The sequence below is a fragment of the Streptomyces sp. NPDC030995 genome, from assembly GCF_055571215.1.
On the sequence record NZ_JBVIFS010000002.1, the window covers coordinates 423,101 to 478,874 of the forward strand.

Genomic DNA, 55,774 nt, shown 5'->3' on the forward strand with positions numbered 1-55,774 from the left:
GCTTTCCGGATGCGCGTATCCATGCTTCGTGCGCGGCGTCGCGCACCTGGGTAAGTTCCATGACCCGGCCGTGGTGAAGCAGGCGTTCCGCGTTCTCCTTCTTGATGGCCGCGTACATGGCTTCGATGTGCCGCGCGTGGAGGTCGTTGCGCTTGATGTGCCCCAGGTAGGGCATGAGGTACAGCCGGATGTGCCCCTCGTACCCGTGCGAGGTGGTCCGGGCGAGGCTTCCCTTCCGCTCAACCCAGGCGGTGAGGTCCTCCCCCACGGTGGCCGAACTCAGGACATCCGTGACCCCCTCGGCCTTCCTGAGCGCCTTTTTGGCCTCTGTCTTGGCCTTGTCCTGGGTCTCGAAGCCGCCGCGGCGCACTCGCCGGCGCCTGCCGTTCTTGCCGGGCTCCAGCTCGAAGTAGAAGTACCAGGTCGAGTGCCCCTTCTGCTTGAGCTTGGGGCAGGTGGCTCCGACCTCCTTCATCTTGGGCGTGCCGTCGCTCAGGAGCACCGGCCCGCCGGCCTCGTTGAGGACCGGGACCTTGCATGCGCACCTCCTGAAGTAGCTGATGTCAGTCATGACTCTCCCCCTGCTGATGTGGCCTGCGTGCTGATCTTTGCCGCTCTGTGAGACATGTTGCCCCAACACTGGAGTGTTGGAGTATTCTTATGTCTACGTTGGCGCGGGGGAGAACGCGACGACGAGATGACAGTGAAAGAGAGTTCGGGAACCGGCTCCGCTGGGATGACCTTGGAGGAGCTGCTGGCCCTTCCGCCGACGGTCAACGTGTCGACGGCGGCGCGGGCGCTCGGCATCGGTGTGCACAAGGCGTACGCCTTGATCAGGTCAGGTGACTTCCCCGTGAAGACGCTGCCGCTCGGCGGTACAACGCGCGTGCCAGCTGCCGCCTTGTGGCGTGTGCTGGGCGTTGAACCGCCGGGCCGCTAGCAGCGGCGACGGTCGTCGATCTTGAGACGGAACGTGCCATTGGTACGGACCGTGACCTAGGATCGGCCCGCCACGGGGGAGAACAAGAAGAGATCGGACGGAACCGCATGCCACGGCTCTACGGATTCGAGGACAACTCGCGGCGCCGCCTCCACGAAGACGAGGTCGGGCCGCTGCGAGAGATGGCCAGCCGCGCCCTTCTGGACCCTCCGCAGTCCGACGCGGATATCGCCGTGTGGGCCAACGCCCAGGGCTACCGCGGGACCCTCGGGGGCGAGTGGAAGGACGCGAGCATCGGCCGCCTCCTCAAGAACCCCGCCATCGCCGGGCTGCGGCGAGACGAAAACGGCGAGCTGGTCGACGCCGGCCACCCCGGGGCCATCACCCCTGCGGAGTTCACGGCCCTGGAAGAGCGCCACGCCAAGCGGAAGAGGGCAACGCCCGAAGCCCCCTACTCCTATCTCCTCACGGGAGACGTAGGGGGCATCGCCTCGTGCGGCAAGTGCAAGCAGCATCTGACCGGAGCTCGCAACAACGCGGGGAGTCCCGGGTACCGCTGCCGTCCGAAGGACAAGCAGGGAGTGGGCGGATGCGGCGAGGTCCGTGTGGACGCAGAGCTCCTTGAGACCTACGTCGCCGAGTACCTCGTTGCCGAACTGCTCAAGCCCGACGTGCGGGCGAGCATCGAGGCCGCACAGGAGGCCGCTCGCGCTCAGGTCGAGGACCTCAAGAACGCGATTGCGGAGCAGGAGGAGCGAGGACGCGAGGTCGCAGAGCTGTACGGCCGTCGACAGATAGGCCGAGACGCCTTCCTCGCCGCTCAGAACGCCGCGACCGACGAGCTCAAGGTCAGCCGAACACGCCTCCGGTTCGCGGAGCAGATGGCCAACTTCAAGCTGGGCGACGCCCGGGACCTCGTCCGGTGGTGGAACACGGCCCCGCACGCCTCCAAGCAGGTCATCGCCTTGCTGCTCCTGGAGGGCGTGCGGGTGTTCCCGGCCAGCGCGAAGGGCGTGCGAACGATCGAGCCCGGACGCGTGGTGTTGGACTGGCGGAAGGGTCGAGCCGTTACGCCGTGACCTGGTCAGCCTTCCGCTGAGTGAGCCGTCGGCCGACCATGGCCATCGTGAGACCGGTGATCAGAGCCACCGTCGCCAGGCCGGCGAGGAGGGGAGAGACGATCTCTTCGTACCGCAACGGCCAGGGGTGCTGGAGGTAGTGGAGCACCAGGTACGAGCCCTTGCTGATCGCGTAGGCGACGCCGAGGACGGCTGCGGCCGCAGAGGTGGTGAGACCTCGGGAGGTCCAGCTATAGCCGCGACGAGACGTCGACAGGGCCATCCCGGAGCAGAGGAAGGCGATCTCGCCGCACGTGATGGCGACGTAGGTCAGGTAGACCAGGAGGTAGACGGTTACGCCAGGTTCCGCCGCGAAGGCGGTGGTGAACTCCATCTCGGGCCCGGTGGTCGCGATGAACAGCGGCAGCATCGCGGCCAGGACGGCGATGCCGAGAGCAACCCGCGCGTACAGGCTGGCCTTGAGCACCTCGTAGTTGTACGACCAGTCCACCAGCATCAGCTGGAGGCTTCCACACCACAGCACGGCGCAGATGTGCGCGCCGAGCTTGGCCGAGTTGTTCATGCCGGTCAGGTCTTCAAGAAGGCTCTCGACCGCCGGCACGGCCAGGAGGACGCCGATCGTGCAGACACCGAAGGCAACTGCTCGGGCGGCGCGGGCGATCCGGTACTCACTCCGGTCACGCAGCCGCCAGGCATCTCGGGCGGAGTACCACGTCCCTACGATCCCGACCAGAGTGCATATGCCAAAGACGATGCCGTCCATGATGGTCTTTCAGAGTCCTTCCAAATCAGAGACGGCCCGATCGGCAGCCTCGGTAAACGACAGACGGCGACGCCGGCCGGGTCGCGGCGGCTCCACCATGGGCGGCAGCTCCGGCACCTCCGGGATGTTGGTGTCGGCCTTACCGTGTCGCCTTCGGATTGCGCGCGCGGCCTCCACCAGCTCCGCGGCGCCCGTTTCCCCCAGGTCGTGAATGAGCCGCAGCGCCTCCCGGGCGTCCGCCTGCCCTTCATAGACCTCCAAGGAGGTCAGGCCGTTGTACCCGGGAAGGAAGAAAGCTACCGGAGCGTCGAATGCGCGTGCGAGTCCGAGGGTCTGTGATGTTTTCGGGTCGCTCTTCTCGCCGTTGAGGAGGTCGGCGATGACCTGATGGGTCATCGCCGGCTTGCCGCCGGGGGTGGCCGCAGTGGCAGCCTCCAGGGCTCGCAGGCTGGGGCTCTTACCGGCGCGGCCAGCCTTCCGGCGCAGCAGCAGTGCCAGCTTGCTCGCCAGGGGGATGTCGAGGCCGGGAGGCATAGGCGGGTCCTTCGTGGCGGCCACCCGAGCGGCCGCGATGGATGGTGGCGGGTCTGGCTGGGTTGCGGCAGCCAGGGCAGTTGGGAACCTATCGGTCCGATCCATTGTCTATCTTCATTGACATTAGGTCACTCTCCGAAGCAGGATCGTTGTAGATCCGTTGGATCATGATGCTAGAGGTGCGGGCGTGCCCGCCCTCTGGGCTGCGGCGGTGCTGAGCGCACCGATGTGCGCCAAGGTGTGCCGCGTACGTTGGTGTGTCGGGATCTAAGTCCTGCTGTGGAGGGTGGGGGAAGTGACTGTGCAACACGGAGGGGTGCGGCGTGGCGGTCGAACTGGAAAGGGTGCTTGCGCGACTGGGGGAGTCGCGCGGCGAGCGGTGCGTAGACCTCGGGGGCGATGCAGCGCATGACCTGCTCGCCGGCCTCGCGATCGTCGCCCCCTCGGCCGTTCCCCGGCGGCGACCAGGTCCACCCCGCTTGAACTCCGGGGTGTGCAGCGGGGCAGAGTGAGCCGGGCCCGGCGTGACCTTCTGGTCGCGCCGGGCCTTTGACGTGCAGAAACTTTCAGGCAAATGTGGACCCACCTCAGGAGTGCATATAGAATAGAAACAGAAGGAGTGGGGAGGAAACCTCACTCCGAACGACCTCTTGGAGAATCAGATGGGTACCAAGCACGCCAGCCTGAAGCTCGCTCAGATCCACCGCAACGAGGGCCAGCCCCGCGAGCACTTCGACGAGGCCGAGCTCCAGGAGCTCGCCGACTCGATCAACGAGCACGGCCTGCTCCAGCCGATCGTCGTCCGCAAGCGCGAGGCCGGCGGGTACGAGATCGTCGCCGGCGAGCGCCGCTTCCGGGCCCACGAGATCGCGGGCAAGATCACCATCGACGCCCGCATTATCACCGGTGCCGACGGCGAGGCCATCGACGACGCGGCCGCCTTCGAGAAGGCCATGGTCGAGAACATCAACCGGGCCGACATGCTGCCGCTCGAAGAGGCCAAGGGCTTCAAGAAGCTCGTGGACATGCAGGGCCCGGACATCGAGCACAAGGACGCGGTCCTCATCGTCGCCAAGAAGGTCTCGAAGACGGTGCCCTACGTGAACGCCCGCCTCGCCCTCCTCGGCCTGCGGCCCGAGATCGCCTCCGCCGTCAACCTGGCCCACATCGGCACCCAGGCCGCCGTGCAGATCGCCGCCCTGTCCAAGGACAACCAGAAGGGCGTCTTCGAGAAGTGGAAGAAGGGAGACCTGACCGACAACCAGCTCGTCCACATCGCCTACGCCATGCGCAAGCAGGAGAAGGCGGCGACCCAGCAGTCCATGGTCGACGTTGAGGAGATGACCCCCGAGCAGAAGGCCGAGCGCACGAAGGAGACCGCCAAGGCCAAGACCACACTCGACGAGATCGAGCGCCTGTGCGCCCTGCTGGAGGGCATCGCGAAGACCGACGCCCAGCACCTCTCCAAGCTGCTCACCGGGGAGGTCAGCCAGCGCCTGGAGCAGCTGGACCGTGCCGCCAAGCACCTGGAGAAGGCCCGCTTCCAGGTCCGCCAGGCCGTCGCCCACGCGGAAGCCAGCTCCATCATCGTCAGCGCCGAGGCGAAGGCGCCGGACCTCGCCGCAGAAGCCGAGGCGCTGGTAGCAGCCGCCACCAGCGGCGCAGACGCCGAGGGAACGGAGGCCGCCGCTGAGGCGGACCCGGCGAGCGCCGCCGAGCCGCAGGCAGCCGAGGCTGAGCCGGAGCCGACCGACATCGCCGCCGAGACGGCCGAGTCCGCAGCCTGACCAACCCTCCAGGGCGGGCTGCCCCCAACGGGCCGCCCGCCCCCTTCCAAGGAGCCCGCAGTGATCAACGAAATCCACTCCATGCGCAACGTCCGCGAGGGCCTCTTCTCGGCACCGACGCCGGGCAACGCCCTCAAGGAGTACGACCCGGAAGTCCAGAGCCTCGTCGAACGCGCGGCGGCCTGCCTCATCCTCGCCCGCGCCGGCCAGGGGGACGAGGCCGCCCGCGAGGCAGACAACCTCACCCGCTGCGCTACGGCCGAACTCCTCCGCGCCGCCGGCGGGTCCGTCGACACACGGTTCGCGCTCATGGTTACCGCCCGGCTCGTCGAACTCGAAGCCGAGCTGGTGCAGGTGCGCGCCGCCTCCCGTGTCCAGGACGGAAACGAGGACCGATCGTGAAGATCGACGCCGACGTGCTCGAAGCCATCCGGGCCGCCCGCTGCGAAGGGTCGGCCCTGTACCTCACCGGACAGCTCGAAGACCGCCTCTACCAGCGCGTGAACCTTGCCCTCTCGGCGGTCGGGGGAAGGTGGGACCGCAAGAAGCGCGGCCACCTCTTCCCCGCCAACGCGGCCGACGCCATCGCCGGTCTGCTCGCAGAGGGGGAGGTCACCACCGACGCCGAGCGCGGCTACTTCCCCACGCCGCCTGCGCTCGTCGACGAGATCCTCGACCTTGCCGACCTGCAAGCAGGACAGGAAGTCCTCGAACCGTCTGCCGGTATAGGCGCCATGGCCGAGCGGATCGCTGATCGTGGCGGCGTGGTTGACTGTGTCGAGCTTGACCCGCGCCGCGCCAAGATCATCCGGAGCCAGGGATACGCCCGGCAGGTGACCGTCGCGGACTTCCTCGTCCTGCCGGTGTCCGCGCGCTACGACCGGGTGGTCATGAACCCGCCGTTCGCCAAGCAGCTCGACATCCGCCACGTGCAGCGAGCACTTCGGTACGTCCGCCCCAACGGGCTGCTCGTAGCAGTCATGTTCGCTGGCCTCACCTTCCGGACCAACGCGCTGGCGGCGGACTTCCGAACCCAGGTGCGCGAAGCCCGCGGCACCATCACGCCGCTACCGGATCACTGGTTCAAGGGCATCCGCACCGTCTTGACTGTGATCCCCGTGCGCCCGCAGCTGTCCGAGCTGGCAGGGCGTCGTACCGCCGAGGCGCCGGTGTCGGAGCAGAGGGCATCTCAGGAAGGCCTCTTCTGACCCCAAAAGATAGATACCAACACTGCGAAGTGTTAGTGTCTACTTGCTGGTCGGCGGTACGAGGACGCCGACCAGCGACGCCGTGGCATGCGGCAACTCCTCGGTGCCTGGCGGGTGGCCAACCCCCCGCGCCCTGCCCGCCAGGCACCGGCCTCGTTCCACAGCGAGACCACGGAGAAGCCCGCCACCTTCCTCATGACCGTGATGAATCCGCCCCCACCGGGGGCGGATTCCGCGCAGAAGGAGCGTCACGTGGGCGACGACCACGTTGATCCGAACTACCGCGGCGACCCTGCGGACTACCCGCTATACCTGCGGCTCCTCGCCGAAAGGGACAGGCTCCCGGCCAAGTTGCGGCCCCGTGAACCTGATCCGGAGGGGCCGCGCAACCTGGCCGCACTCGAAGCGGCGATCAGCACCCGATCCAGGAAACGAGCGTCATGACCAAGGGCAAGCCGACCAGCACCTCCGGGGCAGGGCAGATCAGCGCCCCCGACCGGACGCCGCCGGTACCGGGCGCCATGTGGTGCAACTCGTGCTCTTCGTGGTGCTGGCCGCCCGGCATCTGCCGCTGCAACAACCGCTGACACGAAGCCGCGAAGCGGGCGCCCTGATCGGCGCCCGCTTCCGTATCTCCGTGTCCAAGCAAGCGGGGCTAGGCTTGATCTTGTGTAGGGCGCGGGGAACGGCCTACAAGAGGGACGCCACGCCCGTGAACGCCACGCCCGCCAACATCCCCGACGAGCTGCTGCCCTTGGCGGTGCCCGTCGCCGACCTCACGCCGTTCCACCGCAATCCCCGGAACGGCGACGTCGCCTCCATCCGCGAATCGCTGACCGTGAATGGCCAGTACAAGGCCATCGTCGTTAACCGGGGCACCCACACCGGGCGCCCCGGCGAGATCCTCGCCGGCAACCACACCTTCCAGGCCGCCGTCGACCTCGGGTGGGAGATCATCGCGGCCACGTGGGTCGACGTCGACGACGAGGCTGCCACCCGGATCGTGGTCGTCGACAATCGAACCTCGGACCTCGCCGGCTACGACTCGGCCCTGCTGGCCGAGATCCTCGAGGAACTCCCGGACCTCCACGGCACCGGCTACGACCAGACAGCTCTCGATGAGCTCCTCGACACCTCCCTGCCCGCGGTCCTCCCCGCCGAGACCATCGCTGGCGAGGGAGAGAAGATCAAGGACGAGCACCTCCAGTGGGGCTTCATCCAGTGGGGCACGACCCGAGTCCAGATCACCGTGGACGAGGTCGAACGCCTCAACACGACCCACACCGCGTACTACGAGCGCCGCGGCACCGACTCCGGCTTCGGCCACTATCTCCTCGACACCGGGGTGGCCGCCGGCGACGACCAGGAGGCCGCCGATGCCTGAGTTCGTCGCGGACTTCCCCCTGGCCGGCCTGAAGCCCGCTCCCTATAACCCGCGGCGCCTGTCCGAGGACGCCTTTGAACGCCTCAAGCAGAGCCTGGCACTGTTCGGCTGCGTCAAGCCGGTCATCGTCAACGGCAACGGCATCCTCATCGCCGGTCACCAGCGCACCAAGAGCCTGAAGGCCAACGGCGAGCAGACCGTGCCCGCCCTCCTGCTGGGCAAGCACGTGACCACGCACGACGAGGTCCAGTTCAACCTCCTCCACAACTCCGTGGAAACCGACGGCTCTCGGGTCCGTGCCCCTATCGCAGCTGATGACGTCCATGGGTGGGAGTGGATCGAGCCCCAGGACATCGCCATCACGGCGCGCGGCAATGCCGCCATCCAGGAAGAGATCCGCCGCCTTGTCACCCGGTACGGGCCCTGGGGATCGATCGTGGCCGACTCTGCGGGCCGCGTCATCCTCAACAACGACTACGCAGTCGTGGGCCACGATCTGAAATACCCGGTGCTGTGCTACCGCGTGTCCGTGCAGGAGGCTGACGAGCTCATCGAATGGTTGGAAGGCGACTACGGCGTCTACGACTACACCCAGCTCGGCATCAAGGCGTACAACCAACACTGGTGCCAAATGCACCGCCTCGGCGGCGACGAAGGGGACTCCCACAAGTCCACCACCTACGAACGCTACGTGCTGCCCGAAATCAAGCGGGGGCAGCGCATCGTCGACTTCGGCGCCGGCGAAGCGGCGTACATCAAGCGCCTCAAGGAACAGGGACACGACGCCCACTGGTACGAGCCCCACGTGAAAGCCTCCGGCAAGAAAAACGCGCTCGACATCGCGGCGACCGTGTCCCACATCCGGGACCTCCAGCGAGACGTCCAGGCCCACGGGCTCTACAACGTCGTCGTCCTCGACAGTGTCCTGAACTCCGTCACCTCGCTGGAGTTCGAAGAGCACGTCATCGCCTCCTGCAACTCGCTGCTCGACGCCTCGGGCGTCTTCTACACCGGCACGCGCTCCCTCGGCTCCGTCGAACGGAAGCTCGCGGGCCGCAAGCACCGGAACAACGGCAACTACCGGCGAGCCCTGGAGTTCCTGGACGAGAACGGCTTCGCCGCGACCTTCCGCAGTGGGGTGTGGACCATGCAGAAGTTCCACACCCCAGAGACCCTGCGTGCGCTGCTGTCGAGATACTTCGCCGACGTGGAGATCCTGGGCAATCCGAACGGCGGGAACATCTACGCACGCTGTCGCCGGCCGCTCCCCATCGACCCCGCTGTTCGTCGCGAGTCGCTCGAAATCGAATTCAACATGGAGTACCCGCAGGGATACCGGCACAACCGGCACAAGCCGCTCGTGCAGACCCTTTTGGACATGTGTGAGCGACGAAATGCATAAATCGGAATTCCCTCCAATTCTTATATAATTAGAGGGTGAATGTTTCATTTCCGAGGGGGGAATTCAGTGAAGTCGCCAACAATCCGAATTGAACGCGGGGAGAGGCTTTACCACTACCTGTGGCTCAAGTACGTCACGGGTATCGACCTCACCCAGCACTGCGCCCGCTCCCTGCACGGTCCCTACAGCCGGGACGTGCAACAGGACGGCCCGCAGGACCTCACCACCACGCTCGACGCGAACCGGTACGCCATCGCGTACTACCTGTGCGGTGTTACCACCGGCCCCTACCGATGGGAGGACAACCCGCACCTCGCCTTCGAGCGTGCGCCCGGTTATCACGTGGAGATCCAGGTCAAGGACCTCAAGGTCACCCTCACCGACGCCCGGCCGATCCCGTTCACCGACAAGCACATCCCGCCCGACGACCCCAACGCCGGCGACAAGCGGTTCGCCACCTGCCGGAACTGGCAGTTCGCCCACCACCTGCGCGCCGCGGGCGTTGTGACGATCCCAGGCGAGCGCCCGCGCGGCCTCGGAACGGGCAGCGTCCCCGGACAGATGACGCTGTTGTAGCAGTGCACCGTCCGGCCCCGCCTCCGGGGCCGGACGGTCGCAGCCGTTCTGCCCGAACCGTGAACCTCACCGACGTTCCATCCGGGCAATCCTGTTGGAGTGCGATCATGGTTCCGGGCGCGGGGGCGCACCGAGCTGTGGAGGAGCCCCGCGGTGGGACGCCCTGACAAAGCCGCGCGTGCGGCCATCGCGCGCCGCCGCTCGGACGCCATCGACCTACGCCTTGCCGGCGTCGACTGGCTGACCATCGCCAGGAAGCTGGCCGCAGACCCAGCCGTGAATGCCGACGGGGTGGCCTACCCCCAGGGCTACGGGATCGAGCGGTATCGCAAGGGCCAAGAGCACCCCGACGACCAGGCCCTCATCCACGCCGCTTGCCGGGACGTCCGCAAGGCCCTCGACGACCGCCGCACCGAACTGAACCACGACGTCGACGAGATGCGGGCCCTTGAGGCAGACCGGCTCGACCGCCTCTTCCTGGTCGCGTACAGGAAGGTCGTGCGCGACCAGGACCTCACCGCGATCGACCGCGCCCTTCGCGTCATGGAGCGCCGCGCACGTCTCCTCGGCCTCGACATGCCCACGAGGACCGAGCTCGCCGGCCCCGAGGGCGGACCGGTCCAGATCGCGAACACCACCGTGGACGAACTTGCCGCGCTCATCGACCTCACGGACCAGGCCGACAGCTGATGACCGGCCGAGACCGCGAGGCACTCCTCGCGCACTACCGCACACTGCCCCCAGAGCAGCGCCGCGCCATCGCCGCACAAGCCTCCCCGGAACTCCGCGCCCAGCTCGTCGTCGTGGAGAAACGTCTCGCCATGGACCGCTCTCCGGGCGCCCTGGCCGCCGTCCTCACCGACGGCCGCGAGATGCAGGCCCCGCACCTCGACCTCATCGACAAGGCGTACATCGACATGGCCGAAGGGCGCCTGGACCGCGTCATGCTCACCATGCCCCCACGGCACGGCAAGAGCCGCCGAGCCAGCCGGTGGGCCCCGCTCTGGTACCTGCGACGCAACCCAGGCCACCGCATGATGATCGCCAGCTACTCCTCCGACCTGGCCGACGACCACGGCCGCTGGATCCGCGACGCCATCCTCACGTGGGGCGAAGACCTCGGCATCCACCTCAAGGCGGGCAGCTCCGCCGCGAACCGGTTCGACATCGCCGGCGGCGAAGGCGGCCTCCTCGCCGCAGGCATCGGCGGCGGCCTCACCGGCCGCGGCGCCCACATCGCCATCGTGGACGACCCCGTCAAAGACATGGCTGACGCGGACAGCCCGACCATGCGCAAGCGGGCGTGGGACTGGTGGACCTCCGTCCTCCAGACCCGCATCGAGCCCAACGGGGCGATCTGCGTCATCCAGACCCGCTGGCACGAAGACGACCTCGCCGGCCGCATCCTCGCAACAGAACGGGACGCCTGGCACGTCATCGACCTGCCCGCCCTCGCCGACAGCCCCGACGACCCCCTTGGCCGCCCCCTTGGCCAGCCCCTCTGGCCCGAGCGATTCGACACGACCCATCACGCCAAGACCCGCAAGCGCGTCGGCGAACGCGTCTGGGGAGCCCTCTACATGCAGAAGCCGCGCCCGCCCGAGGGAGGCGTCTGGAAGCGGAAGTGGATCGAGGCCGCCCGTATCAACGCCGTCCAGTTCTCCGGCCTCGACATGGCCCGGATCGTCGTCGCCGTCGACCCCGCCGGAGGCGACTCAACCGTGAACGACGAGACCGGCATCATCGGCCTTGGCCGCGACTTCGACCGGCACCTCTACCTGCTGGCCGACAGGTCCGGCCCCATGGGCGCCAACGACTGGGGCATAGCCGCCTGCCGCCTCGCCCTCGAACTCAAAGCAGATGCCCTCGTGGTCGAAAGCAACTACGGCGGTGACATGGCCAAGCAGATTCTTCGGCAGGCGTGGGAGCAGCTCCGCGCCGACGGCGTCACCAAGGGCTTGCTCATGCCGATGATCCTGGAAGTCACTGCCAAGGTCGGCAAGCGGCTTCGAGCCGCGCCCGTGGCGCAGCTGTACGACCAGGGACTCGTCCACCACGTCGGCGAGTACACCGAACTCGAAGACCAGATGGTCACCTGGGTCGAAGGCATGGACAGCCCCGACAGGATGGACGCTGCGGTACACGGCCTGACGGAGCTCGCGGACCCCGACCAACTCGACGTCATCGTCAACGACACCGAGGACGGTCGCTTCGATGGGCGGAGGTAGCCCCAGGGGAGTCGTGGATATCCCCAGCCCTGTGGAAACCGGTGCCGAAACGGCCCGATGAGGAAACGGCCCCGTATAGCGTCGCGATCATGCTGATGAATGGAAGAGCGGCACGGGCGGCCGCTGTTGGGATGGCCCTCTGGGCAGGGCTGATGGCGTGCGCGGGCGCACCTAGGGAGCCCTCCTTCGAGGAGAAGCGGGACCGGCACGTTGCCGAGCTGAAGGCTGCGGGTGACCAGGGCCGCCGGGAGGCACTGCTCGCCCAGCGCCGCAAGCTGGCCGACGGCATACCCGCCTCCGCCTCAAGCCCCACCCGCGCTGAATGCGAGCAGCGGTGGACGGACACGGGAGGGAAGGAGAGGACCGCAGGCGCGCGTGATGCGTTCGTCGGCGCCTGCGCGAGCTTCCCGGTACCTGGCCTGCCCGGTCATCCCGCAGCGGTCGCCGAGGCTGAGGCGGCCCCCTGAGCATCACTGCACGGCCTTGCCGCCTAGGAGGCCAACCATCGCGCCAAAGCCGAGCTGAGCGAGTGTCGAGCACGTGTCCATAGCCGACTTGGCGGCCTCGGTTGGCTCCTTGACGAAGACGCCAATGCAGATGCTCGCCAACAGGGTGAGCAGCGTGATGACCAAGACCCCGATGAAGACCATCTTGAAGTGCGGGGTGACTGTGGTCACCTGCGTCTCAGGCGTGGCTGGCTCGGTTGCCACCGTAGTGGAGGCGGGGATGGCCTCTTCAGACATCGCTACCCTCCTCCGAGTCTGTTGTCCGGGTGGCAGGAGGGGGATTAGGAGCCGCCTCGGCTAGAAGGGCGGCGAGGAGTGCCTGAACTTCCTCCTCGCTGGCTCCAGTGACCGTCACCCGCTCGCTACCTCGGCGGATGATCACGCTGGTATCGCGCGGGCGATGGAAGACAGTCCGCAAGACGCTCCGGGTGCCCGACGAGGCCAAGTAGAGCAATGCTGTCGCCACTACAGGCGTGATCACTTCAATCCATCTCATCGCCCCACCCCCAAGTGAAGGCTCGATGCGGTGTATGCGTGCCAGCCGCAAGTCTGACTCCGCGATTCGAGGTGGAGGAGGGGAATCGGCAAACTGCCAGGCTTGAGGACGCGCGTAATCTGAACAGGCGGCGCGGGGGCCGACCGCCTGGAGAACGCTGTGGGCCTGCGCAAGCTGATCACCGACGTATGGAGCTGGCTCGACTACAAGCCGGTCATGGCCGACCCCCGCCGCCCCGGCCGCAACGCCTGGTCCGACCTCACGTCCTCATGGGTCCCGGATGAGGACCTGCGGCGCCTGTCCGCGTACCGGCTGCTGGCCGCCTACGACTCCAACCAGGCTGGCCAGGTCGCCGCTATCACCGGGGACGACAGCGCGGGCGGGGAGCGGCGGGAGCTCGGCGATGCGAGCAAGCTGATTGACACCGCGCTGGGCTACCTGCTCGGCTCGGAGCAGACGATCACCGTTCCCGGTGCGGAGCAGGCCGCCGGCGAGCAGCCCGAAGGGCATGCCGAGGCCGCCGCCGTTCAAGAGCGTCTCCGGGCCTGGGCGGAGAAGGAGCTCCTGCCGCTTCGCCTCCAGCAGGCCGAGCGGACCGCGATCCTCCTTGGCGACTCCGTCTACTCCCTGGCCTGGGACCCCGCCAAGGGCCGCGTTCTGCTCCGAACCTGGGACCCGGGCCTCTACTTCGCCGAGTGGCCGGACGATGAGCAGGACTCCGGGGAGTTCCCGACGCGCGTGCACCTCGCCTGGGAGATCCCCGAGGACGTACGCCGCGGCACGAAGGCGAGGCTGCGCCGCATCACCTACGAGCTCGCGCCGATCGCGCCGGCCAGCCGCCCCGCCACGAACAAGGACGGAGCTCGCTTCCGTGAGCCTGTTGCCGGAGACGACGGTGTCGCGCTGCTTGTGCCTGGCGATGTCCAGGATCCCAAGACTGGGGTAATCACCCGCGCCTACCCGTGGGCGGCAGGGCGGCCCTCGGCGTACACGTGCTACCTCACCGACGCCGAATGGGACCTGGACGACCTCAAGCACTCTGACCTGCTGTACGACCTGCCCCTCCACAAGGCGACTTTCCGAGCCCGCTCCGACGGCGAGGTCCTCGACCGGCTCGACCTCCAGGTCGACTTCATCCCCCTGATCCACATCACCAACAACATCCCCCACTCCGGTGACCACTGGGGCAAGCCCACCCTGGCCACCGTCCTCCAGGCCCTCGATGAGCTGTCCGCCACAGACACGGACGCCTCCGGGGCGAGCGCCACGACCGGCTCCCCGATCATCGGGCTCGCCGGCGCCCGACTCCCGATCGACCGGAACACGGGGCAGCCCCTGCCGGTGAAGGTCCGGGCGGGCACGGTGTGGCAACTCAATGACGGCGGCCGCATGGACGTCCTCGACACCTCCGCCCAGCTCGCCGAACTCCGCTCCCGCGTCGACCACGTCCTCGACAGGATCGCCGCCAACAGCCGCATCACCGCCGCCGGCCTCGGCACCCTGGATCCCACCGCCTTGCCGTCCGGCTACGCACTTCAACTCGCCCTGGGGCCGCTCGACTCGCTCGTCGCCGCCATGCGGCTTGCCCGCGCCCACAAGTACGCGATCATGCTGCGCATGGTGCAGCGCCTCCACCAGGCCGGTCAGGCACAGGGCTGGCCGGTGGGAGAGTCGGCGCCCGCACACCTGGCTTGGGGTCCCCACACCCCGACCGACCGAGCCGCCATCCTTGAGGAAGTCGTCAAGGGCGTCGGTGCCGGAGTCCTCTCGGTAGAGACCGGCGTGCGCATGCTCCAGGACGCCGGGTATCCGATCGACGATGCGCAGGACGAGATCGAACGCATCCAGTCCCGGTCCTTCGACGCCGCAGCCCGTCTCGCTGACGCCACCGGCGACAACGGAGCCGTGCGGGAATACCTGGGGCTTCCCGAGGCCGCTACTGTTCCGCCCGTTCCTCTAATCCCTGTAACGAACTAGGGGCTGCCTGCCCCCTGGAAAGGCGAACTACACCGATCCGCCGGACGCTGAGATCATGAGCGGAGGGTCACCTGTTGTGCCTGCAATGCGCATGTAGGCCGTCACTATCTGTGCGAATGGCGGTGAGAGGTAACGGATTGGCGATGGCCTACGCGACCGCGGAGTGCTCCGGCTGCTTGGCTGCCTGAGTCATCGTGGGTAGTGGCGGTAGAGTGATCACTTTTGCCGTTGGATTCGCGCGTGCGTGCCTGGTCCGCACGGGCCCTTAGGGCGCGACGGTCGCTAATCAAGATCAGGATGCCACAGGAAACGACCCCAGCCGTCAGTAGGCCAGGAACCAACAGGTCATTCCACATCCTGGTCTCCATATCTCTCTGCCTCGCGCTGGAGCGTACTGGCAGGGGTCCTAGGTGTAGCGGTCTTCGTCGGGGCTCGGGGGTGTTTCGCCTGGCGAGTTCCGGAGTTGTACTCGGCTATGGCCCGGTCGCCGACGTCCTGTTCGACTGCGGCCAGCCACTTTTTCGAAGGCACTGCGCACAATACGCCGAATATCCCACAAGTAACAGCATAGGCGAACACCCCGAATGCCTGCCAGGACAAGCTGGTGGGAACCGATTGGTGATCAACCTCTGCTGACGCGAAGTGGCCGTAAAGATCGGCCGAGTCAACGATCAAGCCTATGGACAGTGCCATCATCACCGGCTTTGCCCAAAGCATCACTTTTGATCGTGCGGGGGAAAGTTGGAGATCCAGCATTCCGCCGAGGAGAATGATCAAGGCGGCCGTCAGGAAGGTGGTGCTACCTATGATCTGTTCCCAACTGCCCCCCGCGCTGGTCATCTTGCGAATGAACGCACCAGCGGGGGCCACGACCAGGAGGATGAACCATAGGGTTAGGTGGAGGCAGCGACCCGGGGTGTGTTTGGTATCCAAAGACCCACCTCCCAAGCTTCCGCCGCGGGTGGTGTCGTCGAACTGGCCGGTCAACTCGCGAGCCACTCGGATACTTTCAGGGTAAATTCAGTAGGTTGGCCTCGCAAACGCGGCTAGGCCCTCAAGGGGGGCTGCGTGTCTCCCGTCCGCTGAATGCGACGACAGTTCCGGGAGGATCAGTCGCCGCCGATGTTGTCGAAGCCCTTCAGGAGAGGCTCGAGTTCGAGGGCGGCACCGCACAACGAGCACAGGCGGATACCCGGCCGCTCGGCAAGATCGAGAGCCTGCTCCCAGGTCAAGGCGGGAACGCCAGTCGGGGCGTCGGCACAGTCGACGGCGTGGAGGACCGCGCGGTCGGGACCGCGGCGACCGAGGGACTTCGAGACCCAGCCCGGCGGGCGACGATGGCCGAGTTCGCGCTCCACGGAGTCCGGCGTCGGGAGGGGGCTCGTGGGGACGGCCGCGTACACCGACGGATCTACGCCGTCGGTTGGTCGGGCATGGCCGGGCGCATCGACCCACATCCGCGCCGGCGCCGTCGTCATGACCCCGTCCTCATCGGAGACCCACAGGTCGACCGAGACGAGGTAGACCCATCCGCCCGGAAGCTGCTTTCGCTCCCAGAGCAGACCGGTCACCTCGCCGCCGGGAAGCAGGATCCGGACCGGCGGCGGCGTGAAGGCGCGGTGCGGCACGCTGTTGGGCACCGGTGCCGTGGATCTTGCCTTCGGGATGGCCACAGGAGGCGCCTTCCTACGCGGCGGTCACCCACCGGTGCGCACGGGCTTGCCGCCGGAGCTCAAGCATGGCGGCTGTCGACACCCCGCGCGTGGCCCAGAACGGGTGGGCGTGCAGCTGACACATCAGGATGATCATCTGGTGCCGGAGCGCCGTCGGGCTGGTCGCGGCGGGACGGTCCGAGAGCGCCGTGTAAGTACGGATCAGGCCGATCTGGATCTGAAGGAGATCGTCGGGGAAGCGGATTCGAGCCATGGCCCGATTAGAGCACGTGTTCGAATTTTTCCGCATCCCCGACCGAGCCGGTACCGATCTACCGGCGGACGACCAGATGCAGGAGACCGGCCAATCCGATCGCCACCGAGATTCCCGCGCCCAGGCCCTCGCTCCGGCCGACCACGACGCCGGCGATCCCGCTGACCAGCAGGATTACCACCCAACGCAGTGACAGGTCCTCGTCCACGCGCCCGCCCTCGCCTACGCTCATGCTGTTGCCCTCTCTCAAGGCGACCTCGACGCCTCCCGGAGCTGACCCGGGAGGCGTCCTTGTTGGTTCCAGCCTTCCGCCTCGGGTCGTCCAGTACTAGGCTTTGAGGCCGACAACATGGAAAGGGGGTTATCACTATGGTCGAGGAGACACCCACCGCAGCCCTGTCGTTCGTCGGAGAGGGGACCTCGGGATGGGTACGCGCCTTCGCCAACGGTGAGGAACTTGTCGACGTTACCTACTCCGACGTTCCGGGCCCATGGGTCTACCACGTCCAAGGGCGAATGGTGCACGGGAAGCCCGCCATCACCAGGCTGACGATCGCGCCACGGGATGCTGACAGCCCCGAGGCGATTACCCGGGACACCGTTCGACGCGCACCGACGGGGACCATCCTCGGGCGGGTCAAGAGCGCGCTGCGAGAGAAATGGGGCAACAAGGTCGACGATCTCCACACCCAGGCCAGAATCCAGTCGGTCAAGAACGGCCGCTCCTGGCCGGCCGAGCACTTCCTTCAGGTCGCCTGGTTCTGCATCGACGCCGAGCTGACCGACCGAGCGCCACGGCAGGTCATCAAGGACCAGTGGGGGGTCAGCGAGATCACGGCCAGCCGATGGCTCGCACGTGCTCGCGAACTGGGCTACCTGCCCGACTACCCGGTCGCGCCCGCTACCAGCCGGTTCGGCGGCAACAGTCAGATCGAGGCGACCCGTGTCGTCGAAGAGCTGATCGTCGAGAAGGTCTTCCGAGAGGGATTGACCGGAACGCGCGTCCCATCCGAAGTTTCGGCCGCGATTGGCGAGATCCTTCACCGTTCGGTATTTGGCTCGTCGGAGGAAGCCCGCTCAGTCCAAGTAGGCATCTTCACCGACGTCTTGGAGCGGATGGCCGACGAGTTCTCCGACAGTCAGGTCGGGGCAGCCGCCAATCAGCTCCTCGCCCTTCTGGCAAAGGAGCAGCCTCCGAACACGGATTGACCCAGGGGAGCAGGCCAGGACCCTTGGAGGCTTCGGAGCGCCGAGAGGTATCCGACGAGAGCGAGGCGAGCTTACGACCCCGTTCGGCGCGCTCCTGCCAGAGGAGCGGGTTACTGATGGGCGGCCCCACCCCCGTCGATACCGCAGGTCAATGCGGCCCTGACCACGCTAACAGCTCGCTCAGACATCGGCCTCGTCCTGGACTACCCGCGCCCATCGCCGTTTCAAGTTCGGAAAGTCTGAGTCATAAGTGATGCGAGATACCGTCCACTCTGGATCGAGTGATATGTCGGCCCTGGTCGATGTGGCTACCGTCTGAAACCCACGGGCGGGCGAGCTAAGCAGTTCCGACGAGTGGCGGAAGTCGGGGTAGATGCCGCTTTGCAGGCCGTCAATGAGTAGGAGCGTTGGCTGCGTCCGGGCGTATGTTTCCGCAAGGGCGACAAGGACTTCAAGGCCGACGGTGCTGCGGAGCGATTGATGAGACCCCTGATCCTTCATGACCTGGCTGCCGCTGACGTACTCAGCCCGAAGTTGACCTTCCTGGATCCAGACCCGCTTGACAGCTCCTCTTACGATCTCCGGAACGCTCAAGGCCAGTTTCCTGACTGCCCATTCATCCAGGCCCACCGTGGCTGCAAGGTCATCTATCGCGCGCGGTACATGTGACCACTGATCATGGGGCAGGTGGATGATTCGGTATGGCTGAGAGACGAACGGCACCTCAACTCCGTCGGCGGAGAAACGTAACTGATCCCCCTCGGCCCTGAATTCGGCACAGCGGGGCTGAGGGTCGTACCAGTTAATCGATGCATGCACTCTTGAGTTCGGACGGCTTACTCGTTCCATGATCGTTGATGGTGATGCCAGCGCGGAAAGGAGCGAGAGGAAGTGTGTCTTACCGACGCCGTTGGCGCCAAGGATCATGTTGCATCGCGAGAACCGCACGGTTGTTGGTTCCCTCAGCCAGACATCGTCATGGATTTCGATGGAGTGGATCCATCCGAACGGGCGAGAGGTCCCTCCGTGCTCCATGCGGATCCTGGTCTCGTGTAGATCTCGCCAGCCGCGAAGGAGCGATGCGGGGTAGGCGTTTCCGGCGTTGGTGTCGACTAGTCGGGCGCACTGGGCGCACAGCCAGATGGCATTCAACGCGTCACTCCGCTGGGAATGAGACAGACCACCCGTGCCACGAGGGCCGTTGGGGGCTGCGGCGTAGATGTGCGAGGCGGTGCCAGTGAGTTCGACGTCCGTGGCACCCGTACCGGGCCCGATAGTGAGCGCGCCGCAACCAGGGTTCGAACAGCGGAATGCGGAGCGTAGCGCCAGTGTGCGCTTGGTTCGCTCGCTGAAGTCAGCCCGCCGGCCGGATTGATCGTGTCCCACAGCATCCCCCCTCGATTCTGCTCTGGCAGCACCGTAGCGGGAGGCTGCTCAGTCAAGCCTGGTGGTGGCTCCCGAAACTGCCCGATCAGGAAACGGCCCGGCCTGGAGGCGGGGCTAAACTGATCAACGGCGTGGGGGCGCTGGAGACCTTGACGAGGTTCACGCATGACGCGCCCGCTCCCTTCGCCGCTCGCGCCGGTCGGCTACCGCCGAGACGGTCGCCCGATCTACCCGATTCTCGGTGCCGCCCCGAGCGACCCGTCGGCCGATCCCGCAGACCCGGCGGATCCGCCCGCCCCGACCGTGACCCAGGACGACCTGAACCGCCTCCTTGCCCGGGAGAAGACCCAGGGCGGACGAGCAGCCGTGAAGAAGCTCCTGGGGGACCTCGGATTCGACACCCCCGAGGCGCTTGGCGCGTTCATCACCATGAAGCGCGAGGCAGACCAGGCAGCCCTGTCGGAAGTCGAGCGCCGCGAGCAGGCGGCGGCCGAACTGGAGCGGCAGGCCAGCCAGCGCCTCGCCGATGCGGAGGCCCGGGAGCGGGCAGCGGTCCGCCGTGCCGTGCTCGCCGGACTGGGGGCAAGCGGCGAGGACTTGGCGGACGCCGTCGTCCTCGTCGAGCGGGCCCTCGTCGATCAGCCGGAAGCCGACGAAGCCGCCGTCGCCGCCGTTGCTGAACAGCTCAAGGAACGACGGCCGAGCCTCTTCGGGCAGCAGACCCCGCCGCCGGCGCCCGGAGGCTCGCCCGCTGGGGGCCCGCCGAGCCGTGGGGGAGTGCCGCCGCGACCGGGCGCCGCCGGTCTGGAGATGGCCCGCCGCCGCGGGTTCGTCTCCGGGTGAGCCACGCGGTAGCCACTCCCACCGGCGGGCAAGCCGGACCAGGGGACCACGCCCCGTCCTTCCGTGGACGACGCCACCACTCCTGGTGTGCGCCTGCCCCGCTTCGCGTCCCACGGAAGGACAGGCTGTGACCATCCAGCCCATCACGACGTCCGTGTCGTACACCGCTGACCGGTCCTGGCTCGGCAGCCTGCACGGCACGGACTCCACCGAGACGATCACCCTCGACGTCTCCAAGCTCGCCGCCGCGCACATCCAGGCGTCCACCGACACCAGCCAGCCGTACGGCCGGGTCCTGTCCGGAGCGCCGGTCGGGAAGATCACCGCCTCCGGCCTCTACGGGTCCTTCGACCCGGCCGCAGCCGACGGCCGCCAGAACCTCGCCGGCTTCCTGTTCGCCGAAACCCTGTACGCCCCGTCGGCGGCGAAGGTGCCCGCGGCGCTGCTGTGGCACGGCGTGGTCGTCACGGCGAAGGTGCCCGGCGGCATCGACACCACCAAGGTCACCGCGTCGGTGACCGGCCCGCAGATCCGGTTCGTGTGAGGAGACGACGATGACCATTCAGGACCTGATCAAGAACGTCTCGGTCAATGACCTGACCACCTTCGCCCGCGCCATCCCCTCCCAGGCGGACCACCTGCTCTCGAAGGCCGGCGGGATCATCCCGACCCTGGAACAGGACGAGGTGAAGTGGCGGGTCAAGGACAACGGCCGGTACGTCAACGTCGCCAAGTACCGGGCCTTCGACGCGTCCGTGCCGTTCGCGACCCGCGAGGCGTGGCAGACCACGCGCGAGGGCATGCTGCCCCCGCTCGGCCAGAAGCTGCTCGTCGGCGAGCAGGAGCAGATCCTCCTGGAGGCGTCGCGCGGTGCGGACGAGGACCGGCTGATCGAGCTCCTCTACGACGACACCGAGCGTCATGTCGAGGCCATCCGCTCCCGCATCGAACTCGCCTGGGGCGACGTGCTGACCGACGGCAAGTTCACCCTCGCCGCCGAGAACGGGCTCACGATCGAAGTGGACTGGGGCGTCCCGGCCGGCAACATGCCCACGGTGCCGAAGCTGTGGTCCGACCCGACGTCGGATCCGATCAAGGACGAGCTGGCCTGGATCCAGTACCTGGACGACCGCGGTGCGCCAGCGCCGGAGATGGTGCTGACCAGCCGCAAGGCGTTCTCGTTCCTCGCGGCGAACAACGCCTACCGCGCGGCGTACTACGGCAGCGTCAACCCCTCGAACACGCCGACGGCGACGCTCACGCCGCAGCAGATCAACGTGGTCCGCGACAACTACGGTCTGCCGCCCGTCACGTTCTACAAGGGCCAGGTCCGCGTCGAGGGCGTCCAGACCAAGGTGCTGCCCGAGGACCGGTGGATCCTGCTGCCCCCGGACCGCTCCAAGTGGGGCCAGAGCATCTTCGGCGTGACGGCCGAGGCTCTCGCCCTCTCGCGGGGCACGAACCCGGAGATCACGAAGGAGGACCGGCCGGGCATCGTCATCACCCGCGGCGCGCAGGACGACCCGGTTCAGATTTGGACCAAGGGCGCTGCCGTGGGCATGCCGGTCCTGCACACCCCGGACGCTCACATCGTTGCGAAGGTGATCTGATGGCCCGCCTCTCTGCCGCTGTCCACGTCCAGCATCCGACGACCCGGGAGTGGGTGGTCCTGGAGCCCGGTGAGGAACCGGCACCCGAACTCGCTGCCGAGATCACCAACCCCGGCGCCTGGGAGAGCGGCGTGCTGCCCGAGCCCGAGGACCAGGCGGAGGACGAGGGACCGCCCCCCTTCGGCTTCGCCCCGGACGAATCGCCCCAGCCGGAGCCGGAGCCGGAGCCGGAGCCGGACCCCGATCCGGAATCAGCGCCGACTCCGCAGCGCCGCCGCAAGACCGCCACCACGTAGCCCTACCCGACCGGGACCGCCGACTCGCCACGAGCGGCGGTCCCCCTGCTTCGCAAGGAGAGCCCGTGAACCCTGCCGTCCTCGCTTGGCTCCTCGCCCAGCTCGGGCCCACCACCGACCAGACCGACCTCACCGCCCGCTACGCACGACTTGCCAGCGCCCGGGAAGTCGCGCGCGAGGTCCTCTCCGAACGCCGCGCCAACCTGCTGGCCGAACCATTGAGGATGACGGTCGACGGCGTCGTCACCATCGACCAGAGCAACAACCTCCAGGGCCTCGAACGCCAGCTTGCTGCGCTCACCGACACCTCGGCCCCTGATGATCCGGTCATCGGCGAGCCAGGCATCGAGCTGGTCACCGCGCCGCTCGTACCGGCCCACCGGACTCGGTAGCCGCCATGGCGTACGACTGGCCGCCGCTGGTGCCCGGCGACCCGGACGAAGTCGCTCGGCGCGTCGCGGCCGTACTCGACGAAGCCTGGAACCGACTCGCCGCGCAGCAGCAACGCGTACTCAAGACCTTCGAACAGCAGCCCCGCGGCCGCCTGGTGCTGCTCATACTGGAGGAGTTCAAGCGCGCCATCCAGGCGTTCCGCCGCGAGGTCGACACCGAGGCCCTCGCATTCGTCCGCAGGCAGCTCCCGCACCTCTACCAGCAAGGTGCCGAGCATGCTGCCGCACGGCTCGGAGCACGGTTCACATGGACGATGATCCACCGAGAGGCGCTCCTCAGTCTGGCCAGCGATTCGTACGCGGACTTCCTCCGCCGGTCCGAAGAGGCCGAGCGGATGGCCACGGCGTTCTACCGCGCCGCGCGGGCAGCAGCGCGACGCGAAGTCCCGCTCCTGGCCGCAGGAAACGTCACCGCCAAGCAGGCGGCCGCGAACCTTGCAGCGCGGCTCCGTGACGATCACCAGCTGGCTCACGTCGTCTACCGCAATGGAGCCCGCGTTCCGGTCCGAGCCTGGGCGGAGGCGGCGACCCTGGCGAAGAGCGCGGTGGCCTACAACGCGGGCACCCTCAACCGCTCCCGTGAGGCCGGCGTCGTATACGTGGAGGTCTTCGACGGCATGGACTGCGGATGGGTCAGCCACCAGGACCCCGACAAGGCGGCCCGGACCATCCGAAGCGTCGAGGAGGCCGCAGAGTTTCCCATCGCGCACCCGCGCTGCCGCCGATCTTTCGGCCCTCGTCCGGACATCGAAAGCGGAGCGGTCACGTTCGCCGACTAGATACTGCAACTGCATCTGCGTGACGGATGTGGTGTGGGGCTCGTTGGTGTATCTGTGTGCCGATGAGCTGACGGTTGAGCAGGTCGAGTCGTGGTACTCGTTCGGAGCCACCCGGGGCTCCGAGGCGGCCCCGGCCGCGGGCCCTGGGGACCTCCGGTTCGGCCCTCTCGGGCACCGCACCGGCTCGCTCCGGTCGGGCGGCGAGCAGTGCGCGGCGGGTCGCCTGCCGGCGCCGCCTACGGCCGCAGCTGGGCCGCGAGTGCCTCGGCGACCTTCCTGAGCGACTCGCCGGCCAGGGCCGGGTCCGCCTTGGTGACGGGCCATCCCTGGGAGACCACGAGCGCCAAGTCGCCCTTGCCCGCCACCGCCACCCGTGCGACGGCGGCCGTGCCTCGGCCCGGGGTGACCCTGGTCTGGCCGATCCCGGGCTTGTCCTTGGAGAACGCCATCACCTCGTCGGCGCCGAGGTTGCCGAGGGTGGCGATCCGCGGCAGCGCCAGGTTCACCGCCCCCTCGCCCTCGGACAGGGCCACGAGGTCGATCTCCATCGGGGCTTCCGAAGCCGTGAAGTTGCAGACGACGGACGCGTTCGGCGGGACGGCGGGAAAGGAGGAGAACCCGGACGGCCTGGGCTGCCCGCTGGGCAAGGGCTCGGCCGGCCGGCCCGGGTCGACGGTCCCCTGAACCGCGGGGTGGCCGCTGGACGCCGCCGGGGTGACGGTCCGTTCGGCACCGGCCGCTTTCAGCGCCGCCGCCGGGTCTAGGCCGAACGGGCAGGCCGACGTACTCGTCAGCTGCTTCGCCGTCGAGGCGACCCGGTCGTAGGACAGCCTCTCACCGCCCGAGGCGGCCCCGCCGGAACTCCCGGACGAGGAACAGGCGCTCCCGGCAAGGGCGATCCCGGCCGCGCCGGCCAGGGCGAGGATGCGGCGGTACTTGGCTGCTGTGCGATCAGCTGTCATCCGGTCAGCCTAATCCTGCAACCGCACTAAGCCTTGGTCTTCGTCGCTGCGACGAGCTCCGCGACTCCCGTTACACGAGGGTGACGCGTCTGCAGCTCGGTGACGATCGCCCGGATGGGGGGACGGTCGCGGACTTCACCGGGCGACACGCGGACCGCAGCAAGTAGGGCGGCAGCTGCCTGCTCCGGCTTGCCCCACTGCCACCAGGCACGGCCGAGGTCGGTGTGCATCCGCCCCTTCCGCTCCCTGGTGGGGAACTGCGAAGCATGGAGGTTCCGGCCCGCCTCCAGGGCCGCGCCGGCGTCGCCGAGCGCCCAGTGCACGCCGACGGCATACAGGTCGACAGCGGCAGGGGTGATCGGGAACAGGCGGCCAGCAGGCGCTCGGAGGGGGAGCTCTCGGGCTGCCCGGCCAGCTTCCCGAATCATGGTGTGCGCCTGGTCGCGATCACCAGCGACTGCCGCTGTGTACGCGGTGCTGGCGAGCATCTGGGCGTAGGCGGCTGCCTGGGCGTCCGTGGACAGCCCTGTCGCCTCGACCCGGGCAACGGCTCCCTGAATGAGTCGCTGCGCGGCGGCTTCCTGCCCCTGGTGGCGTAGCACGGCAGCCAGTTCGCGGGCTGCTGCGGCAGAGGCGAGGGGCGAGCCGGAGACGTCCGCGTACACCTGAGCGCGGTCGGCAGTGAGGCGAGACAGTGCGTAGTCGCCTCTCTTGTTCAGGACCGTCGCGGCGAGGGTGTACGCGGACGAGAGGCGCGCGTAGTCGAGATCCGTACGGCTTGCGGTCGCGTGATGGGCGTCGCCGAGCAGTCCTGGCAGGTCTTGGAGGAGCTGGTCGTAGTGGCCTGCATCGAACAGGGAGCGGGCTGCGGCCAGCCGGGAGTCCAGGGGGAGACGGGATCCGGTGGGGTCAGGTGTCGCAGCCAGAGCCTTCTCCAGCCCGGTGAGGAGCCCGAGCGGTGCTGTGAGGCCGACTGCGATGGCGGTGCGGCGTAGCAACGGATCCTCCAAGGCAGGCGGCGACGACTCTTCAGCAACTCTAGGGCTGCGCTGCGCCATTAACCCTAAGGAAGCGGCCAGCAGATCGACGGGTACGCCGACTTCTCGGGCCGCGCGTCGTAACAGTGTCAGGTCCGTGAGCTGCCCGTGCTCAATACGGGAGACGGTGGAGGCGGAGCAGCGTAGGCGCACGCCGAGATCCGTCTGTCGCCAGCCCAGAGCCTCTCGGCCAACCCGCACAAGGCTCCCTGCCCGCTGGTTGTCCACCAGTGCACGAACCTTGCGGGTACTCCACAGCGGGTCCACGCCCACGAAGCCCTCCGACGGATCGGCCCAGAGGTCTGCCGCCCCCACCTTAGGGGCTGTGATGGGACGCGTACCCAGCGTGTGCAGAATCTGCAAGTGGCTTGCTGCATGGGGGCATGGCGGTCATTTGGGCGCGTCGGCGTGGTTTCGTGATGGAGCCAGCGGGGGTCGTTCAAGGCCCGCGCCGCCGGCCGGTGATCCAGCAGGAAGGGGACACGCCATGCGGTCGAAGCAGAGTGGTGGCAACGTGCACGGCCGAAGCAGGCAGGCGCCGCGGCCGGGTTGAGCCACAGCCAGAGTCGCTCAACCCGGCGGCGGACTCGCCGCGCGGCTATGGGCGGGCGACGGGCCTGACCATGGCGGCGTACTTCGGGGAATCGGGGAACGGTTGCTGATGACCTACGACACGGTAGCCCCACGCCTCGTACACGGCCTGAACCGCGCCCTTGCCATTGGCCGGATTGACCAACAGCGTCACGCGCTCCTCAGTTCGGGGAGCGAGCCAGGTCTCATGAAGTTGCCAGGCAACGCCGCTTCCGCGCCACGGCCGGCGGACGACGATCTCGTTGAGCGCGACGGTTCGCGTGCCGTCCTCTTTTATGAACTCATCGGGAAGCGGTTCCGTCATCGTGGACCACCATTGCGTATCGGGCCCCAGGGGAACGCCGAAGGCGAAGCCGACAGCTTCACCGTCCTCGTGACCGATCACGGCGGTCCAGCCGGGGCGGGACGCGTAGTTGCTGAGGCGCTCGTCGAATCGCTCCACTGACTGGAACTCGGTCAGAATCTGGAAGTCGCGGTGCCGTACTTCCTGGTGGATGCGAAGGATCTCTTCGCGGATGGCGGGCAGTTGCTCGGCGGTGGCCTGGCTGAACACGACGGTCACGACTGCTGTCCCTTGTTCGTCACGTATCGAGCTGTCCATTCGGATGTGCATTGGGCGCCTGGGGCCATGCTGGTGAGGCCCTTGTCGAACCGGTTCAGCAGTAGGCCCGTGCGTCCGGTCAGTGAATCACTGGCCTGGTCAGGGAGAGCACTGAGAGCCGTTGCGCATGCTTGCTCGGGCTCTCTTTGGTGCAGCTGGGCCAGCGCGAGACTGGCCGTGTAGTACCTGCGGTTGCGTACGTACCCGGGGCGCAGTCCACCGAGGGTGCGGTGCAGGTGTGCCTCAGCCTCGGCGTGACGTCCAATGCGCGACATGACCACAGCGGATAGCCCGTCCAGTTCCGCAGCGTCGTAGAACCCGATCCAGGCCGGCCGCTGCGCTCCGGGGTCGGCCTTTTGGAAAGCCTTGCGAGCGATTTCCATCGAGCGAAGGGAGCCGTTGTGATCACCAGCTTGGGCCTGCACTCCCGCAAGACGGGCCGAGGCGAACGAGCTGAAGAGGGGATCGCGGCGACAGGCTGCGGAGCGGCGCGCAATCTGGGCAGCGTCCAACGCCTCTCGGAGGCCACCCGGGCGCTGGGACGCGAGCAGAGCGGCGTGCCCCCATAGTCGAAGCTCGATCTCCGGGTTCTTGGACAACCGCGCCATGTGCAGGGCCCGCTCGAGGTGGCCTCGTGCCCGGTCAGGCGCGTGATCGTCCACCGCTGCCCACAAGGCCGTCCCGGTGAACGCTGCCGCCAGGAGATAGAGCCGGTCCTTCACCCGCTCGCTCATGGTTCCGACGGCCAGCCGTTCCTGGGCGTGGTGGGCGAACGCCAGGGCACGAGTCTCCAGCTTGACCGTGCCCCCGGCCAGGTTGTCCGATGCGATGAGCTGATCGAACGCCGTCTCCAGCTCGTCGAGGTCTGCCATGCCGATGCGGCGTCGCGACGTCGCCGCCGGCACCGGCAGGAGCGCGGAGACTGTGAAACCGACAGCTGCCGAGGTGAAGCGACGTCGCTTCACTGGATCCTCCGATGGTGCGTGTGATGGAGCCGGGTGCTCGCCGCTGCCGTGCCGCACGGGCCGCCGGAAGCCGAGTGCATCGGCAGGAACACCGAATTCTGCTTCCAAGGCCAGGCGCTGTCGCGTCTGGGGCCATGAAGTTTTTCCGGTCAGCCAGTTCCGGATGTGCCGGTCTTGCAGCGTCCCGGGCCTGCCGGTGAGGCGCTCGATGTGCTTGTTCAACCGCTGTGCCAGTTCTGCCTGTTTGAGCGCAGCGGCTTCCATGTGCGACGCGAGGAGCACGTTCTCCGTCATGGGCCCACCGTAACGGCGTCACATCGTTGCGTGACGGTCGCAAGGTAAAAATTACCGGTTCTGCGCAAGCCGAGAGCGACGCAAATTGCCTGTCTCTGAGCGCCGGTTGGGCGTTTCCTCTTCGTGTGGCTCGGCCAGCCCGTGCATGTCGAAAGACGTGGCTGCCGAGCACCGCGTTCTCCTTCCTCACACACGTTCTCTACCGATCGGACAGGTGTCAGGTCATGACGCAGACAATCGCCCGGCCGCGTCCGGTGACGGAGAAGACGGATGTGAGCCGCCGACCGGCCGTGGACCTCATGGCAACATCCTTCGCCATCGAGGGCCAGGAGGTCGGCGTCGTGGCCGCCATTGACGCCAGGCGGGTCGGTCACATCCGCCGCATCGTGGCTGCCAGGCTCCGCTACCTCGGGCTGTCGAGCCTGCTGGACTCGGCGTTGACGATTGTCAGCGAGTTCGTGTCGAACGCCATCCAGCACTCCACCCGCGGTAGCGGGGAGGGCGCTTCAGTGACGGTGACGCAGCTCTACGCGAGGGGACAGTTGCACATCCTCGTGCAGGACGCGGGCGGCGGGCAGCCCCAGGTGCGCGATGCCAGCGCGGATGCGGAGTCCGGCAGAGGACTGGCGATCGTGGACAAGATCACCGCCGAGATGGGCGGGCGATGGGGCTTCACCTCAGACAGCAGGACCGTCTACTGCGTGATCCCGGTCGGCCCGGTAGCGCGGTAGGCCCGGCCGGCGCTGCGCCGGCGCACATCCCAAACCATCAGGTCCCTGGAGGATTCATGTACGAGGTCAGCCGAGGCGGCTTACCGCAACTCGTTCAGTCCGAGCCCAGCCCGCTGCCGCCGCGCGAGCCGGGCTCCGCTTGGCAGCAGGCCGAAGCGCACCTGCCCCTGCCCAAGGCGTTGACGCGAGACCTGGAGTACGTGCGTCCCGACCGGGCCGAAAAGAGCACGAGGCTGTCCGGCCTGCATCGGCGTGGCCGCGGAGCGGCCCGCTCCGACGAGGGCGTGTGACGTGGCTCGGCTGGGTGCTGATCGCGTGCATGGGGGTGCTGGTCACAGTCGGCTCCCGGTACAGCCGGTAGCTGCGCACCGTCGTCGTTACTTCCCTCGCCTGCGCTGGGCGGCGCGGCATCCTCGTGGCGCGCTGGAGCGCAGCGGCTTCGGGCTCTGGACGGCCGGAGGACCTCTGATGTTCACCGCTGGGGTGCTGGCTTGGCTGACCTGGCAGTACGTCTCGCACTTCTCCTGACCGCCGTTTCCCTGGAGCTGTGTCCTGCCGCTCCGGGGAGACGGCTCCATCGGGCCCTGCTCGCTCCCCGTACCACGCACCCCTCCGCGTGATGACCGGGCAGCTGGGCGAGCGGGGCGCGGCGCCTCGCTGATGCTGCTCCGCCTCCCAGCGGCGAGCGGGAGCGCCCCGGCCGCCCCCAGCGAACGGGGGGCGGCCGGCCATCCACCGGACATCGGAATGAGGAAAGGCACAGTGGCCAGACGAACCGATGCCGAGTCACCCGACTCGGCGAAGCGGACGAAACTCCTTGACGTGGTCCCCTGGATCGTCGTGTGGACGGGTGAGCCCGCCATCCCAGGGGAGATCATCGCCCGCCCCAACGGCATCGCGTACGTCGACGAGCTTCCCGCCGATCGGGGCAGGCACGGTGAACTGCTCCACCGCGGCGTCCGGCCCGTGCAGGACGACCAGCGCGGAAAACCGCTGTTCGCCGACATCAACCACGCCAAGGAGCGCCGAGCACTACGGCTGCTGCTGTGCCAGGTCTGCGCCAAGCCCGCCGGCCGCACCGAAGCGGGCACCCTATGGGTTCTCACGGTGGACGCGTACGAGAAGGCGCTTGAGATCGGGTTCGCCCAGGCGCCGGTGTGTCTTCCCTGCGCCCGGATCGCGGTCGAGCTGTGCCCCCGGCTCCGTGCCGGTCACGTGGCCCTACGGGCCAGGGCGGTCCGTCCCATCGGAGTTGTCGGCACGCTCTGTGCACCCAACCCCAACCCCTTGAATCCGCACGAGATCCGCGTAGTCGAGCGCGACTACGCGGCCTACTTCGACGACCCCTTGCTGCCGTGGGTCCTTGCGAGCGAGATCCGAGTCGAGCTGTCGGACGTAACAGTTGTCGATCTCGACGAGGACTGGACCGCGCAAGCCACGAACCGACCTCACCCGAAGGCAACCACCCCATGTACGTGATGACGCCTCTCACCAGCAAGCACTCCAGCGCCCTCGACGAGTTGCTCGACAGTCGCATGGAGCGGCAGATCGAGCGGCAGCACGTGTTCGACGGAGAAGCGGCCAGGCTCGTCGACCTCGTCCAGCGCGCGGACTCCCTCAGCGGCAAGACGGCCGTCGGCCTGTGGGACGGCGAGGTCCTTATCGGCGCCATCGCACTCCAGTGGGCTGCGCCCGAGGACGGATGGACGATCGAGGAGCGCCAGGAACCGACCCTGCTGGTTGCCCTCGCCCACGCCCACCCGAGCCACAGGAGGGTCGGGCGACTGCTGACACCGTGGGTCCGCGACTACGCCGCCCGTCAGCCCAACCCGCCGGCATGGGTCCGATGCACCGTCCGCGTACCGCGCCTGGCGGACTACTTCCAGCGCACCTGCGGGTGGCAGAGCGTCCGCGAGGTGGCACTGCCGGGGAAGCGGACGATGCACCTGCTCCAGCAGACCCCCAAGACCGATGACGGACTGGGATCCTTGATTCGCAGTGAAGGGCAGATCGCACCCACGCCGGCAGAGCAGGGCGGCTTGGGATGAAGCGGCAGACCGTTGACTTCACGCCTCGTGAGATCGAGGCCATGGCCCTCCTAGCCGAAGGCAAGTCGGCGAAGGAGATCGCGGCGGCCGTGGGCAGATCCGCGGAGACCATCCGATCCCGCACGGAGCGAGCCCGGCACAAGATCGGGGCCCCCACCGTCGCGTGCCTGCTGGACTACGCCTACCGCAAGGGAGTCCTGCCCCTCCCCGAGCCGGAACAGCAGGGTTTCAAGACCTCGCCGGCCGAGCTGGCTGCGCTCAGGCTCGCAGCTCAAGGGCGCAGGAATACGCAGATCGCCATGGAGCTGCTCACCAGTCGCCAGAACGTGGTCGCCGACCTCCGCAAGCTCCGCGACCGCCTGGGCGCGAAGAACCTTCCCCAGATGGTCAGCCGCGCATGGGCGCTGCAACTCCTGCAAGAACCCGACACCACGACCGCCAGCGCGCAGAAGGAGAAGGACCAATGACCATCCTGCTTCCGAAGGCCGAGTGGCTGGCCAGCCTGCCCCAGGTGGTAGCTGTCGGCTCCATGCTCGTCACCGATGAGGACGGCCTGGTCCTTCTCGTCAAGGCGAACTACGGTGCCCGCGCCTGGCAGTTCCCCGGAGGCATGCTCGACCCCGGGGAGTACCCGACGGTGTGTGCGGAGCGCGAGCTCGCAGAAGAGACAGGCCTGAACTGCCAGGCGGCCGGCCTGCTCGCAGTGATGTGGCACATGCCGAAGGAGTCGACCGGCGGCCGGGCGGTCGTGCAGTTCCTCTTCGACGGAGGCCAGGTCCCGGCCGACACCTCGGTTCGCCTCCAGGAGAGCGAGCTATCCGAAGCCCGCTGGGTCCGCGTGACCGAGGCCATGACGCTTCTCGACGCCAAGCGTGGCGCCTGGCTGGAGGCAGCCCTGCGCGCGCAGGAGGGCGAGCCCGTACAAGTCCTATCCCGCTGACGTCGCTGCACTCTGATGGCGGCCTTCATGCCCTTACTGCCCCCCGGCGCCGGATCGCGCCTGAGGCGACCCTGGCACCGGCTTTTGACCTGCACAGCACCGTGCCAGTGAGGAAGGACATGCCCGTCCGGGCAGCAGCACCCGAACGACACCCCGAAGCCCCAAGAGATAGGAAGTTCCCCGTGATCATCGACCTCCCAAGCGAACTCGAAGTCGCCCTGATCGACCTTCCTCTCCCGCCCTGGGAGCTGGACGTCCCGTTCCTGGCCAAGTCCACCAGGGAGCGGTACCGGGCCGAGCTGACGGCCGTCCCGCGGTTCGAGGAGACCGCCACGGCTCTGCGCCGCGCGCTGACCGGGGAGGGCGGCGGATACGCCGTGCTGCGCCTGGGGAGCCTCGCCAAGGCCCTGGGCGGGGCTGACGACCCGCGGTTCCTGCGGCTGGCGACGGCCTTCGCGGCCGAGGTGGCCGTCCCCTTCTCGCCCTTCCCGCGCTGGCCCCTGTGGAAGGACATCGGGGTCAAGATCGACAAGGATCCCGGGAAGTCGAGCGGCATCGGATACAACGCCTTCCACATGGACCTGGTGAACGGGACCCTGCCCCCGGACTACACCACGCTCCTGTGCGTCCGCCGCGACCCGCTCGGCGGCGGCCCCAGCATCCTCTCCGACGGCCACGCGGCCGTGTCGCGGCTGTCGGAGGACTGCCGCGTGCTCCTGGCCGAGGCGGCCTACCACTACGGGACCTTCTTCGACCTGCACGGCGTCGGCGAGGAGTACGCGCAGTTCCCCGTCCTGGACGGCTCCAACGGATTCGTCCGGTTCACCGCCAAGATGCTGGAGCGGTCGCAGCTCGGCCAGGCGCACGCCGACGCCGCCAGGCAGCTCGCCGAGGAGCTCGTCCGGGGGCAGGTCGCCTTCATGCTCGAATCCGGGGACTACCTCATCGTGAATCAGCGCCGCTTCCTGCACGGCCGGGAGGCGCTCCAGGACGGCCAGGAGACCATCGAGGCCACAGACAGGCGGCTGCTGCTCCAGCTGTTCCTGCGCGCGCCCGCCGACGCCGGCCCGGCCGCGTAATCGGCCGACGGCACTGCGAGCTTCCGATCTTCGCCCCGAGTCCGCCGTCGAGCCCGCGGCGGGTTCACGGGGCGGGGACCGGCCGGGGAATCGTCGCGCGCCGGGCTCCCCGGGCCCCCGCCGGATCTAGATACGCGAGTTGCGCAGCGACTGCCAGGCAGCGCCAACCAGTGCCTGCGTCGCCCGCGGGACGGACAGATGCTCGTGCTGGCGGTAGAGGGTCCAGTTGTACTGCACGAGCGAGAGCTTGTTGGAGGACAGCGATCCCGCCTGGTGGGCTCTGTACACCGCGAGGGGCTCGGCCAGGCCCCGGGCGTCGAAGCCGTCCCGCATGATCGACAGCCAGAGGGCGTAATCCTGCCTCTTGCGCATTTCCGGCATCAGCCTCGTGCCCAGGACGTTGCGGTCGTACATGGCGGTGAGGGCACCGATGTGGTCCTGGAACAGCATCGCGCGGTAGTCCACATGCTTCCGCGCGCGGACCACTCGGCCGTTCGGCACCCAGTCGGTGCTCTCGCCGTCGTAGTCGGCGTCCATCTTGAAGTACGAGGTGAAGGTCAAAGGCGCGGCCCCGTCCGCGGCGAAGCGGAGCTGCTTTTCGGTCTTCTCCGGTAGCCACATGTCGTCGCTGTCGAGGAAGGCGATGTAGTCCCCGCGGGCTCGCTGCATCGCGAGGTTGCGGGCTCGGCCCGCGCCGCCCTGTTCGGGTGCCGACTCCGGCAGGACGCGCTCGTCCTCTTTGGCGAATTCGCGGAGCAGGTCCATGGAGCCGTCGGAGGACTGATCGTCGGTGATCAGCAGCTCCAGGTCGCTGTGGGTCTGTGTGAGCACCGACCGGACCGCTGTGCTCAACGTCGCTGCCGAGTTGTACACGGGCATCACGACAGACACCAAGGGCACAGCGAATCTCCTTGCCAGACCAGGAACGACGGTCCATTCAAGCACCGCAATCGAGTAGGAGCTGCCATGCAGATAGTTGTCGCTGGTCAGGGCTACGTAGGGCTTCCGCTGGCCGTACGTGCCGCCGAGGTCGGTCACCGTGTCGTCGGCTACGACGTGGATCCGCACCGCGTCCAGCAGCTCGCCGCCGGCGATTCGTACGTGGAGGACGTCGCCTCGTCGCGGCTCCGCGCGGTGCTGGACACCGGCGCGTACTCCGCGACCGCCGACGCCGGCGCGCTGGCCGGCTACGACCTCGCGGTGATCACGGTGCCGACCCCGCTGCGGGACGGAGTACCCGACCTGACCTACGTCGAGGCCTGCGCCCGGACCCTGGGCGAGTATCTGCGCCCCGGCGCGGCCGTGGTCTTGGAGTCCACGACGTATCCGGGCACCACTGAGGAACTGCTGCTGCCGATCCTGGAGGAGACCTCGGGTCTCAAGGGCGGGGTGGACTTCCATGTCGGATTCAGTCCCGAACGCATCGCGCCGGGGAACAAGCGGTGGTCGTTCGAGGGGACACCGAAACTGGTGTCCGGAATCGACGCCACATCACTCGAAGTGATCAAGGAGTTCTACGACGGCATCTTTCACACCACGGTGCCGGTGTCCGGGCCCAAGGTCGCCGAGCTGGCCAAGCTGATCGAGAACACGTTCCGGCTCGTCAACATCTCCATGATCAATGAGCTGGCGACGCTGACCGACCGTCTCGGCGTGAACATCTGGGAGGCGATCGACGCCGCCGGCACCAAGCCCTTCGGCTTCACCCGGTTCACCCCGGGGCCGGGAGTCGGCGGGCACTGCCTGCCCGTCGACCCGCTGTTCCTCGCATGGAAGATCCAGCAGGAGCTCGGCGTCCCCTTCCGGTTCGTGGAACTCGCCGACGACGTGAACCGGCACATGCCTGACTACATTGTTCAGCGCGTCGTGGACGCCCTCGACAGGCGCGGCATCCCCGTCAGTAGGGCCCGGGTTCTGCTGCTCGGCCTGACCTACAAGATCAACGCCACCGACCTGCGCAACTCGCCGTCGGCACGTGTCGCCGAGCTTCTGACCGGCCTCGGCGCCGACGTCCGCGGCGCCGAACCCAACATCCCGGACGGCGCCGGCACCGAGGTGACCGTTCGGCGGGTGGACGCGACGCCGGAGGAGGTCGCGGCCGCCGACGCCGTGGTGCTCCTCATGGACCACGCACGATTCGACCTCTCGATGATCCAGCAGCACTCGGCCTGGGTTCTCGACTGCCGAAACCGCATGTCCGGAGCGAACGTCGAAGTCCTCTGACCCTCCCCCTGACCAGCCCTGTTCCTCCATCCCCAGGAGTTCTCTTGCGCGACGAATGGGAGCACGCGCACACGGACTACACCGTGCCCGCGCAGCGTCGCAGCCCTGCCTCGCTGGCCGACAGCGAGGGCGACTGGCGCGACCACCTGGAACACTCGACCCCCAACGGCTGGCTGATCCGGAACAGCGCCATGACCGAGGCCCTCGTCAGCGGCAGGCCGATGTACCTGCTGCACACCACCCGGGGCATCGACGCCATCCGCACCAGCGGGCAGGTGCACGTCTCCACCGGATGCCTGGTCGGCGCCCTGTACTGCTCGCCCCTCGCCAACCAACGCGAGGGACTGCGCCCCCACAACCTCGGCGCCTACCTGATGGCGACAAAACCCGACACCACGCCCGTGATCCTCGAAGTCACCCCGGATGCCCCGATCCCGCCCAAGGGCGTCGACTACCTGCATCTCGGCGCCATCCACCTGCGCACCTACCTCCGCTACCAGAGCTTCCTCACCCAGGCCGAGACCGACCAGCTCGACCGCGCCGTCCTGGCCGGCCTACGCGCCGCGGCCGCGTTCCTCGACCTCGCCCTGCGCAACGCCACCGGCCACGCCACGCCGGCACCCGACTTCATCAACCAGCTGGCCGACGCCGTACGTGCCGTGCCGTTCCTCGGATACCTGTACTTCGAGGTGCTGTCCGAATACCTGATGCTCCACTCCACCACCCCGGAGACCAAGACCTACGCCCAGGCGGGCGAGCTGAACAACTGGCTCTACAAGCGGCTCGCCTTCGCCGCCGTGGACGGCATGGAGCAACTGTTCGACCTGGCCCGTTTCAAGCCGCGCCATCACAGGCTCGTTCAGCTCATCGAGGGCATCGAACCCGCTCTCGGCCCGGGAGTCGCCGAGTACGTCCGCCGACGGCTGTCCCACCTGCTCGCCCGGACTGCGCTGCACCCGTCCCAGGACGCGGCATCGGTCAACTTCCAGGGCACTGACCTCAGCACGATCCAGGAGACCGCGCCGGGACTGCTCGGCCAGATCGTCTTCCGCGAGATCCGGTACATGGGCCGCTATCGGGAGCTGTACCACTGCTTTGAGAAATCCAAGGCTCTTGAGGCGTGGGACTACTGGAACAGTGAGGGAATGGCTACACCCTTCAACGGAATCCTCCCCAAGGGCGAGATTGGAATAAGTCCCGTCTACCCCCGAGCGTCAGTCAGGATGTGGACGGCAGAACAGGACGGTACGGGCTATTTACATCCGGTCGAGGAGGTCGTGGCCGTTGTAACGCCGCACCTGGCGTCGTGGTGGGCACCTCCCCGCCAGCGCGAGACGTAGAACGCACCCCTGATGCACGAGTCGTCGGGGCGCGATCTCCAATTTCAACCCACCGGTTCTTTCGATGATCGGGGTTCCGCATGGCCGCCAAGTTCCTGAACATCCTGACCGGCATCAATCGCACCTCGGCGCCTTCGTCCGGCAGCATGATCCTCGTCAACGATCTCTACGGCGCGATGCCCGAGACCCACACGACCTTCCTCGGCAGGGAACCGGTCGATCAGGCCTGGCAGGCCGCGTTCGGTCAGCTGATTACCCTCTCCACGACGAAGCGCCCACACGGCCCGGGCTTCGACCCCTACCTTGACGAACTGACGCGTGAGGTCGGTGCGCTCATCGAGACGATCCGGCCGCACGCCATCCACGCCCAGTACCTCGGGTTCGCTCTCAGCCAGGCCTTCGCCAGAACCGCCGGCAACATCCCGATCATCGCCATCGCCCACGGCCCCGACATCATGGCGGCCGAGCACAGCGCCCGTGAGCGCGAAGGCCTGAACGAAGTCGCTGCGGCGAGCGCCGCGATCGTGGCCCCGACGTTCGCCTTCGCGGACCGTATCGACCGTCTCACTGGACACCGATTCACCGACCGGCTGACCGTCATCCCGTGGGGGATCCATCTGAGGCACGCCCGGGTACGCGACCGGCCGCCAACCGGCAGCGGCCCTCTCTCGCTGGTGCACGCCGGCCGCCTGGACGACAACAAATCCACGATCACCGCCGTCGAAGCCCTCGCCTTGACCCATCAGCCGCATCACCTGACCGTCATCGGCCACGGAATTCGACGAGAACACCTGGAACAGCGGGCCAACGAACTCGGTCTACAGGACCGGGTTCACTTCGACCCGTTCCTCCCCCGCGCCGAACTGTGGCGCCGCCTTCCGAACTTCGACGCCTTCGTCTTCACGACCAGAGGCATGGAAGCCTTCGGACTCGTCGTGATCGAGGCCCAGGCCCACGGCCTTCCCGTGGCCTACTCCGACCTTCCCGGTGTGAGGGAAATCCTCGGCAGCACCGGCGTTCCCTATACCCCCGGCGATCCGCGCTCGCTGGCCGACGCCCTGGACGAGATGAGCCGGGACCACCACCACCGCAAGGCCCTCACCAAGGCGGCTCTCAACAACGCGCGCCGATACGACATCACCACCACCGGCCGCCGGCTTCGCGAACTGACGCTGCGCGTTACCTCCTAACCCCTGCCCCCACTCGTCCAGACCAGCAGGTGTATCAGACGGGGCGTGGCCGACGGTGTCAGTGGATCGGCATACGCTCGGATCATGAGCACTCCCACTGAGGGGCTGACTCTGGGGGGCGTCAGCGCGATCGTCGAGAAGAAGATCCTCACCAGCCGGGTCAGGATCGAGCGCAAGGGTGAGCCGGTGTTCAACCCGGACACCGGTCAATACGAACCAGGGCCCCCGGTCGTGGTCTATGAAGGGCCCGGTGCACTCTTTCCCGCTGACGGGCCTTCCGTGGTCCTCCACCTGGCAGGGCAGGCGTACGTGGACGACACACGCTCCCGGTACAGGCTCCTGACGCCCCTCCATGCGCCGGTCGCCTCCAGAGAAGACATCGTCCGCGTCATGCAGGCGGCCGACCCGTCAGCGATCGGCCGCACCTGGCGCGTGCTGGACATAGGCGAGACCGCCAACCTCAGCGTGGTCCGCACGACATGGGTCGACCAGGACACGCAGCGAACAGGTGGAACGCCGTGACGACAGGCATCGACCCGGAAGAGGTGCGCCGCCACCTTGAAGCTGCCCTTCTGGTCGACACGGTCCGCATCACCCGGCCAACGGGAACCGCTCCGCTTGACCCGGCCACCGGCCTCGTGGGCGAGGTGCCGGTAGAGCACGTCTACGAGGGCCCCGGTGCCGTCCTGTCCGGGCATGGGCAGGTGACGGCAGAGGGGATTGTCGGCCGGCAGTGGCTGGACGACACGGTCTCCTGGTACCGGCTGCTCACCCCGCTCGGAGCTTCGCTCCCAGCCCGATACGACCGGGTAGAGGTCATCGCGGCGCGATCCGGCAACCCCGCGACGATTGGGCGGGTCTGGCAGGTCCTCGATCCGTCCGAGGCATCGACTGTTGAGCTGGTCCGAGTGACTCGTCTTGATGAGGTCACCCCGCCGTAGTGACCTGAGTCAGAGATTTCAGGTAGTTCCGTGGTGAGGCCGTGGCAGCGTCGACTGTTATGCGCTGAACCGCCGGGGGGTCCTTGACCAGGACACTAGATCGGAGCGTCGTCACGCGACCGACTATTCGGAGCCCTAGTCTCCGGTCATGGCATCGGATGACCGGGAACGACAGCGGCGCCGGAGCAGCCTCGCGGAACGCTTCGATCTGCTGACTGGTCGCAACCTTCTCCTCAAGGTCGTGCTCCTAACGGCCGGGCTGGTAACCGCGATCAGCACCCTTACGACTGCTGTCGTGACGGTTGTCGAATGGAGGGCCAAGAAGGACTGGCGGTCGGTCGAGTACACCAAGCTGGGTCGACTGCGCGCTGGCCACAGCCTAGAAAGCTTCCGAGCGGTCCTCGGGGTGCCGTTGTACCGCCGTACGTCCACGGGCGGAGATCTCACCTACAGCACGTTCTCGCCCCGGCCGGACTATTGGGTCGATGTCGTAACTGACAAGGACGATGTGAGTTTGGCGTTCGCTGTCACGTCGTGCGAAGCAGACTTTCGCCCGACCTTCACATTCCGGGACGGGTCTGCCCATCCCCGCGTTACGCTTCACGCGACCCGGTTCCAGGACATGGAACAGAGATCCTCTGCGAATGTGAAGGCGGTTCGCGGAATGACATCATCCAGTTATGCCTTTCATGTCTTCACGGGCGGCAACCCTACGAGTTACCGAAGTCTGGCGTGGGGGGTCAACGACACGTGCGCTGCATGGACGGAGGATCAGACGGAAGACGCCCTTGAACCGTGGGCTGAGTGGGCCGACAGAACCCAGCATCCGCAAGTCATTCGGCCTTGGAGCGAGTTGGCCCCGTCGGACCAAGAGCGCCTCGGCCGGGTAGTTGTGAACACGTACGCGGAGACCCGCCCCGCCACTGACTTCAGCAAGGTGTATCCGAATCAGATCGGTGTCGACCGGATCGCGGTCCGCCCATAGCCAGTGTCCTGAGTCGAAGATTCTTTAGTGGTTCAGCGCGGCAGGCTGCGCCTCCCGCGTGGGCTAGACGCTGCCAGATCTTACTATTCGCTCGGCTGGAACCAACTGAGAATCTCTGACTCTTTCAAACGAGCGAATTCGGAGCGCCCGTGATCGCGCATACGCTCGAATCATGGAGATCGCGAAGAGTCAGCTCACAGATCCTCACCACGTCCGTATCACGTCCCACGCCGGCGGCGGGGCAGTCGCCCTCGACGGCGTGGACATTTCCCGCCTCGTCCACAGCTACAGCCTGCACCACGTAGCCGGGCAACCAGCTCAACTGGTACTCCAGTTCTCGCCCGGGCGCCCTGTCACGGAGTACGACGGTCTCGCCCAGGTCGCAGTCGGCATCCCCCACGAACCTGGCGAGGCAGCCGAACGCTTCCTCGCGGCGATCGACATCCCGCTCCTGGAACAGGCCGCCATGCACCGATTGGACTTGGCCGGCGGCCGGCACGGGTTCACAGCAGCCATCGTCGAACAGCTACGGCAGTGGGCCCGAGGCGAGGAGGAGGGGGAGCCCGATGCCCTCCGCGTCTAACCCCCACCCGAACGCCCACGGCGCCGCAGGCGTCTACACGAATGCCGCTCAGATCGCGGCGCTCCTGGACGCCCGGGCGGTCCGGACTTTGCCGGAAACGCTCTCGGTCGTCCAGCACCACGCCATGCTCCTCGAGACCCGCATCAAGGCCCGGGCCTCCGGACGGCCGGGGCCCAACGCACCCACCGGCGACTACCGGCGGAGCTGGACCCACGAGGTCTCGACAGACGGCGTCACCGTGACCGCCACCGTCGGCACGAACAAGCCCCAAGCGCGCCGCTTGGAGTACGGCTTCGTCGGCGCGGACAGCCTCGGCCGGATCTACAACCAGGCTCCGCTGCCACACGTCGGGCCCGCGATCGAAGAGATACGGCCCATCTTTCTCGCCGCCCTCGGCGACTCAATCAGTGACTGACCGGCCCGACGAGCAGTCGCCTCACGGACCACGCCTGCGGCCAAGCTCCGCAGCCAGATAGGAGGAACAGTGCCCGTCTCCGGCCGCGAGGTCTCCCTCGCCGTACAGAAGATGCTGGCGACCGCCACGACCAGGAGCTGCGGGTACGGCACCGCACCCACGGCGTCCAGCACGCCAACCGGTGCCCAAGTCCCTTACTCAGTTCTCTACCCCCTCGGTCTGACAACCGACGGGCCGCCGTACGGCCAAGCCGACGGCGACGCCCGCGCCCTGCTGCAAGTCACGAGCGTGGCCACCACAGCTGAGCAAGCCGAATGGATGGCAGACCGCGTCCGGACCGCCATGCTCGGGCGAAAGAGCAGCGGAAGCGGCGCCTACACCACCGACATCACCATCCCGGGATGCGCTGTGCTCCGCCGTGGACTGGACAAAGAGGAGGGCGTCGCTGTCGCCGGCGGCATATACAGTTACGTGCAGCGGTATGTGGTCGAGGTGACATCGCTCTCCTGACCAGCACCGCCCTCACCGCGGAGGCCCCCTCGCGGACGTCCGGCCGATTCCGGTACGGGCTGATTCCCCTGTCGCGCTGTGCGCGGCGTCGTGGGGACGGGCCTCCGGTGCGTGCCGCTCCAGGGGTGTCCCCGGAGAGCGAGAATCAGTGGGTATCACCCAGCAGCGGTTCATGCGGCGTGGAACGACGCAGTTCTACTTCCTGAAGGCGATTGCCGCAGCCTCGAACATCCCGACCCGGCCGGAGCTGACCGGAGCCAACGCCACCGACCTCGCCGAGGCCATCTCGGACATCGAGGGATGGGCCCTGGAGAACGTGCCCATCGAAACGCCGGACATGGCATCGGAGTTCACGACGTCCATCCCCGGCGAGGACAAGGCGGACAACAGCTCCTTCACCCTCTACGAGGACAAGGTCGACGACACCCTGGAGACCCTCCTGTCCAAGGGCAGCGAGGGGTACGTGGTCATCCTCCGCAAGGGGGACATACCGCAGTCCAAGTCGATGGATGTCTTCCCGGTGCGTGTAGGCAGCCGGTCCGCCACGTACACCGCCGGCGCCGAGCCCGCCAAGTTCAAGGTCAGCTTCGGCATCACGGCAAAGCCCACCCTCGACGCCGCGATCCCGGCGAAGGCGTAAGGGGGAAGCCGCATGTCCACGCACACTCCGCCCTCAGCCGCGGTTGCCCGAGACCCCCACTGGGCAGCGAAGATGGAGCGCCTCCGCGCACGCCGCCTGGCCGAGCGCACCCTGTCGATCTGCGACGACCCGGCGCTCAAGGCGGCCGTCACCGAATCCGCCCTCCGCCTCGCACGTGCCCGTACCGAAGCGGGGTCCGCCTCAATCGAACAGGGCATTGCGGAGGCGGCCCGTTCCGAGTGGGTGGCTCAGCAGCCTGATGTGCTCGCAGCCGAGGGCGAACTTGACGATGCCCAGCGGGAACTCGACGCCGCGACGCTACGGCTGACCTTCCGAGCTCTGCCGCGTCCGGCGTGGGAGCAGCTGTTGCGGGATCACCCGCCCACGGAAGCCCAGGCTGATACCGGCATGGAGTACAACGTCGAGACGTTCCCCGCCGCCCTGATCGCCGCGTGCCACCTCGAACGCGACGACGCCGGCACCGAGGTACCGAGCATGAGCGAGACCGACGCCCAGGAGCTCCTCGACGCCTGGGCGGACGCCGACGCCAAGGCGCTGTTCACCACCGCCCTGGTCGTCAACCAGACCCTGCGCGCTGACCTGGGAAAAGGCTGATCGAAGACCCAGCCTTCCGGGCTGAGATGCAGCTGTGCGCCTCATACGGGATCCCGCACAGCCACTTCTCGGGAGCAGGGGACGGCCGCTGGTCGGCGCTGGACCGGGCGAAGGCGCTCGCCTACCTCGCCTACACGCAGGCGTCATGCGACGGCTGCGGCACACGCTCCGCCGAGTGGGACGAGCGAGTGGGCGGGGACCGGTTCGCGTACGTCCCCGAGCCGTACCGCTGCCCGGGCTGCGAGCTGATCGAGATGGAGCGCGAGCAGGTCCCCGATGGGGCCGAGGGCCGGGGGATGAAAATCGGGCTGCGGCCCCGGAAGGACGTGACGCCGTGAGCGGCGCCTACAACCTCTACGTCAACCTCATGGCCAACACCGGCGGCCTGACCACCGGGCTCCGAGGCGCCGCCGGCCAGCTTAGGAGTTTCGACGGCGGGCTGGCCGGAGTCGGCACACGCCTGGGAACGGTACGTGCCGCGACCGAAGCCCTCGCCCGCGCGCAAGCCGCCGCCTCCGCAGAAACGCTTCGCTCGCAGGCCCGCGCCACCCAGGCAGCAGAGCGGGCAGCTGCTGCACAGCAGGTCGTATCCCGGGCACACCGCGCGCAGTCCCTCTCCTTGTCCCTTGCGACCAGGGCGCAGGAGGCGCACACGGCCGCCACCCTCGCCGGCGAGCGCGCCGCACGAGCTCAGGCCCTTGCCCAAACCATGGCGGCCCGTGCGCAGGCCGCTGCTGGTAGCGGCGCGGCGGCCGCCGCACGCACGGCGCAGGCCGCCCAGGTCGCAGCCGACCGCGCCGCACAGGCCCACACCGCCGCGCAGAGCCGAGCCGCCGCCGCGACTCTCGCCGCCACCCGCGCCAGCGGCCTCGCCCAGCGCGCCTCCACGGGTCTCGCTGACGCGGAGAACCGCGCCCGCACTGCGGTCACCGCCCGGGACGAGGCCCAGCGCGCCGCAGCACGCACCGCGCAAGCGTCCGCACGCCAGATAGCCGACGCCGAGAGGGGAGTAGCCGCCGCCTCGGCCGCCCGGGCCACAGCCTTCGCCCAGGGCGGGCTCATCATCGGAGCCGCACTAGGCGTGGGCGTCGCCAACGCGATCCAGCTCGAAAAGGCCATGGCGAACGTCATGACGATCTCCCAGGAGATCACGGCGAAAAACGTTCAGGCCTTCACCGACGAGATCGTCCGCCTGTCCACGGAACTCCCGCAGACAGCAGAGCAGCTCGCCGAGGGCCTCTACCAGATCGTGTCCACCGGCTTCGACGGTGCCGAAGCCATGTCCATCCTCCAGGTCTCCGCCCAGGGCGCCTCCGCCGGCCTGACCACCACGGAGACCTCCGCGCGCGCACTCCTCGGAGTGCTGAAGGCGTACGGGCTGCCCGCGTCCGCCGCCAACGACGTGATGGACACGATGTTCCAGACCGTCAACCTGGGTGTCGTCTCCTTCGAGGAGCTCGCCCAGCAGCTCGGCGACGTCGTACCGATGGCGGCTGCCGCAGGCGTCGAGTTCGACGACCTTAGCTCGGCCCTGGCCGCGATCACCCTGGCAGGCATTCCCGCGGCCGAGGCCGCCACCGCGCTCAACATGATGATGACGCGGATGGTGAAGCCCACCCGCGAGATGCGCGACGCCATCAAGGACCTCGGGTACGAGTCCGTGGCATCCGCCATCGCCCAGGACGGGCTCTACGTCGTCGTCAACAAGCTCCGGGAGGTCACCGGCGGCTCGGCAGACGCCATCGCCAACATGTTCAAGGACATCCGGGCGACGAGGGCGATGCTGGCCCTGTCCGCCGCGGACGGGAAGAACTACGCCGACACCTACAAGGGCATCGCCATCGAGGTGGCACGGGCGGGCGCTGCACAGAAGGCGTACGCAATCCAGCTGGACACCACCGGCGGACAGTGGGCGCTCTTCCGCAACCAGGCCACCGCCCTGGGCATCGACCTCGGCCGGGCCCTCCTTCCTGCCCTTCAGACCATCGGCGAGTACTTCAAGATCCTTGCCGGTGCGATCAACGACCTCCCCGGGCCGGTGAAATCGCTCCTTGGCGGGTTCCTCGCCCTCGCCGCGGCGGGTCTCCTCCTGCGCGCGGCCGTGGAGAAGGCCGGCGTGCAGCTCGCCACTTTCCGCACCCAGGTGGCCGCCGCCCGCGCCGGCGGGTCAGCACTGCCAGCCGTCCTTTCCGGGGCTGGCCTCGCCGTCACCGGTCTGGCGGCGCTCCTGACGATCGGCGTCGCCGCCTACGCCGCGTACTCGGCTTCCAAGCAGAAGGCGAAGGCGGCAACAGAGGAACTCGTTGAAGCACTCCGAGCTGAGAGGAGCGAAGGAGAACAGGGAGCTGGCCTGCGGAAGTTGACCGAGCAGCTCACGAGCGGTGGCGACGTGGACAAGCTGCGCAAGGCCGGCGTCGAAGTGGAGGAAGCTCTCGACGCGATCCTCAACGGAGGGAAGCGATACCAGGACCTCCTCGATGAGCTGAACGCGAAGAAGAACGCGTCCGCGCGAGAAGTCGGCAAGGCCGTCACCTACGACGACAGCTTCGACCGGGCCCGAGATGTCCTGACCAAGCAGCACAAGATGTGGGACGACGCGGTGAAGAAGGAATCCGCGCTCGCCGCCAACATGGACATCGTCAACGCCAAGATCAAGAACAACCGGATCGAACTCGCCGGCATGTGGGACCTGACGGCGACGCTCCCCGTCGACAAGAACGGTGCACCCAAGTTCAGCGAAGAGATGCAGGCCATGGGCAAGGCCCTCGCCGACATCGTCGACCCGGCCAAGGCGTGGAAGGCCGCCCAGGACGAGGTCGCAGAGGCCAACCGCAAGGCCGGGAAGTCAGCCGACTCGGCGAAGGCGAGCCTGGCCGACTACATGGAGCAGCTCCGCAAGCAGCTGACCGCACAGAGGGACTGGCAGAAGAACCTCGGCACCCTGGCCGCCAGCGGTCGGCTTGAACTTGTCGACCACTTCGCCAAGCTCGGCGTCGACGCAGCACCGATGCTCGACGAGCTCGTACGCCAGCTCGGCAAGGGCGGTACGAAGGTCGCCGACGAGCTGGAGGCGATCATCCAGGAAGGCGCGGCTCGCTCCACACCGGCCTTCCGGGCTGGCCTGGAGCAGCTCCCGGCGATTGCCGAGAAGTACGGCAAGGAGATCGCGCAAGCATGGGCGGACGCCTCCGCCACCAACAACCCCGGGCAGCTCTCCCAGGTCATGCAGCGCATGGCGCTCGCCGACATGGGCCGGGCCGCGCAGAAGCTGCCGCAGGACGCCCGGGCAACGATGCAGCAGGGCATGAAGATGCTGGCCGAGACGGCCGCCCGCGGCGGCAAGGACGCCGCGGAGGCCATGAAGACCGCGCTCCTCAGCGGTGACCTCGAAGGCGTCCGAACACAGCTCGCGAACATCTTCGGCGCCGACATGCCCATAAGCGCGCCCGACCTCTCCGCCGTCGTCACGGCGTTCCAGTCCGCCGGCAGCCAGGCGAATATGGAGTGGAACGGCGCTCTCACACTGATCCAGACGGCGGCGGCGACAAAGGGGACCGCAGCAGCCCAGGCCCTGACCTCTGCCCTGTTGTCCGGGGACATGGCCGCCGTGAAGTCGACGCTGGACGCGATCGGCCTGTCCGTGCAGAACATCCCGGGCTCGAAGAGCATCTCGGTCAACGTGACCGCCAACCAGCCGCCGCCGGTCGTCATCTCGATCCTGTACCGCCGTACGCCGATGCCGAACGACAAGGACGGCAACGGCATCTCCGACTACATCCAGGCCCCGCAGGCGAACGGCAGTGTGCTGTCCTTCTTCGCGAGCGGAGGCGTCCGAGAGCAGCACGTCGCGCAGATTGCCCCGGCCGGAGCCTGGCGTGTGTGGGCTGAACCAGAGACCCACGGCGAGGCGTACGTGCCTCTGGCTGAGTCGAAGCGCCCCCGGTCCAAGTCGATCGTGGAAGAGGTCGTCCGGCGCTTCGGCGGAGAAGTCTCCTGGTACGCCAACGGCGGACTATCCGGATGGTCCTACCGGCCGGGAGCGGCCGAGCTGTCCTCCCTGTCCTCGATCCGTACGGACTCCATGCGCAAGGTGAAGAAGGGAGGTAAGGAGACAGAGGTCTTCGACCTGGACCTCTTCGAGAGGAACCTGGACAAGGCTGCGAGTAAGGCCGCCGCCTGGCGCCGCGACCTGGCCACCGTGGCCCGACGAGCCGGTCAGGACGTCGCCGACGCCCTTCAGGACATGGGCGAAGACGGTGTCGAGTTGACCAAGCGGATGGCCAACGGCAGCTCGAAGTACATCAAGGACATGACCGACGACCTCCAGGCGCTGGGGAAGGTCGCCCGGGCATCCCTGGGCGACTTCACCACGCAGCTGAAGGCGGCCATCGAGAACCAGGAGGCCTTCGAGGCGAACCTGGCCAAGATCGCCGCTTGGGGCTACACGGATCTGGCGACCCTCCTGGCCGAGCAGGGAGACAAGGCGGCCGAGACGGTGGCCGCCGAGGCCGCGCGTTCTCAGGGAGCGGCGCGGGATGCCAACGACGTGAGCAAACGCGCCAAGGAAGTCGTATCCGGAGATGCCCTCACCGACCTCATCCAGATCATCGGCGCGATTCGCTCAAGCGGGACAGGCATCCACGACGTCGCCGACACAACGAAGCTGGACGAGGACCGCATCATCGAGGTCGCTCTTCTCGGTCAGGCGCGTATCCAGCAGGTCCTGGGCGGTACCGCCGCGAAGTTCCTGGAAGACCTTGCACGGGCGAAACGCGGACTGTCCTACGCGAACGGCGGCATCCTCACCCCCGGTGTCTATGCCACGAGCAACGGCATCGTCCGCTTCGCCGAGCCCGCGACAGAAGGTGAGGCGTTCATCCCGCTCGGAGCCTCCAAGCGGGGACCGGCTCAGCGGGTGCTGGCTGACGTGGCAGGCCGGTTCGGATACCAGCTGGGGCGGGCCGGAGCGAACTCCCCTCGTGTAGTGGAAGCCAGACCCGAAAGCCGCACCGTCGTCATCCTCCGAGACGAGCGCCCGACCCCCCTGATCGGTACCCAGAACATCCGCATCGACCGCCCCGGAGCCACCGAGCAGCAAATCTCCGCCGCGGTCGGGTACCAGCTGCGGCGCGCCAAGCGAGGTGGGATCCGATGAGCGCCGTCCTCAAGGATCACCGCCACGAGCTGGGCGGCGTCGCCATCGGTTCCGGAACCCCGGTTGTGATCGCCACGATCGAGGGCTTGGGGCGTCCCGAAGTCCGGACCGGGGACGTGGACCCGCCGCATGCCGATGGGGTCTGGCTCGGGGCCGACTACTACGCCGGCCGCACGGTCCGTATCGACGCGGCCATCAGGACCCCTGGCGACCAGGCAGCCGCCCTGGACATGCTCGCTGCCCTTCAGCGCGTCCACGACGAACCCAGCCTGCGCCTGACCGGAGGTGCAACCACCGACCTGCGCCTCAAGCTCCCCGGTCGGGACGTTCGCGTCCTCCAGGGGCGCCTCCGCCGGCTCGATGCTGACCTGACGTCCTTGGCGTACGGCTGGATACCCCTGGACCTGGAGTTCTTCGCCGCCGACCCGCAGTTCTACAGCGACGCCGTCCAGCAGGTCACCTTGCCGCTCGGCATGATGGCTGACGGCGGCTTCACCGCCCCCCTGGTGCCGCCGATCGTGGTCAACCCTGGCCCAGACGCGAACCGCCGCCCAGGGTGGATCACCGTCGAGGGCGTAGCTCCGGCCTGGCCCGTGCTGCGGATCACCGGACCCTGTGCCAACCCGTCCATCACACACGTGCAGACCGGCCGCGTCCTCCAGCTGAACACAACGATCGAAGCCGGCGACTGGATCGAGATCGACACCCGCCCCACCTGGCGATCCGTCCTGCGCCGCAACGGCGGCAACGTGAACCTCACCCCGCGATCACGAATCGACACCTTCAACTTCCAGCCCGGCCGCAGCGAGCTGCGCTGGCAGGCCGTCGACCCCACCAACCGGGCTCAGCTGACCGTCACGTGGCGGCCGGCCTGGCCCACACTCTGATCGGGAGCCTCCGTGACCCTCACCCCCGTCCCCCTTCTCACCAACGGCGGCACCCACAGCGCCCAGAGCTTCCGCATGATGGTCCGCGACCTTGCCCGAGGCGCCGAGGGCGTCACGGAGGGCAGCGACCTGAAGGTCACGCCGCTGACCGTCCCGGCCGGAGGAGTCCTCGTTGGCGACGGCTCCGGCGTCATCCGTGGACGAGCAGTGCCCTGGCAGGGCCACTACACCGCGTACAACATCGGCACCGAATCCGTTCCGGTCGCCCCCACCGGCGGCACCCCACGCACGGACATGGTCGTGATGCGGGTACTCGACCCGGAGTACGAAGGCACCCGCAACCCGGCGAAGGACAAGATCGTCGCCTTCGAGGTGATCCCGGGTGTCTCTGCAACAGCAACCGCCCCGCCCCCGGGCTTCTCCGCGATACCGCTGGCCCGCATCAACCTGCCAGCCAACACCGGCACGATCACGGCAGCGATGATCACCGACCTGCGGCGCATCGCCAACCCCCGCAGGGAGCGCCGGATCCAGATGATCCGCGGCTTCCCCTACAGCCAGTCCCCGACTGCCGTCGACAAGTGGGCCGACTGGCCCACCGAGGCGCGCGTGCAGGTCGAAGTCCCGTCCTGGGCCGTCACCGCGAACTTGGTCACCCAGATCGGCGTGCGGTTCACCGGGAACCCGCACACACGCTGGCGCCACAAGTTCGGCGCGACGTTCGGCGCCGAGATCACCATGGACGACGACGCCGTCACGGGCTGGTCCCGCGAGAACATCATGCTCGGCGACACCCCGCAGATCACCCCGGCCCTGCGCGGAACCGTCCAGACCCTCAGCCTCCAGACCAACCCCCTGCCCGGCTCCACCTTCGGCCTGGACGTCAATGGCGGCTCCAACTGTGTCTTCGACGTGGAGTTCGTCGAGGGGGTGCTGTGACGCGCACCGGCTACCGCTACATCGCACAGCACGCACTCACCGGCGAAGTCCTCGATCCGGACCTTCCACTTACCGACGTCGAGTATGGGCCCGAGCTGAACGGCCCGGGAGCCCTCACGGCGACCCTCGCGCCGCGGTTCGGGCGTTCGCGACCCGACATCGTCGACGAGGGCAACACGCTGCTGTACGTGGAACGGGAGGGCCATCTGCGATGGGGAGGAGTCCTCTGGCAGGTCACGCCGGAAGACCGCACGCTCTCCCTCGAAGCCGCCGGCTGGTCCAGCTACCTCCAGCGGCGACACGACATCCACGGTGAGTACGACGGACGAGGCCCGTACGTCTACGCGGACCCCTGCCAGGTGATCCGCGACATCTGGGCGTACGCGCAGTCTCTCCCCGACGGGGACCTCGGCGTCGTCGTCGACCCCACGGTGTCGACCGCGAAAGTCGGCACGCCCGCCGATCCGCTGAGATCCGCATGGTGGGAGGAGCCGGTCCTCGGCGACGCTGTCGACGACCTTGTTGCCGCCGCGGGCTCCCCGGACTACACCTGCGATACGCAGTGGGGAACCGACGGGAGCATCCGTCGGCGGCTACGCCTCGGATATCCCCGCCTGGGCACACGTCGTACGGACATCAGCTTCACCAGCGGGGTCAACATCCTGAACAGCCCAGCCGTCCCGCGCAGCGCCGACGAGTTCGCACAGACCGTCATCGCGACCGGCGCCGGTGAGGGCCGATCCAAGCGTCGGCATGTCGACTCGGTCCGCGACGGCCGCCTGCGTATGGAGACAGTTCTCGCCCTGCCGGACGTGAAGGGGACCGACGTCCTCGCTCGCCGCGCCACTGCGGAACGCACCCGCCGGCAGCTCCGAGGCACCGTCGAGCAGATCAGCATCCGCCCTGATCACCCCGCCGCCCCGATAGGCAGTTTCCAGGTCGGGGACGACGTGTTCACGAAGGTCAGCAACGAGTGGCTCGACTTCGCCAGCTGGATGCGGATCGTCGGATGGAGCGTACGGACCGGAGGAACGGACGGCGAAACCGTCACGGTCCTCCTGAGCCGCGCGGACTCCTTCTACTACGGGGAGGCGAGCTCATGAGCAACATCGACATCGGCGGCCGCCTGGCTGCCCTTGAACGCCAGATCGCCAACCTTCAGCGGTCAAGCCGCCTCGGCCACTCTTCCATTGAGGACGCCGCGATCGAGGTCTACGACGAGAGCGGCTCCCTGCGCGCCGTCATCGGCCAGCAGGCAGACGGCACTTCCGGCGTCGTCGCCGTCAACGGACCTCCGCCGCCCCAGCCCTCGCGCCCGTACGTGTCCTCCGTCCTTGGCGGAGTCGCGGTCACCTGGGACGGGACCTTCCTCGAGGAGGTCGCGGCACCGCTGGACTTCGCCCGCGTAGAGATCCACATCGGCGCCACGGACGGCTTCATCATCGGGGAGGCCACCCTCCGCGCCACGATCGAGTCCCCGCGGGGCGGCACGCTCATCGTTGCAGCGGCCGACCCGATGTACTTCCGGCTCATGGCGCGCACCACCTCCGGCACAGCCTCCGACCCGTCGCCGCAGGCAGGCCCGGTGGGCCCGGCTGTCGTGGTGGCCCAAGAGGTCCTCGACGGGATCATCGACGAAACCGCCCTGGCCGAAGAGGCCGTGGGGCGGATGCACCTCCAGGTGGGCGCCGTCGGGCACACCCAGCTCGGCATCGGAACGGGCAACCTCGTGCCCGACCCGGGCTTCGAGGGGCCGTATACCGACCAGAACCTCACCGGCAAGACCGGATGGAGCCTGACCACCGGCAACAACTCCGCACGAGCCCTGCAGGCGGGGCCGAAGGGGCCTCCTCCCAGCACAGGGAGGGCCCTGATGGTCACGGAACTACCCGTATCGCCCGGTGACCGCTTCTTCCTTGCCTTCGACTACCGAGTGTCGGCGGACTGGGCAGGTGACTCGGTCCGGCTCTTCCTGGAGTGGCAGGACGCCCAGGGCGTCGCCCTGAGCTACGGCGTCCTTGCGGTGACCCCGGCGCCAGGCGGACCCTGGACGAGGGTCAACCGCCAGGTGCAGGCCCCGACCGGGGCGGTCAAGGCGGCAGTCTGGATCAAGAACCACGAGGCGACCGCCGGGACCGCCGACTTCGACAACATTGAAGTCCGCACGGTCATCGGCGCCGGCATGGTCCTGGCCGACTCCATCGGCACACCCGAGCTCGCGGCAGGTTCCGTCGTAGCGTCCAAAGTGGCAGCTAAGACGCTCACCGCGCGCGAAGTCAAAGCCCTGTCGATCACCGGAGCCGAGATAGCGACCAACACCCTCGTCGCCCGTCACATCGCAGCCGGCGCCCTCACGGCCGCGCACCTGGCCATTGGCGTGGACGGCAACTTGATCGCTGACCCCTCCTTCGAGGGCGCCATCACCACGGGTCGCCTCGGTACCGACTGGACCGTGGTCGCTCCGGGCAGAGACAGTCCCAAAGCCCTGCGCGTGGACTGCACCTCGGCGGCGCCGGTCGACAAGACCATCACGCTAGGCACGTTCCCCGCGATGCCTGGCCAGCGTGTCTGGCTCTCCGCCGACTACCAGCTCTCGACCGACTGGGTCGGGACCCGGGTGAATGTCTACGTCCGCTGGGAAGACGCCGCTGGAACTGTCCTTGCCTACAGCACGATCACAAGCGGTAGCGCCGCGGCGGGGTCCGGCTGGAAGACCATGTCCGGAGCACCGGGGACGGCCGCACCCGCTCAGACCGTGCTGGGGCGGATCAGGCTGGCAACTATCGACAGTAAGGCCGGGTCGGTCCTCTTCGACAACTCCACCTGCCGCATCGTGATCGGCTCCCAGCCAAGCGGAACCCGAGCCGAAATCTCCCCGGCCGGCCTCGTCCTCTTCGACGAGGAAGGCGACGAGCGCGTCAGCCTGGTCACAGGCAGGGCCAACTTCCTCACGCTGTCGGGCACCAACGGCGGCGCGGTCGCGACGATCGACGAAAAGGGTAACGCGGGCTTCAACGACGTGTCCGTCGCTGGCGGACTCACCGTTGGCGGCATGCGACTTGATTCGCGTCTCGCGGAGTCTCCCCGCGGTCTGGTCGCCATCAGTCGCCAGTACAGCGCGGTCACCGGCAGCGCCAACGAGATGGGGTTTGTCGAGCTGGCCTTCCAGTCAGACGTGACCCGGATGTACCGCATCGTCGTGGATTGCTATGTGACCGCGTCAGCCGAGACGGGAGAGGTCCACGTAACCCTCCGCGACGGCGGTGCATCCACTCCCACCGTCAGCAGTCCCATCATTCAGAATCGTGTTTTCCCGATCGCTGGCCTGACTTGGCGGTCGGTCCGGGTCGAGCTGATCAGGTCCGGAGCGAGCCTCGGGGGCGGCCTTCATCGGCTTCTGTCGACGTTCCACGCCCAGTGGGCGCCGGGCGGAACCACCGTGACGCTGTTCGGTAAGAGCGAGCAGCCAGCCCACATGTACGTGGAGGACATAGGGCCGGCGCTCCCTGACACGGGCGTTTACAACACCGGTGGTGGCGTGACCACCCCTCCCAAGCAGCAGTACGAGCGGACCTACACCGCTGCATGGTCGGGCAGTTACGCCAACCGGGGCGCGTACAACTCGTACTACGGCTCCCAGTGCATTCAGGGGTACTACTCCAGCAACAACGGGGTGCAGGCTGCCCTGATCGGATTCCCGTCGTCCTTGGCATCGGATCTGGAGGGAGCCTCGATTCAGTCGGTCGAGCTGTACCTGTACTACGCCCACTGGTATTACAACGCCGGCGGAAAGGCCGTGATCAAGGCGCATGGTCACGGGTCGAGGCCGGGGACCTTCAGCTGTGATGGTGACTCGCGGACGATCGACTGGGGCAAAAACGTCGGCAAGTGGATCGACATCACCGGGATCTTCGACTCGACCAGTTGGAGGGGAGTGGCACTCGACCCGGCGAACAGCTCCTTGGATTACTACGGGCGGGCCGAGGGAGTGGGCGAGGCCCATCCACCACAGCTGAAGGTCACCTACGTGAAGTAATCGGCACGATCGCGGGCGGCCGTAGAATGATCAGCGGCGTGGGGCCGACCGACTGGGGAGCCCTGTGAACGGCCCGAACCAAGATCCCACGCCCTGGGAGCTGCTGCGCGCAGTTCAGCAGTTGCGTGACGATCTGCGTGCCGACTTCGCCGCCCTGGCCAGTCGGATGGAACAGATGGTCACCAAGGACGTCTATGCCGCCGATCAGCGAGCCCTGAGCCAGCGGATCGGCACTCTCGAAGGAGACCTGGACGAGCTCCGCGAGCAGCGGGAGCGCGAAGAAAGCGACGCCCGGACCAACCGGCGCCTGGCCGTATCCGCGCTCCTCGCGCCGGTCATCGTCGCCGTCTTGGTCGCCGTGGTGCTGGCGAAGCTCAACCTGTAGGACCCATCCCGGCGCGGGGGAGTCTGGAAAGCGCCCGATGGCAACACCGCTCACAGCGGACCGAGTTCTGGCTGTTCTCGACGAGGCCGGTCTCACGGTCGAAGAGGTCGGCTCCTGGCGGAGTCACAACCGCAATCACAAGGGCCCCTGGGGCCCCGTTCACGGGGTGATGATCCACCACACCGTGACGCGTGGCACCGCGTACTCTGTGGCGCTCTGCTACGACGGGCACAGTGACCTGCCGGGGCCCCTGTGCCACTCCGTGATCGACAAGGCGGGTGTGGTCCACCTGGTTGGTCACGGGCGGACCAACCACGCCGGCAAGGGCGACGGCCGAGTACTCGCTGCGGTCAAGGTTGAGGCGGCACTGCCCGGCGACACCAGGGCCGACACCGACGGCAACACGCACTTCTACGGAGCCGAGCTGGTCAACCTCGGCGACGGCGAGGACCCGTGGCCGCCGGAGCAGGTCGAGGCAGCGGCCCAGTGGGCTGCCGCGCTCTGCCGCGCACACGGGTGGTCGGCGCAGTCTGTGATCGCCCACAAGGAGTGGCAGCCCGGCAAGATCGACCCCACGTTCGATATGGATGACTTCCGTGCCCGAGTGTCGGAGATCCTGGCCGACTCTGGAAGCAAGCCGCCCACCGGCACCAAGCCCCCGCAGGGGGGTGGAGCCCCGGCGTTCCCCGGCCGCAACGCGTTCGGCCCGGGGAAGTCCAACGAGCACATCCTGCGCCTGGGCCAGCAGCTCGTGAAGCGCGGCTTCGGCTCGCACTACCGCGTCGGCCCGAGTCCCGAGTGGGGCGAGGCCGACCGGCTCAACACCGCCGCCTTCCAGCGGGCGCAGGGGTGGAGCGGCGACGACGCCGACGGCTTCCCCGGCCCCGAGACCTGGCGACGCCTCTTCGCCTGACCAACCCCGACTTCGAGGAGCAGCCTTGAACCTGTACGCATCCCTGGTCCGCACCGGTATTCCGGCGGCCGTCGGCTGGCTCGTAGCCCTGGCGCTGAAGGTCGGCCTGGACCTGCCCGCCGATGCGGTCACCGGGGTCCTGACCCCGGCCGTCATCGTCGCCTACTACACCCTGTTCCGTCTCGCCGAGGAGCACGTCTCTCCGCGGTTCGGCTGGCTGCTGGGATACGCGCGGCCGCCGAAGTACGACAGGCCGAGGCCGACGCCGGCCGCCTGATCCACCTTCGGAAATGGAAGAGGGCCCCCGCCTCACGGCGGGGGCCCTCGACCTCTTGGAACCACCACCATACCAAGCTGACCGCCGCACCCGGACCCCCCGACACCGTGGATACAATCTATATGCACAGTCGGCGCGGGTGAGGAGCAGCAGTGGTTCGTCAGGCGAAGGACGGCAAGCCGTACCTGGTGGGTGTCAAGGAGTTCGCGGCGCTCTACGGAGTGCGCCCGCTTCAGGTCAGCCAGTGGATCAGCCGCGACAAGCGGCTCGACTACGAGTACGCACGGATCATCTCTGGCTCGCCGTACTGGCTGCTCGACTTCGCGAAGCGGTACGGCACGACGACCCCCCGGCCGAAGCGGCTGGACGAAGCCGTGCTCAAGCACCTGGTGGGGGAGCAGCAGCCGGGGTACTGGGAGTCGCGCGTCGAAGACCTCCCTGCGCTGGTGGGGCAGTCTGAGATCGCGGTGCTGTTCGGGCTGTCCGACAGTGCGGGGGTCCGCAATGCGGCGAAGACGGGGCGGCTCCGCCCGGCGGACTACACCCTCTCCGGATCGCCGATCTGGCTCCTCGAACCCCTCCTCGAGGACGCGCCGGCGCTCAAGGCGAGCGCCCGCGGCGGCGGGTGGACGATCAACGAGAACGTCCGTGACGCGCTCCTCGCGGGCACGTACGACGGCCACGGATCGAGGATCATCCCCCGCGGACCGGGAGCCGCAAAGGACGCCGAATAACCACCATTTGAGTCGATCGATTCTTGTTTCCACCCCCAATTGCATATAGAATAGAGGCATGTTGCCGCGTTCGAGCGGTGGCGTGAGTCGCAAAACGACCGCCATGGAGGTGTGCATGCGAGACCCGCCGGAACCTGTCGAAGCTGTTCGAGATCGACATGACCCCACATCGAAAGATAGATTCCAACACTGAACCGTTGGTCAACATCCCGTGGGGGGATCATGTCGCTTGAGCAGCCCACCCTGTTCGGCCTGGACGACATCCAGCCCGTGCGCCTCCCGGAATCCGTCCGCGATCTCACCATCCAGCAGCGATTCGAGGCATTCCACGCCTTGAACCCCTGGGTGATGCGTCACCTGGAGAACCTCGTCCAAGA

General features: G+C 67.8%; 63 protein-coding genes (2 of these 63 cut by a window edge). 49 read left to right on the top strand and 14 right to left on the bottom strand.

All coding sequences use genetic code 11. From position 1 onward, the window contains the following. A protein-coding gene (locus ACZ45T_RS05405) for a tyrosine-type recombinase/integrase (protein ID WP_468437701.1) crosses the window boundary here: on the bottom strand, positions 1–571 show its beginning. 1,301 nt of this gene lie to the left of the window's left edge; 571 of the gene's 1,872 nt are visible here — the first part of the coding sequence; the start codon lies at positions 569–571; its stop codon lies beyond the left edge, outside the window. A 165-nt stretch (positions 572–736) separates the two neighbouring features. On the opposite strand from ACZ45T_RS05405, the gene ACZ45T_RS05410 reads away from it, so the two are divergent. Next, positions 737–940, top strand: a complete 204-nt coding sequence (locus ACZ45T_RS05410) for a helix-turn-helix domain-containing protein (RefSeq protein ID WP_468437703.1) — start codon at positions 737–739, stop codon at positions 938–940. A gap of 107 nt (positions 941–1,047) precedes the next feature. Next, a complete protein-coding gene (locus ACZ45T_RS05415) occupies positions 1,048–2,019 on the top strand; it encodes a recombinase family protein (protein ID WP_468437705.1) in 972 nt (323 codons plus the stop codon). On the opposite strand, the gene ACZ45T_RS05420 is transcribed toward ACZ45T_RS05415, so the two are convergent. Both ACZ45T_RS05420 and ACZ45T_RS05425 read right to left on the bottom strand, forming a co-directional pair. Continuing rightward, positions 2,009–2,782, bottom strand: a complete 774-nt coding sequence (locus ACZ45T_RS05420; protein ID WP_468437707.1) for a hypothetical protein — start codon at positions 2,780–2,782, stop codon at positions 2,009–2,011. The genes ACZ45T_RS05415 and ACZ45T_RS05420 overlap by 11 nt on opposite strands. A gap of 9 nt (positions 2,783–2,791) precedes the next feature. Next, on the bottom strand, positions 2,792–3,316 hold the full coding sequence (locus ACZ45T_RS05425) for a hypothetical protein (protein WP_468437709.1): 525 nt from the start codon (positions 3,314–3,316) through the stop codon (positions 2,792–2,794). 662 nt (positions 3,317–3,978) lie between these two features. On the opposite strand from ACZ45T_RS05425, the gene ACZ45T_RS05430 reads away from it, so the two are divergent. From ACZ45T_RS05430 to ACZ45T_RS05475, 10 genes are all read left to right on the top strand, one after another. Further along, positions 3,979–5,103, top strand: coding sequence for a ParB/RepB/Spo0J family partition protein (locus tag ACZ45T_RS05430; protein WP_468437711.1), 1,125 nt, complete (start codon positions 3,979–3,981; stop codon positions 5,101–5,103). A 60-nt stretch (positions 5,104–5,163) separates the two neighbouring features. Further along, positions 5,164–5,505 carry a hypothetical protein gene (locus ACZ45T_RS05435; protein ID WP_468437713.1) on the top strand — a complete coding sequence of 114 codons (342 nt, stop codon included), beginning with the start codon at positions 5,164–5,166 and terminating at the stop codon, positions 5,503–5,505. Continuing rightward, positions 5,502–6,311, top strand: a complete 810-nt coding sequence (locus ACZ45T_RS05440) for a methyltransferase (RefSeq protein ID WP_468437715.1) — start codon at positions 5,502–5,504, stop codon at positions 6,309–6,311. Before ACZ45T_RS05435 ends, ACZ45T_RS05440 begins: the two co-directional genes overlap by 4 nt. Positions 6,312–6,751: 440 nt before the next feature. After that, a complete protein-coding gene (locus tag ACZ45T_RS05445; protein WP_468437717.1) occupies positions 6,752–6,898 on the top strand; it encodes a hypothetical protein in 147 nt (48 codons plus the stop codon). A 125-nt stretch (positions 6,899–7,023) separates the two neighbouring features. Beyond that, the gene (locus ACZ45T_RS05450; RefSeq protein ID WP_468437719.1) at positions 7,024–7,695 is read left to right on the top strand and encodes a ParB N-terminal domain-containing protein; all 672 of its coding nucleotides are present in this window, start codon (positions 7,024–7,026) and stop codon (positions 7,693–7,695) included. Further along, the gene (locus tag ACZ45T_RS05455) at positions 7,688–9,097 is read left to right on the top strand and encodes a ParB N-terminal domain-containing protein (protein WP_314251001.1); all 1,410 of its coding nucleotides are present in this window, start codon (positions 7,688–7,690) and stop codon (positions 9,095–9,097) included. The genes ACZ45T_RS05450 and ACZ45T_RS05455 overlap by 8 nt, the downstream gene beginning before the upstream one ends. Positions 9,098–9,163: 66 nt before the next feature. Further along, on the top strand, positions 9,164–9,673 hold the full coding sequence (locus ACZ45T_RS05460) for a hypothetical protein (RefSeq protein WP_314250999.1): 510 nt from the start codon (positions 9,164–9,166) through the stop codon (positions 9,671–9,673). 153 nt (positions 9,674–9,826) lie between these two features. Then, the gene (locus tag ACZ45T_RS05465) at positions 9,827–10,363 is read left to right on the top strand and encodes a hypothetical protein (RefSeq protein ID WP_314250997.1); all 537 of its coding nucleotides are present in this window, start codon (positions 9,827–9,829) and stop codon (positions 10,361–10,363) included. Then, positions 10,363–11,901, top strand: a complete 1,539-nt coding sequence (locus tag ACZ45T_RS05470) for a terminase large subunit domain-containing protein (protein WP_468437723.1) — start codon at positions 10,363–10,365, stop codon at positions 11,899–11,901. The genes ACZ45T_RS05465 and ACZ45T_RS05470 overlap by 1 nt, the downstream gene beginning before the upstream one ends. 131 nt (positions 11,902–12,032) lie before the next feature. Then, the gene (locus ACZ45T_RS05475) at positions 12,033–12,368 is read left to right on the top strand and encodes a hypothetical protein (RefSeq protein ID WP_468437725.1); all 336 of its coding nucleotides are present in this window, start codon (positions 12,033–12,035) and stop codon (positions 12,366–12,368) included. A gap of 3 nt (positions 12,369–12,371) precedes the next feature. On the opposite strand, the gene ACZ45T_RS05480 is transcribed toward ACZ45T_RS05475, so the two are convergent. Beyond that, positions 12,372–12,644, bottom strand: coding sequence for a hypothetical protein (locus ACZ45T_RS05480; RefSeq protein WP_468437727.1), 273 nt, complete (start codon positions 12,642–12,644; stop codon positions 12,372–12,374). A gap of 418 nt (positions 12,645–13,062) precedes the next feature. Between ACZ45T_RS05480 and ACZ45T_RS05485 the strand changes: the two genes are divergently transcribed. Continuing rightward, positions 13,063–14,880: a hypothetical protein gene (locus ACZ45T_RS05485; protein ID WP_468437729.1), complete on the top strand. Its 1,818-nt coding sequence runs from the start codon at positions 13,063–13,065 to the stop codon at positions 14,878–14,880. Between the two features lie 345 nt (positions 14,881–15,225). Here the strand turns inward: ACZ45T_RS05485 and ACZ45T_RS05490 are convergent, their stop codons facing one another. The 4 genes from ACZ45T_RS05490 to ACZ45T_RS05505 form a co-directional block, all read right to left on the bottom strand. Further along, positions 15,226–15,750 carry a hypothetical protein gene (locus ACZ45T_RS05490; protein ID WP_468437731.1) on the bottom strand — a complete coding sequence of 175 codons (525 nt, stop codon included), beginning with the start codon at positions 15,748–15,750 and terminating at the stop codon, positions 15,226–15,228. 239 nt (positions 15,751–15,989) lie between these two features. Beyond that, on the bottom strand, positions 15,990–16,553 hold the full coding sequence (locus tag ACZ45T_RS05495; RefSeq protein ID WP_468437733.1) for a DUF6233 domain-containing protein: 564 nt from the start codon (positions 16,551–16,553) through the stop codon (positions 15,990–15,992). Positions 16,554–16,566: 13 nt separating this feature from the next. Continuing rightward, positions 16,567–16,806, bottom strand: a complete 240-nt coding sequence (locus ACZ45T_RS05500; protein ID WP_468437735.1) for a hypothetical protein — start codon at positions 16,804–16,806, stop codon at positions 16,567–16,569. Positions 16,807–16,864: 58 nt separating this feature from the next. Then, entirely contained in the window at positions 16,865–17,038 is a 174-nt protein-coding gene (locus tag ACZ45T_RS05505) for a hypothetical protein (RefSeq protein WP_468437737.1), read from the bottom strand. 137 nt (positions 17,039–17,175) lie between these two features. Between ACZ45T_RS05505 and ACZ45T_RS05510 the strand changes: the two genes are divergently transcribed. Continuing rightward, a complete protein-coding gene (locus ACZ45T_RS05510) occupies positions 17,176–18,015 on the top strand; it encodes a hypothetical protein (RefSeq protein ID WP_468437739.1) in 840 nt (279 codons plus the stop codon). A gap of 180 nt (positions 18,016–18,195) precedes the next feature. On the opposite strand, the gene ACZ45T_RS05515 is transcribed toward ACZ45T_RS05510, so the two are convergent. Then, the gene (locus ACZ45T_RS05515; RefSeq protein WP_468437741.1) at positions 18,196–19,050 is read right to left on the bottom strand and encodes a hypothetical protein; all 855 of its coding nucleotides are present in this window, start codon (positions 19,048–19,050) and stop codon (positions 18,196–18,198) included. A gap of 516 nt (positions 19,051–19,566) precedes the next feature. Here ACZ45T_RS05515 and ACZ45T_RS05520 point away from each other — a divergent pair. The 6 genes from ACZ45T_RS05520 (at position 19,567) to ACZ45T_RS05545 (ending at position 23,381) form a co-directional block, all read left to right on the top strand. Continuing rightward, complete coding sequence (locus ACZ45T_RS05520; protein ID WP_468437743.1) at positions 19,567–20,244, top strand: hypothetical protein; 678 nt, start codon at positions 19,567–19,569, stop codon at positions 20,242–20,244. A 127-nt stretch (positions 20,245–20,371) separates the two neighbouring features. After that, positions 20,372–20,788: a head decoration protein gene (locus ACZ45T_RS05525; protein ID WP_468437745.1), complete on the top strand. Its 417-nt coding sequence runs from the start codon at positions 20,372–20,374 to the stop codon at positions 20,786–20,788. 10 nt (positions 20,789–20,798) lie between these two features. Beyond that, the gene (locus ACZ45T_RS05530; RefSeq protein ID WP_468437747.1) at positions 20,799–21,854 is read left to right on the top strand and encodes a major capsid protein; all 1,056 of its coding nucleotides are present in this window, start codon (positions 20,799–20,801) and stop codon (positions 21,852–21,854) included. Then, positions 21,854–22,150, top strand: a complete 297-nt coding sequence (locus tag ACZ45T_RS05535; protein ID WP_468437749.1) for a hypothetical protein — start codon at positions 21,854–21,856, stop codon at positions 22,148–22,150. Before ACZ45T_RS05530 ends, ACZ45T_RS05535 begins: the two co-directional genes overlap by 1 nt. Positions 22,151–22,215: 65 nt before the next feature. Continuing rightward, positions 22,216–22,542 (top strand): hypothetical protein, encoded by a 327-nt coding sequence (locus ACZ45T_RS05540; RefSeq protein WP_369476656.1) that lies wholly within the window; start codon positions 22,216–22,218, stop codon positions 22,540–22,542. A gap of 5 nt (positions 22,543–22,547) precedes the next feature. Further along, positions 22,548–23,381: a hypothetical protein gene (locus ACZ45T_RS05545; protein WP_468437751.1), complete on the top strand. Its 834-nt coding sequence runs from the start codon at positions 22,548–22,550 to the stop codon at positions 23,379–23,381. Positions 23,382–23,617: 236 nt separating this feature from the next. Here the strand turns inward: ACZ45T_RS05545 and ACZ45T_RS05550 are convergent, their stop codons facing one another. The 4 genes from ACZ45T_RS05550 to ACZ45T_RS05565 form a co-directional block, all read right to left on the bottom strand. Beyond that, on the bottom strand, positions 23,618–24,343 hold the full coding sequence (locus tag ACZ45T_RS05550) for a hypothetical protein (RefSeq protein ID WP_468437753.1): 726 nt from the start codon (positions 24,341–24,343) through the stop codon (positions 23,618–23,620). Between the two features lie 26 nt (positions 24,344–24,369). Further along, complete coding sequence (locus ACZ45T_RS05555; RefSeq protein ID WP_468438021.1) at positions 24,370–25,653, bottom strand: helix-turn-helix domain-containing protein; 1,284 nt, start codon at positions 25,651–25,653, stop codon at positions 24,370–24,372. 325 nt (positions 25,654–25,978) lie between these two features. After that, positions 25,979–26,533, bottom strand: a complete 555-nt coding sequence (locus ACZ45T_RS05560) for a GNAT family N-acetyltransferase (protein WP_327385535.1) — start codon at positions 26,531–26,533, stop codon at positions 25,979–25,981. Then, positions 26,530–27,831, bottom strand: a complete 1,302-nt coding sequence (locus ACZ45T_RS05565) for a hypothetical protein (protein WP_468437756.1) — start codon at positions 27,829–27,831, stop codon at positions 26,530–26,532. Before ACZ45T_RS05565 ends, ACZ45T_RS05560 begins: the two co-directional genes overlap by 4 nt. A 224-nt stretch (positions 27,832–28,055) precedes the next feature. Here ACZ45T_RS05565 and ACZ45T_RS05570 point away from each other — a divergent pair, with 224 nt between their 5' ends. The 7 genes from ACZ45T_RS05570 to ACZ45T_RS05600 all read left to right on the top strand — a co-directional run bounded on the left by ACZ45T_RS05570 (position 28,056) and on the right by ACZ45T_RS05600 (position 32,629). After that, positions 28,056–28,562: an ATP-binding protein gene (locus ACZ45T_RS05570; RefSeq protein ID WP_468437758.1), complete on the top strand. Its 507-nt coding sequence runs from the start codon at positions 28,056–28,058 to the stop codon at positions 28,560–28,562. A 56-nt stretch (positions 28,563–28,618) separates the two neighbouring features. Beyond that, the gene (locus tag ACZ45T_RS05575; RefSeq protein WP_468437760.1) at positions 28,619–28,852 is read left to right on the top strand and encodes a hypothetical protein; all 234 of its coding nucleotides are present in this window, start codon (positions 28,619–28,621) and stop codon (positions 28,850–28,852) included. Between the two features lie 472 nt (positions 28,853–29,324). After that, positions 29,325–30,041 (top strand): hypothetical protein, encoded by a 717-nt coding sequence (locus tag ACZ45T_RS05580; RefSeq protein ID WP_468437762.1) that lies wholly within the window; start codon positions 29,325–29,327, stop codon positions 30,039–30,041. After that, entirely contained in the window at positions 30,041–30,610 is a 570-nt protein-coding gene (locus ACZ45T_RS05585; RefSeq protein ID WP_328925579.1) for a hypothetical protein, read from the top strand. The genes ACZ45T_RS05580 and ACZ45T_RS05585 overlap by 1 nt, the downstream gene beginning before the upstream one ends. Continuing rightward, complete coding sequence (locus ACZ45T_RS05590; RefSeq protein ID WP_468437764.1) at positions 30,607–31,077, top strand: response regulator transcription factor; 471 nt, start codon at positions 30,607–30,609, stop codon at positions 31,075–31,077. The genes ACZ45T_RS05585 and ACZ45T_RS05590 overlap by 4 nt, the downstream gene beginning before the upstream one ends. After that, a complete protein-coding gene (locus ACZ45T_RS05595) occupies positions 31,074–31,550 on the top strand; it encodes an NUDIX domain-containing protein (RefSeq protein WP_468437766.1) in 477 nt (158 codons plus the stop codon). Before ACZ45T_RS05590 ends, ACZ45T_RS05595 begins: the two co-directional genes overlap by 4 nt. A 182-nt stretch (positions 31,551–31,732) precedes the next feature. Beyond that, positions 31,733–32,629 carry a TauD/TfdA family dioxygenase gene (locus ACZ45T_RS05600; protein WP_468437768.1) on the top strand — a complete coding sequence of 299 codons (897 nt, stop codon included), beginning with the start codon at positions 31,733–31,735 and terminating at the stop codon, positions 32,627–32,629. Positions 32,630–32,755: 126 nt separating this feature from the next. Here the strand turns inward: ACZ45T_RS05600 and ACZ45T_RS05605 are convergent, their stop codons facing one another. Then, positions 32,756–33,529 (bottom strand): glycosyltransferase family 2 protein, encoded by a 774-nt coding sequence (locus ACZ45T_RS05605; protein ID WP_468437770.1) that lies wholly within the window; start codon positions 33,527–33,529, stop codon positions 32,756–32,758. A 66-nt stretch (positions 33,530–33,595) separates the two neighbouring features. Here ACZ45T_RS05605 and ACZ45T_RS05610 point away from each other — a divergent pair, with 66 nt between their 5' ends. The 22 genes from ACZ45T_RS05610 to ACZ45T_RS05715 form a co-directional block, all read left to right on the top strand. After that, positions 33,596–34,852 carry a nucleotide sugar dehydrogenase gene (locus ACZ45T_RS05610; RefSeq protein ID WP_468437772.1) on the top strand — a complete coding sequence of 419 codons (1,257 nt, stop codon included), beginning with the start codon at positions 33,596–33,598 and terminating at the stop codon, positions 34,850–34,852. Positions 34,853–34,896: 44 nt separating this feature from the next. Then, positions 34,897–36,192 (top strand): hypothetical protein, encoded by a 1,296-nt coding sequence (locus tag ACZ45T_RS05615; protein ID WP_468437774.1) that lies wholly within the window; start codon positions 34,897–34,899, stop codon positions 36,190–36,192. Positions 36,193–36,272: 80 nt separating this feature from the next. Beyond that, complete coding sequence (locus ACZ45T_RS05620) at positions 36,273–37,382, top strand: glycosyltransferase family 4 protein (RefSeq protein ID WP_468437776.1); 1,110 nt, start codon at positions 36,273–36,275, stop codon at positions 37,380–37,382. Positions 37,383–37,466: 84 nt separating this feature from the next. Continuing rightward, on the top strand, positions 37,467–37,904 hold the full coding sequence (locus ACZ45T_RS05625) for a DUF6093 family protein (RefSeq protein WP_468437778.1): 438 nt from the start codon (positions 37,467–37,469) through the stop codon (positions 37,902–37,904). After that, positions 37,901–38,323: a DUF6093 family protein gene (locus ACZ45T_RS05630; RefSeq protein WP_468437780.1), complete on the top strand. Its 423-nt coding sequence runs from the start codon at positions 37,901–37,903 to the stop codon at positions 38,321–38,323. The genes ACZ45T_RS05625 and ACZ45T_RS05630 overlap by 4 nt, the downstream gene beginning before the upstream one ends. 148 nt (positions 38,324–38,471) lie before the next feature. Further along, a complete protein-coding gene (locus ACZ45T_RS05635) occupies positions 38,472–39,308 on the top strand; it encodes an ETEC_3214 domain-containing protein (RefSeq protein WP_468437782.1) in 837 nt (278 codons plus the stop codon). A 172-nt stretch (positions 39,309–39,480) separates the two neighbouring features. Next, complete coding sequence (locus ACZ45T_RS05640; RefSeq protein WP_468437784.1) at positions 39,481–39,891, top strand: hypothetical protein; 411 nt, start codon at positions 39,481–39,483, stop codon at positions 39,889–39,891. Further along, on the top strand, positions 39,875–40,306 hold the full coding sequence (locus ACZ45T_RS05645) for an HK97 gp10 family phage protein (RefSeq protein WP_327413863.1): 432 nt from the start codon (positions 39,875–39,877) through the stop codon (positions 40,304–40,306). Before ACZ45T_RS05640 ends, ACZ45T_RS05645 begins: the two co-directional genes overlap by 17 nt. A gap of 69 nt (positions 40,307–40,375) precedes the next feature. Further along, positions 40,376–40,816 (top strand): hypothetical protein, encoded by a 441-nt coding sequence (locus tag ACZ45T_RS05650; RefSeq protein ID WP_468437786.1) that lies wholly within the window; start codon positions 40,376–40,378, stop codon positions 40,814–40,816. A 172-nt stretch (positions 40,817–40,988) separates the two neighbouring features. After that, a complete protein-coding gene (locus ACZ45T_RS05655; RefSeq protein ID WP_314250911.1) occupies positions 40,989–41,456 on the top strand; it encodes a phage tail tube protein in 468 nt (155 codons plus the stop codon). Between the two features lie 12 nt (positions 41,457–41,468). Beyond that, complete coding sequence (locus ACZ45T_RS05660; RefSeq protein ID WP_468437788.1) at positions 41,469–42,071, top strand: hypothetical protein; 603 nt, start codon at positions 41,469–41,471, stop codon at positions 42,069–42,071. 26 nt (positions 42,072–42,097) lie between these two features. Continuing rightward, complete coding sequence (locus ACZ45T_RS05665) at positions 42,098–42,409, top strand: hypothetical protein (RefSeq protein ID WP_327413859.1); 312 nt, start codon at positions 42,098–42,100, stop codon at positions 42,407–42,409. Further along, positions 42,406–47,226, top strand: a complete 4,821-nt coding sequence (locus ACZ45T_RS05670) for a phage tail tape measure protein (RefSeq protein ID WP_468437790.1) — start codon at positions 42,406–42,408, stop codon at positions 47,224–47,226. Before ACZ45T_RS05665 ends, ACZ45T_RS05670 begins: the two co-directional genes overlap by 4 nt. Beyond that, complete coding sequence (locus tag ACZ45T_RS05675) at positions 47,223–48,113, top strand: phage distal tail protein (protein WP_468437792.1); 891 nt, start codon at positions 47,223–47,225, stop codon at positions 48,111–48,113. The genes ACZ45T_RS05670 and ACZ45T_RS05675 overlap by 4 nt, the downstream gene beginning before the upstream one ends. Positions 48,114–48,125: 12 nt before the next feature. After that, complete coding sequence (locus ACZ45T_RS05680; protein ID WP_468437794.1) at positions 48,126–49,052, top strand: hypothetical protein; 927 nt, start codon at positions 48,126–48,128, stop codon at positions 49,050–49,052. Beyond that, positions 49,049–50,155, top strand: coding sequence for a hypothetical protein (locus ACZ45T_RS05685; protein WP_406050957.1), 1,107 nt, complete (start codon positions 49,049–49,051; stop codon positions 50,153–50,155). The genes ACZ45T_RS05680 and ACZ45T_RS05685 overlap by 4 nt, the downstream gene beginning before the upstream one ends. Further along, complete coding sequence (locus ACZ45T_RS05690; protein WP_468437797.1) at positions 50,152–53,088, top strand: hypothetical protein; 2,937 nt, start codon at positions 50,152–50,154, stop codon at positions 53,086–53,088. Before ACZ45T_RS05685 ends, ACZ45T_RS05690 begins: the two co-directional genes overlap by 4 nt. A gap of 64 nt (positions 53,089–53,152) precedes the next feature. Beyond that, positions 53,153–53,473 (top strand): hypothetical protein, encoded by a 321-nt coding sequence (locus ACZ45T_RS05695; protein WP_406050960.1) that lies wholly within the window; start codon positions 53,153–53,155, stop codon positions 53,471–53,473. 37 nt (positions 53,474–53,510) lie between these two features. Then, entirely contained in the window at positions 53,511–54,386 is an 876-nt protein-coding gene (locus ACZ45T_RS05700) for a peptidoglycan-binding protein (RefSeq protein WP_468437799.1), read from the top strand. Positions 54,387–54,411: 25 nt separating this feature from the next. Then, on the top strand, positions 54,412–54,663 hold the full coding sequence (locus tag ACZ45T_RS05705; RefSeq protein ID WP_406050964.1) for a hypothetical protein: 252 nt from the start codon (positions 54,412–54,414) through the stop codon (positions 54,661–54,663). A gap of 152 nt (positions 54,664–54,815) precedes the next feature. Beyond that, positions 54,816–55,397, top strand: a complete 582-nt coding sequence (locus tag ACZ45T_RS05710; RefSeq protein WP_468437801.1) for a hypothetical protein — start codon at positions 54,816–54,818, stop codon at positions 55,395–55,397. Positions 55,398–55,619: 222 nt separating this feature from the next. Next, positions 55,620–55,774, top strand: partial view of a hypothetical protein gene (locus ACZ45T_RS05715; protein ID WP_327413849.1) — the 5' portion only. Its footprint extends 196 nt past the window's final position; 155 of the gene's 351 nt are visible here — the first part of the coding sequence; it begins with the start codon at positions 55,620–55,622; the stop codon falls past the right edge of the window.

What these genes read in the sequence shown, in the direction of transcription:
- ACZ45T_RS05635 (WP_468437782.1), top strand. Translation starts at nt 38,472, where the DNA reads ATGGCATCGGATGACCGGGAACGACAGCGGCGCCGGAGCAGCCTCGCG.
- ACZ45T_RS05545 (WP_468437751.1), top strand. Translation starts at nt 22,548, where the DNA reads ATGGCGTACGACTGGCCGCCGCTGGTGCCCGGCGACCCGGACGAAGTC.
- ACZ45T_RS05570 (WP_468437758.1), top strand. Translation starts at nt 28,056, where the DNA reads ATGACGCAGACAATCGCCCGGCCGCGTCCGGTGACGGAGAAGACGGAT.
- ACZ45T_RS05610 (WP_468437772.1), top strand. Translation starts at nt 33,596, where the DNA reads ATGCAGATAGTTGTCGCTGGTCAGGGCTACGTAGGGCTTCCGCTGGCC.
- ACZ45T_RS05515 (WP_468437741.1), bottom strand. Translation starts at nt 19,050, where the DNA reads ATGGAGCACGGAGGGACCTCTCGCCCGTTCGGATGGATCCACTCCATC.
- ACZ45T_RS05675 (WP_468437792.1), top strand. Translation starts at nt 47,223, where the DNA reads ATGAGCGCCGTCCTCAAGGATCACCGCCACGAGCTGGGCGGCGTCGCC.
- ACZ45T_RS05420 (WP_468437707.1), bottom strand. Translation starts at nt 2,782, where the DNA reads ATGGACGGCATCGTCTTTGGCATATGCACTCTGGTCGGGATCGTAGGG.
- ACZ45T_RS05510 (WP_468437739.1), top strand. Translation starts at nt 17,176, where the DNA reads ATGGTCGAGGAGACACCCACCGCAGCCCTGTCGTTCGTCGGAGAGGGG.
- ACZ45T_RS05620 (WP_468437776.1), top strand. Translation starts at nt 36,273, where the DNA reads ATGGCCGCCAAGTTCCTGAACATCCTGACCGGCATCAATCGCACCTCG.
- ACZ45T_RS05455 (WP_314251001.1), top strand. Translation starts at nt 7,688, where the DNA reads ATGCCTGAGTTCGTCGCGGACTTCCCCCTGGCCGGCCTGAAGCCCGCT.
- ACZ45T_RS05690 (WP_468437797.1), top strand. Translation starts at nt 50,152, where the DNA reads ATGAGCAACATCGACATCGGCGGCCGCCTGGCTGCCCTTGAACGCCAG.
- ACZ45T_RS05430 (WP_468437711.1), top strand. Translation starts at nt 3,979, where the DNA reads ATGGGTACCAAGCACGCCAGCCTGAAGCTCGCTCAGATCCACCGCAAC.
- ACZ45T_RS05470 (WP_468437723.1), top strand. Translation starts at nt 10,363, where the DNA reads ATGACCGGCCGAGACCGCGAGGCACTCCTCGCGCACTACCGCACACTG.
- ACZ45T_RS05535 (WP_468437749.1), top strand. Translation starts at nt 21,854, where the DNA reads ATGGCCCGCCTCTCTGCCGCTGTCCACGTCCAGCATCCGACGACCCGG.
- ACZ45T_RS05645 (WP_327413863.1), top strand. Translation starts at nt 39,875, where the DNA reads ATGCCCTCCGCGTCTAACCCCCACCCGAACGCCCACGGCGCCGCAGGC.
- ACZ45T_RS05665 (WP_327413859.1), top strand. Translation starts at nt 42,098, where the DNA reads ATGCAGCTGTGCGCCTCATACGGGATCCCGCACAGCCACTTCTCGGGA.
- ACZ45T_RS05565 (WP_468437756.1), bottom strand. Translation starts at nt 27,831, where the DNA reads ATGACGGAGAACGTGCTCCTCGCGTCGCACATGGAAGCCGCTGCGCTC.
- ACZ45T_RS05575 (WP_468437760.1), top strand. Translation starts at nt 28,619, where the DNA reads ATGTACGAGGTCAGCCGAGGCGGCTTACCGCAACTCGTTCAGTCCGAG.
- ACZ45T_RS05475 (WP_468437725.1), top strand. Translation starts at nt 12,033, where the DNA reads ATGGCCCTCTGGGCAGGGCTGATGGCGTGCGCGGGCGCACCTAGGGAG.
- ACZ45T_RS05530 (WP_468437747.1), top strand. Translation starts at nt 20,799, where the DNA reads ATGACCATTCAGGACCTGATCAAGAACGTCTCGGTCAATGACCTGACC.
- ACZ45T_RS05660 (WP_468437788.1), top strand. Translation starts at nt 41,469, where the DNA reads ATGTCCACGCACACTCCGCCCTCAGCCGCGGTTGCCCGAGACCCCCAC.
- ACZ45T_RS05595 (WP_468437766.1), top strand. Translation starts at nt 31,074, where the DNA reads ATGACCATCCTGCTTCCGAAGGCCGAGTGGCTGGCCAGCCTGCCCCAG.
- ACZ45T_RS05550 (WP_468437753.1), bottom strand. Translation starts at nt 24,343, where the DNA reads ATGACAGCTGATCGCACAGCAGCCAAGTACCGCCGCATCCTCGCCCTG.
- ACZ45T_RS05700 (WP_468437799.1), top strand. Translation starts at nt 53,511, where the DNA reads ATGGCAACACCGCTCACAGCGGACCGAGTTCTGGCTGTTCTCGACGAG.
- ACZ45T_RS05640 (WP_468437784.1), top strand. Translation starts at nt 39,481, where the DNA reads ATGGAGATCGCGAAGAGTCAGCTCACAGATCCTCACCACGTCCGTATC.
- ACZ45T_RS05625 (WP_468437778.1), top strand. Translation starts at nt 37,467, where the DNA reads ATGAGCACTCCCACTGAGGGGCTGACTCTGGGGGGCGTCAGCGCGATC.
- ACZ45T_RS05415 (WP_468437705.1), top strand. Translation starts at nt 1,048, where the DNA reads ATGCCACGGCTCTACGGATTCGAGGACAACTCGCGGCGCCGCCTCCAC.
- ACZ45T_RS05445 (WP_468437717.1), top strand. Translation starts at nt 6,752, where the DNA reads ATGACCAAGGGCAAGCCGACCAGCACCTCCGGGGCAGGGCAGATCAGC.
- ACZ45T_RS05410 (WP_468437703.1), top strand. Translation starts at nt 737, where the DNA reads ATGACCTTGGAGGAGCTGCTGGCCCTTCCGCCGACGGTCAACGTGTCG.
- ACZ45T_RS05585 (WP_328925579.1), top strand. Translation starts at nt 30,041, where the DNA reads ATGACGCCTCTCACCAGCAAGCACTCCAGCGCCCTCGACGAGTTGCTC.
- ACZ45T_RS05500 (WP_468437735.1), bottom strand. Translation starts at nt 16,806, where the DNA reads ATGGCTCGAATCCGCTTCCCCGACGATCTCCTTCAGATCCAGATCGGC.
- ACZ45T_RS05505 (WP_468437737.1), bottom strand. Translation starts at nt 17,038, where the DNA reads ATGAGCGTAGGCGAGGGCGGGCGCGTGGACGAGGACCTGTCACTGCGT.
- ACZ45T_RS05425 (WP_468437709.1), bottom strand. Translation starts at nt 3,316, where the DNA reads ATGCCTCCCGGCCTCGACATCCCCCTGGCGAGCAAGCTGGCACTGCTG.
- ACZ45T_RS05480 (WP_468437727.1), bottom strand. Translation starts at nt 12,644, where the DNA reads ATGTCTGAAGAGGCCATCCCCGCCTCCACTACGGTGGCAACCGAGCCA.
- ACZ45T_RS05520 (WP_468437743.1), top strand. Translation starts at nt 19,567, where the DNA reads ATGACGCGCCCGCTCCCTTCGCCGCTCGCGCCGGTCGGCTACCGCCGA.
- ACZ45T_RS05655 (WP_314250911.1), top strand. Translation starts at nt 40,989, where the DNA reads ATGCGGCGTGGAACGACGCAGTTCTACTTCCTGAAGGCGATTGCCGCA.
- ACZ45T_RS05590 (WP_468437764.1), top strand. Translation starts at nt 30,607, where the DNA reads ATGAAGCGGCAGACCGTTGACTTCACGCCTCGTGAGATCGAGGCCATG.